Below are 56,261 nucleotides of genomic sequence, written 5' to 3' on the forward strand. Positions count from 1 at the left end.
CTGCCTTCGGCTCGGCCGTCTTCTTCGTGGCCGGGGCCTTGGTGGCGGCCTTCGGCTCGGCCGTCTTCTGCGCGGCTTCGGGCTCTGTCTCGGTCTTCGTGTCCGTCGTTGCCGCGGGGTCGGGCCGCTTCTCGTCCGCCGGGGTGACCTCCGGCTTCTCGGCCGTCTCGGCGGCCGCGGTCGACTTGGCCTCCTCGACCGGCTTCTCCACCGGAGCCGGCGTCTCCGCCGTGACCTCGTCCGTCACCGTCGGCTCCTCGGCGACCGGCGTCTCCGCCGAAGCCTCCGATTCCGCCGAAGCCTCCGTCTCCGCCGAAGCCTCCGTCTCCGCCGAAGCCGCCGCCTCCGTCGCCTTCTCCGCGACAGCCGGTTCCGCAGGCTCCGGCTCCTCGGCAGCAGCCGCCTCCTCGACGGTCGCCGACTCCGTGACAGCGTCCGGCTCCTCGGCGACCGTCGGTTCCTCGGCAGCCGTCGGCTTCTCCTCGACCGTCGGTTCCTCAGCAGCCGTCGGCTCCTCCTCGACCGTCGGTTCCTCGGCAGCCGTCCGTCCCTCAGCAGTCGGCGCCTTCTCCCCTGTCGGGGCGCTCTCCGACGAGCCGGCGGGGCGTGGGACCGCGACCTTGTCGAAGGCCGCCGACACGAGGTCGTGTTCGTCGTCGCGAGGTTCGGGGACGTTCGCGGTCGGCCCCGGGGTGGGTTCCGGGGAGGGGGACGGGACCTTGGGGGTCGCCGCAGGTGCTGTCGGAGTGTCCTCGGAGGTCGTCGGTTCGGTCGGCGAGGTCTGCGCCGCACCCTCCGCCTCGGCGGTTTGTGACTTGCGGGATCGTCCGAACGCGTTCCGCAACCGAGTGAGAATGCCCATGTGCGCGCAACCCTTCGCGTGAGTTGAAGCCCGTCAATCCCTGGCCAGGACGGACACGTAAGGTTAGCGGCCCTCCTGTGTGATCTTGGGCAGGGTCTGTTGTGCCAGGTCCACCTTGTCAAGGGGACATCCGGCCCGCGCAGGTGTCGCCGCCCTGAATCGCCACAACCCCCGTACGTCACCCGTGGGTTCAACCGTTGTTCACCAGGGCGCCCGGCTGTCGCACAAATGCGCCCCTACGGTCACGCTGACACCAAGGGCATCCATGGGGAGAGTAAAGTGCGCAAGCTGCTGCCGTTGATCGGAACACCGTCCGGTTCGCACCCCGGCGGCCGGTCCGCCATGACCTGTCGTTTCCGGTGTGGTGACGCCTGCTTCCACGAGGTGCCCAACACCAGCTCCAACGAGTACGTCGGTGACGTGATCGCCGGTGCGATCGGCCGCCGGTCGATGATGCATGCCGCGGCCGTGGTGACCGTGGCCGCCGCGGGGGCCGGTGCCGCCGGCGTCGTACAGGCTCCGCGGGCCGCCGCCGCCCCGGCCACAGGCGCCCCGTCCGCCGCTGCCGCCTCCGAGGCAGCCCGGCGCACACACAAGGGCGCGCGCGGACTGCGCTTCGCGCCTGTCGCGCCGAACACCGCCGACGCCGTGACCGTGCCGGACGGGTACCGGCAGAACGTCGTCATCCGCTGGGGCGAGCCCATCCTGCGCGGTGCGCCCGCCTTCGACCCGGAGAAGCAGACCGCGAAGGCCCAGGCCGCGCAGTTCGGCTACAACTGCGACTTCCTCGCCCTGCTTCCGCTGCCCGGGGAGCGCGGCCGGCAGCTGCTCGTCGCCAATCACGAGTACACCGACGAGATCCTGATGTTCCGCGGGTACGACGCCGCCGACCCGACCCGTGAGCAGGTCGAGGTCGCCTGGGCCGCGCACGGGCTGTCCGCCGTCGTGGTGGAGGAGGACCGCAGGAGCGGCAGGCTCACCGCCGTCACCCGGCATCAGCTGAACCGGCGGGTCACCGCCACCACCGCGTTCCGGCTCACCGGGCCCGTCGCCGGTTCCGGGCTCGTGAAGACCTCCGCCGACCCGACCGGCACCAAGGTGCTCGGCACTCTCAACAACTGCTCCGGCGGCGTCACCCCGTGGGGCACGACCCTGCACGGCGAGGAGAACTTCAACCAGTACTTCGCCAACAGCGGCCGGGCGACCGACAAGCGCTACGGGATCGGCACCGGGGCGTCCGAGCGCAAGTGGGAGCGGTTCGACCAGCGGTTCGACGTCGCCCGGGAGCCGAACGAGGTGCACCGGTTCGGGTACGTGGTGGAGTTCGATCCGTACGACCCCGAGTCCACGCCCCGCAAGCACACCGCTCTCGGACGGTTCAAGCACGAGGCGGCCACCGTGCGGCTCACCCACGACGGGCGGCCGGTCGTGTACTCCGGCGACGACGAGCGGTTCGACTACTTCTACAAGTTCGTCGGCAGCAAGCGGATGAAGCGCGGCTCCTCCCGTTCCGTGCGTGAGCACAACCTCTCCCTGCTCGACGAGGGCACGCTGTACGTCGCCAAGCTCACCGGTGACTCCCCCGCCCTGGAGATCGACGGCACGGGCAAGCTGCCGGAGGACGGCGAGTTCGACGGGAGCGGCGAGTGGATCCCGCTCGCCACCGCCACCGCCGAGGGCGCCGTCTCGCACGTGGACGGGATGAGCGCCGAGGAGGTGTTCGTCTTCACGCGGCTCGCCGGTGACAAGGTGGGGGCGACCAAGATGGACCGGCCCGAGGACATCGAGCCCAACCCGGTGACCGGCAAGGTCTACGTCGCGCTGACCAACAACACCAACCGGGGCGTCGGCTCCAACGCCAAGGCGGACGAGGCCAACCCGCGCCACGCCAACAAGCACGGGCACGTGCTGGAGCTCACCGAGCGGTGGAACCGGCCCGAGAGCACCCGGTTCGCCTGGTCGCTGTTCCTGGTCGCCGGTGACCCGGACGACCCCGCGACCTACTTCGCCGGGTTCCCGAAGGACGCCGTCAGTCAGATCTCCTGCCCGGACAACGTGGCCTTCGACCCCCACGGCAACCTGTGGATCTCCACCGACGGTGCCCAGCTCGGCTCGCACGACGGGCTGTTCGGCGTGGCGACCCGGGGCGAACGGCGCGGTGAGCTCAAGCAGTTCCTGACCGTGCCGAAGGGTGCCGAGACCTGCGGGCCGATCATCCAGGACCGGCGCGTCCTCGTCTCCGTGCAGCACCCGGGTGAGATCGACGGTGCGTCCGTGGAGAAGCCGGCCAGCGCCTGGCCCGACGGTGCCGGCACGTACGTCCGGCCGGCGGTCGTGGCCGTGTGGCGGGCCGACGGGCGCGACATCGGCGTCTGAGTCACCTGGCGGCAGCCGATCGTCCGAGCTGCCCGGCGACAGCCGTTCACGGAAGGGCCGGGCTCGGGGGTCTGACAGGGCCTCCGGGTGCCGGCCATTCCCGCTCCAGCCACTCCCGGTAGGCCGGTGCCTGCCGGGCGACCTCCCCGTACGCCTCCTCCAGCGCGGGGTAGACGCCGTCGAGGTCGGTCTCCGTACGGGCGGCCGCGAGCAGCCGTACGCCGAGCGGGTCGCCCTTGATGCGGCGTACCGCCATGTCGGGGCGGGGGGTGCGGGTCGGCTGGCAGACGGTGACCACCTCGCCGGTCGCGACCAGGGCGTCGGCCGTGTGGTAGTCGCCGTGCAGGACGTGCGGGCTGACCCGGGCAGCGCGGAACATCCGCTGGACGGCGTCCCATTCGCCGTCGACCGTGGGGTCGATCATCCAGCGGTCGCCGGCCAGGTCGGCCAGGTCGACCTCCTGCTTCACGGCCGCCGGATGGTCGACGGGCAGGGACACGCACTGCGGTTCGCGCTCCACCAGGACGCGCAGCCGGAGCTCCACGGGGATGCGCAGCGGGCTGCCCTCCACCTCGTGCACGAAGGCGACGTCGAGCTGGCCGTCGGCGACCATGCGGAGCAGGGCGTTGGGCGAGACGTTCATGTGGAGGCTGGGATTCTGGCCGCGGGCGCGCAGCCGGCGCAGCCAGCCCGCCAGGGCCTTGCTCGCCGTAGAGCCGATGCGGAGCTCGGCGCCGCCGGACGCCGCCGCCCTCGCCTCGGTGACCAGCAGGTGCAGGTCGGCCATCAGCGGACGGGCGCGGCTCAGGACCAGACGGCCGAGCGGGGTGGGGCGGCAGCCGGTGTGGGAGCGCAGGAAGAGCGGTCCGCCCAGCTCCTGCTCGATGCGGCGCAGTTGTGTGCTCAACGACGGCTGGGCGACACCCAGCTGCCGGGCGGCGCGGTGCAGACTGCCGGTGTCGGCTATGGCGCACAGCGCGCGGAGGTGCCTCACCTCGAGCTCCATGCTCTGTGAGGCTAAAGCGGAATCGCGTCGTTAACCAGCCACATATTCATTGCTAAACCAGGTGAATTGGGCAGCCGATAGCGCGGTCCTATCGCCGGTTGCCATCATCACAGGCGCCGCACAGGCATCGAGACTCACCGGTGAGACTCAACCCCACCCAAGGAGTCCTCGATGCGAAAGTCCCTGTCCTCCCTGGCGGTTCTCGGCCTCGGCCTCACGATGGCCGGACTCGGAACGGCTGCCCCCGCCGCGGCGTCCCCGGCCGCGGAGCCCCACGCCGGGTTCGTCGCCGAATCGTCCCAGTCCGCCCAGTCCGCCCAGTCCGCTCAGTCCGCCCGGTCCGCCGAGTCCGACGCGAACAGAGCCTTCTTCCAGGCGGTCCTGGAGTCCGTCGCCGAGAAGCGCGCCGAGAACCCGAGTGCCACCGCGGCCGTCACCGTCGTCTACGACGCCTCCCGCGCGCCCACGTTCAGCGCCCAGATAGCGCGCAGCACCCAGATATGGAACAGCTCGGTGTCGAACGTACGGCTCCAGTCCGGCTCCGCGTCGGCGGCCGACTTCAGCTACCGGGAGGGCAACGACTCCCGCGGCTCGTACGCCTCCACGGACGGCCACGGCAGCGGCTACATCTTCCTGGACTACCGGCAGAACCAGCAGTACGACTCCACGCGGGTCACCGCCCACGAGACGGGCCACGTCCTCGGTCTTCCCGACCACTACTCGGGCCCGTGCAGTGAGCTGATGTCCGGCGGCGGGCCCGGCCCGTCCTGCACCAACGCCATCCCGAACGCGACCGAGCGGTCCCGCGTCAACCGCCTGTGGGTCAACGGCCTGGCGGCGGCGATGGACAAGGCCCTGGAGAAGTCGGCCCGCTGAGCCCCCCACACGGATACGGCCGCCCCGCTGCTGCGCGGGGCGGCCGTATCCGTGTGCACGGAGAGGCGCCGGGTCAGCGGCGCTCGTGGAGCGTGAGGTCCGTGACGACCGCGCGGTGGTCGGTGTCGGCCAGGTCCAGGATGCGGGTACGGCTCGCCCCGAAGTCCTCGGACACCAGCACGTGGTCGATCTGCGCGCCGAGCGTGGGTGCCGTCCGGGCCGGCCAGGTGGCCGTGCGGTCGGCGCCGTCCAGGCGGGAGGCGTCGCGCAGGCCGGTGTCGAGGATGCGGCGGAAGGCGGCGTGGTCCTGGGAGGCGTTGAAGTCGCCGGCCAGGACCAGCGGGGTGCCCGGGTCGGTGCGCGCCGCGTCGCGCAGGGCGCCGAGCTCCCGGCGCCAGAGGTCCACCTGGCCGGGCAGCGGGGGCATGGGGTGGGCGAGTTGCAGCCGTACGGCGTGCCCGTCGACGTCGGCGACCGCCCCGGGCATGCCCATCGTGCCGCGCACGCCCTCGGTGGGCCGGAGCGGGAAGCGGCTGAGGATGACGGAGCCCTCGGAGCCGCCGCCCTCCACGGCCCGGCGGTGCGGATAGTCCGGGGAGAGGTCCCGCTTCAGCAGCGTGTCGCATGCGTAGTCGCACTCCTCCACGAAGACCACGTCCGGTTTCTCGCGGCGGACGGCATTGACGAGGGAGGCGGTGCCCTGGCCGAACTCGACGTTGGAGGTCAGCACGCGCAGTTCGGCGACCGGCCGGCCCGAGGGGTCGTCGGCCTTGCCGTACGGCTCGATGAACCAGGCCAGCAGGCCGAGCAGGACCACGCCCCACACCGTCCCGAGCCACCAGCGGGACAGCAGCGTGAGCAGCAGCCCGGCGGCGGTGGGGACGAGCAGCCAGGGGAGGAAGGCGAGGAACTGGGGGACGGGGGTGATGCCGTCGCTGTCGGCGGCCCGGCAGCCGACGACCACGCTCACCCCCGTGAACAGCAGGCCGGCACACCAGGCGCCGAACCGCCGTCCGGACGGGCGGTGCTCGCGCCCGTCGTCCCTGGCGGTCCACTCGGCAGCGGCGGTGTCCAAGGCCCGGCCTTCCGTTCGCGTGGTGGGATGCCCGAATCCTCCCTCAAAGACGGGGCGGGGCGGAGGAAGGTTGCCGGGCATCGACCCGGGCCAGGAATTCCTCCAGCGCGGCGTCGAACACCTCCGGCCGTTCCAGGTTGGGCATGTGGGCCGCGCCGTCGACGATGTGCAGCTCCGCGTCCGGGAGGGCCGCGTGCAGGGCCAGGGCGTCGGAGACGGGCGTGAAGGTGTCGTCGGCCCCCACGACGACCAGGGCCGGGACGCCGACGCGCGGCAGCAGGGAGACATAGTCGGGGCGGCGGGCCCGGGCGCGCAGGGCCGCGGCGGCGCCCTCGGGGGCGGTGGCGGTCATCATGCCGTGCACGTGCGCCTTGACCTCGGCGGAGGCGTAGGGGGCGACCATCCGCTCCAGGACCTCGTCGGCGTAGCCGCGCATGCCCTCGGCGAGGAGGCGGTCCGCCATGGCGTCGCGGGTGCGCACGCCCTCGGGGGTCTCGGCCGCCGGGAAGGTGTCCGCGAGGACCAGGCCGCGGACCCGCTCGGGGAAGAGGCGGTAGCAGTCCATGACGATCTGCCCGCCCATCGACAGGCCCGCCAGGACGAACGACTCCACCTTCAGCTCGTCCAGCAGGGCCTCGATGTCCCGGGCGAATCCCGAGAAGTCCGTGACGGCCGGGGCCGTGGGGGAGGCGCCGTAGCCGCGCAGGTCGGGAGCGACGACACGGCGGGTACCCGGGAACCTCTGGAGCTGCGGGGCCCACATCGTGCGGTCGAAGGGGTGGCCGTGGACGAGAACCAGGGGTACCCGATGCGTGTCGGGGCCTTTGTCCTCGTATGCGAGGAAGGGTGCCATGGCGTCGACCCTAGGCCGCCCAACTACTCGGTGCAATAAGATCTTTGCTCTCGGTGCAATCCAAGGGGGAGACCGGTCGATGAGTGACTACCGGCGCATCGCCGACCGCATCGCCGACGACATCGCCACCGGGCGGCTGCGGCCGGGGCAACGGCTGCCGCCACAGCGGGCGTTCGCACGGCGGCGGGGCATCGCCCCGTCGACGGCCGGGCGGGTGTACGGCGAACTCGTGCGGCGCGGGCTGGTCGTCGGGGAGGTCGGGCGCGGCACCTTCGTACGGGCCGCACCGGACGGCCCGGCGGGGCAGGCGCTCATCGAGCCCGGCCCGGCCGCCACCCCCGTCAACCTGGAGCTCAACTACCCTTCGGCGCCCGGCCAGCCGGAGCTGCTCGCCCCCGTCCTCGCGCCGCTGCTGCGCCCCGACGTGCTGGCCGAGGCACTGTTACCGGCCGCCGCCACCGGCACCGAGGCCGCCCGGGAGGCCGCGGCCACGCTGCTCATCACCCCGGGCTGGCGCCCCGCTCCGGAGCGGCTGCTGTTCACCGGCAACGCCCGGCAGGCCATCGCCGCCGTGCTGGCCTCGCTGGTCCGGCCGGGCGGCCGGGTCGGGGTGGAGCAGCTGACGTATCCGCTGGTCAAGGAGATCGCGGCGCGGCTCGGCATCACACTGGTGCCGCTGGCCGGGGACGCGTCCGGGCTGCTCCCGGAGGCCGTCGCGGCCGCGCACCGCTCGGCGCCGCTGTCCGCCCTCTACGTGCAGCCGACCCTGCACAACCCGACGTCCCTGACGACGACCCGGCCGCGGCTGCTGCAACTCGCCCAGCTGGTCCACGACCTGAACCTGCCGGTGGTGGAGGACCGCATCTGGTCCTTCCTCCGGGAGTCCGGTGATCCGCTCGCCGCGTACGCCCCGGCCCTCACCCACGTCGTCGACGGGCTCTCCAAGCGGGTCGCCCCGGGGCTCACCGCCGGGTTCCTCGTCGTGCCGCCGCACCGGGTCGCCGCCGTGGCCCGGGCCGTGCGGTCGGGCGGCTGGAGCGCGGGCCGGTTCGCGCTGGAGGCGGCCGTGCGATGGGCCGGCGAGGGGACGGTGGCGCGGCTGGTGGCGGCCAAGCGGGCCGACGCGGCACGGCGGCAGCGGATCCTCGCCGAGGAACTGGCGGGCTTCACCGTGCGGTCCGACCCGGGTGCCTACTTCGCCTGGTGGGAGCTGCCCGCGCCGTGGCGCGCGGACACCTTCACGGCCGCCGCCGCGGCCCACGGCATCGCCGTCACACCCGGCCCCGCCTTCGCCGTCGCCCCCGGGCACACGCCCGATGCCGTCAGGCTCGGGCTCGCGTCGGCTCCGGAACCTGATCTGCGACGGGCACTGCGGACCCTCGCCCATGTCGCCGCGCGGCGAGCCGGGGACCGTACCGGCCCGTGACCCAGGCGCCGGCCGCCACCGCCAGGCCCAGCAGGCACAGCAGCCAGGACACCGTGCGCAGGGTGGCGGTGAGGGCGTCGTAGACCGCGCCCGCGGCCGGGCGGTGCAGGGCGTCGGGCAGGTCGGCGAGGGTGAGGCGGCGGCCGATCGCCACGGCGAGGACCAGCAGCGCGCCGCCCAGGGCCGTGCCCAGCCCGAGGGCGGTGACCGCGCGGCGGCGGCACGCGGCGACGGCGATCGCGGCGACCGCGAGGACGGCGGCGGCGAGCGGCAGCCAGAAGGCGGCGGTGTCCAGCACGTGGTACCCCTTGCGCAGTCGGTCCACGTCCTCGGCCGGAAGCACCGGGATCCGCGTGTGCGTGACCGGGATGCGATGGGCGAACGGCACGTGGTCGTCGGAGAATTGCTGCTTGACCCGGGCGATGACGGGAGCGGCGTCGACGGTGACCGGGGCTCCGCGGGTCCCGTCGTCGCGCAGGGCGCGCAGCACCGCGTCGTGCACGGCCCGGTTCGCCGCGTCCCAGGCCGCGCGGTAGGCCTCGGTGCGGGTGAAGGAACGGGCCGCGTCGTGCACGAAGGGCCCGACCGCCCCGCGCAGCGGGCCGGTGTCGACCTCGCGCCCGGCCTGCCGCATGACGCCCTCCCCCATGGCGTCCGCGACCGCGCGCCGCACGTCCGGGTCGGCCGCGAGCGGCGCCATCGTCCGCACGTAGCGGCCGGTGTCGGTGAGCCCGTGGGCCGCCCAGGACGCGAGCGCCCCGAACGGCACGAGCAGGCACGCGAGGGTGAGCAGAACGGCCGACAGGGCGTTCCGCGCTCGTGGGGGCGCCTTCTCCGGTCGGGGCGCCAGGTCGCGCTCGGACACCCTTCCAGGCAACGGGCCCCGGGCCGGGCCCGCGAGCGCTGCGACGCCCTCCGCCGACCCGTCCGCCGCGCCGATGGGCACTCCACCTGCGAGAAGCGGCGCCGGCCGCCCCCGGTGCCGGGCTCCCCCGAACGGGTGCCCCGGCCCCCTTCCGACCTCAGCCGATGCGCCGGCCCGCGGCGTCCTCGTGCGTGTAGTAGCGGTAGAACACCATCGCGAGGACGCTCGCCCCCACCGCGAGCCCCAGGCCGCTGGAGCTGAGCACGGACGCACCGGACTGGCTGTACAGGAAGCCGGTCGCACCGCCCGCGAAGACGAACCAGCACACCGCGTGCAGTTCGCGGCGCAGCAGCGGCGCCACCGCGCACACGGCGGCGAACAGCACGGCGAACACGAGCGCCGTGACGAACCCGAACAGCAGGTTCCAGCCCGTGATGGGCCCGGCGTCGCGCCGGATGGCCGCGGCCCAGTAGCCGTAGGTGAGCCCGAGCACGATGGGCAGGCCCACCTTCACGGCGAGGTGGGTCCGCGCGCCGAAGACGTCGGGCCGGCGCCGTGGCGTGATCATCCTGCGTGAGGCGGGTGCCGCATGAGCCATGACAGCTCTCCTCTCTGTCCCTGCCCCTGGATCCAGGGCACACCTGCGGGCAGCCCCTGGCAAGTCGGCGGTACGGGGGAACGGGATGCGGCCGCTGCGGGCCCGTGTTTCGCTGGGGCCGTGAGCCGCCACCGCGAGGGGCACGGCCCGCTCGTCCGGCACGCGCGGGCCGGGCGCCGTGACGTCGTGCGGCGGCAGGAGCTGCTGCGGGTGCGGGGCCGCAGCGTGGCCTGGGTGCCGCCGCTGCTGCTGCTCGTCGCCATCGCCGTGGCCGACTACCACACCATCGGCGAGTTCCGCATGATCTCCTGGATCGTGCTGGTGCCGGCCATCGCCGCCTCGATCTGCGGGGTGTGGGGCACGGCCCTCTTCGCCGTCCTCTCCCTGGTGACGTACGTCGTCGCCGACAGCGCCTGGCCGCACGAATACCGGGCGGGCCGCGCCGACTTCGTCCTCGTCGCCCTCGGCGGCATCCTCGCCACCCTGGCCTGCGCGATCCGCGTGCGCGACGAGAACCGCGCGCTGCACATGAGCGACGTCGCCGACACCGTCCGCCGTACCGTGCTGCGCCCGCTGCCGCCCGGCTGGGGCGGCCTCGACCACGCCGGTGTGTACCTCACCGCCGACGCCCAAGCCCGCGTCGGCGGCGACTTCTACGACATCCAGCCCGGCCCGCACGGCACCCGGGTGCTGCTCGGCGACGTGCAGGGCAAGGGCCTGGGGGCGGTGGAGGCGGCGGCCGCGCTGCTCGGCACGTTCCGTGAGGCCGCGTACCACGAGACGGAGCTGGTGACGGTCGCCGAACGGCTGGAGACGCGGATGGTCCGGCACCGCGGGCACACCGTCGCCCTGGGCCGCTCCGACGGCGACCGGTTCGCCACGGCCGTCCTGCTCGCCTTCCCCGACGACGAGGGGGAGGCGGTGGACGTCCTGCTGTTCGGGCACGAGCCGCCGCTCGCCGTCGGGCCGGGCGGGGTACGCACCCTGTCGGCCGGGGCCGGGCTGCCGCTCGGCTGCCGGGACCTCGCGCCCGGGCCGCCCCGGACCCGGCGGTGGCGGGTCGCCGCCGACGAGACGCTGCTGCTGGTGACGGACGGCGTGACCGAGGCCCGTGACGGCACCGGCGCGTTCTATCCGCTCGCCCACGAGGTGACCCGGGCCGTAGCCGAGGACCCCGGCACCGCCGAACCGGCCCGCCTCGCCGCCTTCGTACGGGACGGCACACTGCGGCACGGCGGCGGGCGCCTGGGCGACGACACCACGGTGTTCGCCGTCCGCAGGAGACCCGGGGGTGGATCCGGGGGCGGACGCGGCGGCGGAGCCGGGGGCCGACCCGGCGGCGGACCCGGGAGCAGGCCCGGCGGCGGACCCGGCGGCGGACCCGGGAGCAGACCCGGCGGCGGACCCGGGAGCGGACCCGGGGGCGAAGCCCCCGAAGGCGGACGTTTGCGGTCCTGAGACCCTCCTTTGCAGCCGCAGCGGTTACGGTGCTGACGTACGTGATCGACACAGGGGGTGGGGCCATGCCCGGAACCGTGCTGCTGCTGGCGGCCTCGCCGGTGGGCAGGGGGCGCCTGGTGGACGCCGCCTCGGTGCTCCCCGTCCTCGCCGCCGTGGCGCCCGCGGTGCTGTCCGGCACCGACACCGCGAACGTCGTCGAACTCGCCGACCCGCTGGAGCCGCAGGCCGTCCTCACCCGGCTGCGCGCCGCAGCCGCGGCCCCCGGGCCCCTCACCGTGTACGTCGCCGGGCAGCTCCAGCTCGACCGCCGGCAGCGCCTGCCCCACCTCGCGCTGGCCCGCACCACCGCCTCCACCGCCCGCTACACGGCCTTCCCCTGGCACTGGTTCCGGGAGGAACTGCGGCTCAGGCCGGCCGGCGCCACGACCCTCCTGCTCGACCTGCACGCCGACGCCGAGACCTGGGAGCTGCTGCGGAGCACCCCGCTGGACTCGGGGCGCGGCAACGCCGTTCACGGTCGCATCGCGCCCCCGCCCTCCAGACGCACGGTCGCGGCCCCGGCGTACATGAAGGCCGTCGCGACGATCCTGCGCAGCGGATTCCGGCCGCCCGTCGAGCAGTTGCACCAGCAGGCGCTGACCCGGATCGCGCCGGAGAGCGCGGGCACGGACCTGGTGTTGAGCACGCCCGGCCCGACGGGCGGGGATCCGCACGCCGCCATCTCCGCCGCCGTCCAGGCCGGCCGGCACCCGGACGCCGACGCGCTCGCCGCCCGGCACGAGCAGGCCGCCGTCGCCGCGCACGGGCCCGCGTCCGAAGAGGCCCTGCACTGGGCCGAGGTACGGGCCGACCTGGCGATGTTCGCCGGGGACGCCGCCCGCAGCTGCCGCACCTGGCTGATGATCGCCACCGCCCGTCTGAACGCCGGGCAGGCGCCGGACGCCCCCGCCGTCGAGGCCGCCGTGGACCGGGCCCACCACCAGTGGGGCCAGGTCCACGACACCGCCCCCGCCCGTGAACTGGGAGCAGCGCTCGCCGCGTTGCGCGGGCGGGTGCCCGGGCGGCGCGAAGGAGCACTGGACCATGTGCAGCGCCAGCTGAGGCAGTTGCAGACCCAGGGCTGAGCCGTGTGCGCGTGGCGTGAAGGGGGCGTGCCATCGCTTTCGCCGGTGACGTCACGGGTCTGCCGCCGGGGCCTGACCCGGTGTCATGATGTCGGGCATGACAGAGGGGGACCAAGTGGCTGTCTTAGGCGTGCGCGTCCGGCTGGGCGCCGGCGCGACCGTGGACGACGTCAGAGCTCTGAAGACGTGGCTGGAGCGCGAGGAGCCGCTGGAGGAACTGCTCTCCGGCCGGCACCTGCGCATCGAGGAGCGAACCGGCACGGACGGGACCCCGGGACGCCTCGGGCCCGACCTCGAACTCGTGCTGAAACTCCTCGGTGACGTCGTCACGGTCGCGGCGCTCACCGAGTACACCGCCCGCGCGGTGAAGACCTGGACGAACAACCGCCGTCGGCTGCAGGACGGCGATCCCGATCCGCAGATCCGCCCACTGGACCCCGACGGGGAGTAGGCGGTGAGCCGCTTCGACCCGCGCGGCAAGGCGAACCGGGCGCTGCTGGCCGGTGTGTCCGAGTACGACCACACGGCACCGGATCCCCAGGGCGTGGCCGGTCAGCTCCCGGCCGTGCGGCACAACCGGACCACACTCGAGGACGCGCTGCACCGGGGCGGGGTGTTCGGCGCGGGCGAGGTGCGGACCCTGGCCTCGCCGGCCCCGGACGACTTCACGGGCGCGCTGCGCCGCGCCTGCCGCGAGGCCAGAGGGCTGCTGCTGCTCTACTTCGCCGGGCACGCAGTCACCTCCACCTCCGGCAACGAACTGCACCTCCAGATGCGCACCGCGCGGGTGCTCACGAGCCACGGGCTGCCCGGCTCGGTGAGCTTCAGCCAGGTGCTGGGCGAGCTCGCCGAGAGCAACGCCGAGCAGGTGGTGGTGATCCTCGACTGCTGCTACGCGGGCAACGCCGCGGGGATCTGGCACCGCTTCGACGATCCGAAGCGCAAGAAGCACAAGATCCTGCTGCTGATGAGCGTGCAGCCCAACCGCTGCATCCTGGGCGGGGACGCCGACGTGGCGACACCCTTCACCCGCGAACTCACGGGTGCCCTCGACGCGGGCGGCGAGGTGTGGCTCTCCGGGCTGTACGCCGCGGTGAAGGAGCGGATGGCCGCGGCGAAGTACCGGGCGGAGGACGACGATCCGCAACGGCCACAGGCCCTGGCACCGCCCTGGGACCCGGAGGCGGACGTGCTGCTGGCGGCGGGTCCTGCGGCGCCCCCGCCCCCGCCTGCGGGCGACCCCTGGCTCCCCCGATTACGGGCTCTGCTCACCCGCGGCGCCGGAGAGATCGGTGGGCGGGAGGTCGGTACTGGGGAGGCCGGTGGGCCGGGGGTCCGTGCCGGGGAGACTGGTGGGCGGGAGGCCGGTGCCCCGAACGCCGGTGCCGGGAAGGCCGGTACCCCGGGCACTGGTGCTGGGGAGCCCGGTGCCCGGAAGACCGGTGCTGGGGAGGCCGGTGCCCGGAAGACCGGTGCTGGGGAGGCCGGTGCCCGGAAGACTGGTGTCGGGGAGGCCGATGTCCCGAGCGCCGGTGCTCGGCAGGCCGATGCCCCGAACACCGGTGCCGGAAAGGCCGGTGAGCGGAAGGCCGATGCCCCGGGGACCGGTGCCCGGAGGGCCGGCAGCCGGAAGGCCCGTGCCCGAAAGCCCGCCACCCGCTCCGGACGCATCGTGCCGGCGGTGCTGCTCGCCCTGCTCGTCACCGGCGTCGGTGGCTACGGCATCCTCGCCCTGACCGGCGAGTCCGCCCTCTGCGGGCCGTCCCTGGAACTGCGTGTCCTCACCGACCCCGACCTGGAGCCGGTGATCCGAGCAGCGGCGGACGCGTACGTCACCTCGGACGCCAACACCACCGGCGACGGCTGCCGGCGCAGCGGCGTCACCGTCAACAGCGCGGGTGCCGTGGCCGTGGTGACCGCGCTGGGCGAGCGGACCGACGCCTGGCAGCAGCCCCGCGAGGACGACAACCCGCAGCGGGACGTCGGCCCGCAGCCGGACGTGTGGATCCCCGCCGCCCGCGCCGACGTCGACCGGGTCACCTCGGCCGCGGCCCGGGAGGACCGCGTCTTCGCCCGGCTGGAGCCGCAGGACGGTCCCCTCGCGTACTCGCCGGTCGTGCTGGCCGTGCCGAAGGCACGCGGCGCCGGTCTCGACCCCACCGGCCGGTCGCTGGCCGAGCTGCTCGACGACCTGGAACAGGCCGACGCCACGACGGAACTGCACCGCTCCGACCCGGAGTCCACCGACTCGGCGCTGCTGGCGACCATGGCCCTGTACGGCGACAGGCCCGGGGCGCGCGGCGCGGCCGACGCACGCGCCGCCGAGCAGCGCCTCGCCCGGACCGCACGGCCCGAGCCCTCGGCCGCGCGGCTGCTGTGCACGCTGCCCGGCGACCACGCGGTGGACGGCCGCAGCACGGCCCTGGTACCGGAGTTCCTGCTGAAGACGGGCCTCGGCTGCCACCCGGCCACCCGTGTCCCGCGCGTCGCCGCCTACCCCGACGACGTGCCCGGTCTGGAACCGGCGTTCGTGCGGGTGCGCTGGGAGGACGGCGACCGGGACGCCGAGGCGCGGGACGACGCGGTGGACCGCTTCCGCACCTGGCTGACCGGGACGGGCGGCCGGGCGGTGCTCGGCGAGCACGGCTTCAGGTCCGCGACCGGTGAACGCGGCCTGCTCGACGCGGCGTCCGCCCCCGAGGGGCTCGCCGAGTCCGTCCGCCCGGCCCGGCGGGCCGACCCCGCGACGATGGATCGGGCACTGGAGCGATACGGCAACGCGCACGGCCCAGGCCGCGTCCTGTTCCTGCTCGACAGCTCCGGCTCGATGGCCGGCCGGTGGGACGGCTCCAGCGGCGGCCCCGGCATCCTGAAGCAGACCCTGCCCGGGCTCGGCGGGGAGGACGAGTACGGCGTGTGGGCGGTGCACGGCACCGGCGACCGTACGCACTCCGCGCTTCTGCCCTTCGGCACGCACGAGCGCTCCGCTGCCGAACGGGCCCTGGACAAGGCCGAGGTGCGGGACGCGGAGGCCGATCCGTCCGGGGCCCTGCGGGACGCCCTGGAGTTCATGCGGGAGCGCGGCACCGACGAGCGGCCGCAGCTGATCGTGTACCTCACCGACGGCGAGGACGACGGACGCCTGACCGGCAAGGCCCTCGAGGACGTCCTCGACCGGGCCCGCGCCGCGGGCGCGCCGGTGGCCATGGTGTCCCTGAGCAGCTCCGGCTGCGACCAGGGCCGCCCCGCCCCGCGCGTCGCCGAGGCCGGCCGGGGCCGCTGCCTGGACGTCGGGGACGACCTCGTGCCCGCCCTGCACGACGAGGTCGCCCGCACCGGAATGGGGGAGGAATGATGGCCCGCCGTCTGACGGCCGCCGCACTGTCGCTGCTGTCCCTGCTCGCGCTCACCTCCTGCACCGGCACGGACGCCCGGGAGCGGCCGCAGGACGCCGACCCGCCCCGGATCGTGGTGGCCAGCGGCCAGGACGTCACCGGGAAGAACGGCATCCGCCAGCAGCTCATCGACGCCTGGAACGCCAAGGAGGGCGAACACGGCTACCGTGCCCGCCTGGTGGAACTCCCCGGCTCCGCCGACCAGCAGCGCAGCCAGCTGCTCGGCGCGCTCCAGTCGGGCGGGGCGGAGTACGACGTGGTGAACCTGGACGTGACCTGGATCCCGGAGTTCGCCGCCGCCGGCCTGATCCGCCCGCTGACCGGCGCGGCGGTGAAAGCGCCCGGCGACATCATCCGGTCCGTCGACAGCACGTCGTTCTGGGACGGAAAGCGGTACGCCGTTCCCTTCAACAGTGATGTGGGCCTGCTGTACTACCGCAAGGACCACCTGCGGAAGGCCGGCACCTACCGGACCGAGTTGGGCCGCGGCGTCACCTGGGACGTCCTGCGGCAGCTCATCGACGTCGTCAACGACCGTCCGAAGTCCGAGGGGTACGAGGACGGGTGGACCACGCAGCTCGCCGCCTACGAGGGCCGAACGGTCAACGCGATCGAGGCGTTCGCCTCGGCCGTCCCGGACTTCGCGCTGACCGACCGGGACGGGCGGTACGCCGCCGACGAGGCGCAGTTGACGGCCGGGGTGGCCGAACTGCGGGAGCGCACGGCGTCGTCGTACATGTCCGGGGAGGCCACCGGGTCCCGCGAGGCCGAGTCGCTCAGCGCGTTCGCGGAGGGCCGCACGACCTTCCTGCGGCACTGGCCGTACGTCTACCCGGCCCTGTACGAGACGTTCAAGGGGAACCTCGGTGTGACCCGGCTGCCCGGCAAGGCGGTGCTCGGGGGCCAGAACCTGGCCGTCACCTCCTCCACCTCCGAGCAGCGCGCCGCGAAGGCCGCCGAGCTGATCGCGTTCCTGACCGACCCGGACAGTGAACGCTGCCTGCTGCGCGCCGGGTTCGCCGCGACCCGCACGTCGGCCTACCGGGCTGCCGGCAGCACCCCGGAGTGCCGGCACGCCGCCGCGTACTCCGAGAGCGCCTCGGCGTCCCCCACCGGCGAGAGCGCCGAACTCAAGGCACCCGACCGGCTGGCGGGCGGCCTCAGCTACTCCCGGGACATCCTGCTGCCCGCCCTGAGCGAGGCCGTTCAGCGTCCTCGCACGCCTCTGTACGGCGCCGTCACACAGACCCTCATCACGGAACTGGACGCCCTGTACGTCCCGCACTCGGTGGGTGACGTGCAGGTGGCGAAGAATCTTGACGAGGCATTGAGCAAGGTTTTACCCGGTTAACTCGGTTGGATTTCCTCCCGATGATGTTCACAATTCCTCCATTGCGAAGGCCTGCCCCCGTAGGTAACGTCGATTTCGCACTGACCATGCAATTCATGCAACGCATGCAACTCAATAAAACGGGGACGGACTTCGTGAGCGTACGAAGCAAGGGAATTTCTTCTGTCATCGCCTTCGCCATGACCGGCGCGCTGTGCGGTGTCGGAGCACAGGCCGCACAGGCGGCTCCGGCGCAGCCGGAACTGCGCGCCGGAGCGGACGAGATCTGCGCGGTCCTGGGGATCGGCAGCGGCGCGGCGGGCCTGACCAAGGCCCTGGCCAAGGGCGCCTCGTGGGTGGGGATCGGCGCCAGCATCGGGTGCTACGCCTACACGAAGGCGAAGGAGGCCACGCCTGCGGAAAAGCGGGCCGCCATGATCGCGTCGTACAAGAAGTACCAGGCCATGAGTGACATCAAGAAGCTCGATGCGCTCGGCTACTACTGCCGGAAGGAAAGCGGCGGCGGCGGGGGAACCGATGTCGCCCCAGCCGACGCGTCGGTGAAGGTGGGATGGCGCGACATCAAGATGAAGGGCGTGACCTACAAGTGCACGGCCAACAGGGACTGACCGGCCGCCGCGGCCCGGGCCATGGAGAACGACTGCTGTTCTCCGTGGCGCTGGTCGCGGTGAGTCTGCTGTGGATCACCCAGGACATGGCGACGTGGGCGACGGTGGTGTGCGCGGCAGGCGCCGCCGTCGGCGCAGCTGGAATTCTCTACTTCGGGTGGCGCTGTATTCGCTCTCGCGGGAATGTGCGCTAACCGAATTCTTTGAGCGCGTCACATTCGAACCAGACGGTCTTCCCGGGCCGGTGGGGGAGCGGATCCCACCCCCACCGGCCCGTGACGGCGTCGACGATCAGCACGCCGCGCCCTTCCTCGGCGAGTTCGTCCACCGCTGTGGACAGCGGCGGTCGCGGGCACGTGTCCGTGACCTCCACGCGCAGTCCCCGCCCGTCCGGCCGCCGCAGCACCAGCACCGCGGCGCGCCGGTCGGGCGTATGGCGTACGACGTTCGCGACCAGCTCGGTGAGGGCGAGCGAGGCGGAGTCGCACAGTTCGGGCATCTCCCAGGCGGCGAGATACGCCCTGAGGATGCGACGCAGGTGCCGCCGTGGATCGTGAACGACACCGGCCCTCACCCGAGCCTTCGCGCATGCTGCACTGGGTTCTCGGTCAGCGTCCTGGGTTTGCTCGGTCTTGGTGACCACCGCCCCGGCTTTCGTGGAGGTGACGGACGTCAGCCGAGCGGCGGCGTCGTAGGCCCGGTCCTCGATCAGGGGGTTGGGCAGTGTGCTGCGGGTGAGGTTCGCCTCCGCGTCGTACGTGTAGCTGGTGGTCTTCGAGTCGGCGACCATGGTGGCCGTACGGCCGTCGGCGTCGTAGGTGTAGGCGAAGCCGCGGGTCTTGGTGAGGCGCCCGGCGTTGTCGTAGACGAAGTCCTCGTCGACGACGCCGTTGTTGCGCAGAGTCAACTGTCGGGCGAAGTGAACCCCAACCCGATCGTCAGTGGTGCAGGCCGCCGTGCATCCACCCGCCCACCCGAAAGGTCGGCTGGATCTGGTCCAAGATCCCTCACACCGACATGCTCGAGACAACACGCCCGAATGGGCCTCCAAGATTGCCCGTGCAGGCTTGAGCACTCCACTCACACACGGATGAACAACGTATTTCGGGCTATGCCCCAGTGCTCAGCGGGAGTCGGCGACCGTTCGCGGCCCGGCCTGTGGTGTCTCCGCCCTCGCCGGGCCCGCGTTCGCCGCGAGCAGTAGGGTCGCCACGGCGACGAGCGCTGCGGTGAAGCCTCGGGCGTACCGCTCGGCGGTGCGTGTGCGTTCGAGCACGGCGACCTCGCAACTGGGGCGGCGACTTACGGCGGCAACGTGTTAAGCACGTTCGACAATGCGGCTTAACACTCCGTTTAACCTAGGGGCAGCACCGGCCGAACGGCAAGAGGCACAGGGGGAGTTGGCGTGGGGGAGCGTGATGATCCGGGGACCATCGGCCGCCGGGTGCAGCGGTTGCGTGTGGAACGCGGACTGACGCAGCGGCAGTTGGCTGAACCCGTGTACACACCGGCCTACATCTCCACCCTGGAGTCCGGCCGGGTGCGCCCCTCGGACGACGCCCTGCGGCATCTCGCGGAGCGCCTCGGCGTCGCCTTCGACGAGCTCGCCGGCGGGCACTCCGCCCGGCTCGTCACCGGACTGCGGCTGCGGCTGACCGAGGCCCGGCGCACCCTCGCCGTCGGCGAGGCCGAGGCGGCGGCCGAGCAGTACGCCGAGCTGCTCGGCGAGGCCGAGGCGAACCACCTGGCCGCGGAGCAGTCCGCCGCGCTGCTCGGGCTCGGCGAGTGCGCCCTGGAGACGGGCGAGCTCGTGGCCGGCCGGCAGTACTTCGAGCGGGCCGAGGAATGTCTGGCCGGCGCCCCGCTGCCCGCCCGCGTCCCGGCCCTGCGCGGCCGGGCCGTGGCCCACTACCTCGCCGGTGAACTCCGCTACGCCGTCTATCTGTTGGAGACCACCCTCGACGAACTCAACCGCGGCGGCCTGCACGACCCGGACGCCCTTCTCCTGCTCTACGCCAGCGCCATCGGCCCCTACATGGACATGGGCGCGCACGCCCGGGCCGCCCAGGCCGCCGAGTTCGCCCTGGCCCTCGCCCCCCGGTCCGACGACCCCGCCCTGGTCGCCCGCATGCACCGGTCCGTCGCCCGCACCCTGGTCGCCGAGGGCCGTCTCGCCGAGGCCGACGCCTCCCTGGCCAAGGCCGCCGAGCTGTACCGGACCCTGCAGATCCGCACCGAGCTCGCCAACTGCCACTGGATGCGCGGCTACGTCTACGCCCAGGACGGCCGGCTGGAACGCGCCGAGGAGGAACTGCGGCAGGCCCTCGGCATGCTGTCGGCCAGACGCGCCGCGCTCTACAGCAGCCAGGTCGCCGTGGAGCTGGCCGACGTGCTGCACCGGCGCGGCCGGTCCGACGAGGCGGCGGCCCTGCTGCACGACGTCCTCGGGCACCTGTCCCCCGAACGCGGCGCCGTCCACTCCGCCGCCGCGCACCGCCTGCTCGGCATCATCGCCGAGGACGCCCAGCGCACGGAGGACGCCGAGGAGCACTACGTCCGCGCCCTGAGCCTGCTGGAACGGGCGGGCGCCGCCGGTGACCTGGCCGATCTGTGCCGGCTGCTGGGGGACCTGCTGCGGCGCACCGGGCGGGTGGAGGCGGCCCTGGACGCCTACCGGACGGGCCTCGGGCACCGCACGGCCCCCGGCACCACCACCCTCGGGCCCGCGCCCGCACAGCCGCCGCTGTGAGAAAGCCGCCCGCACAGCCCCCGCTGTGAGAAACCAGGGCCCTCGCACAGCCGTGCGGGTTAGCCTCCCACCCGGGATGTGAACGACCGGGGCGGGCGCGTGGAGAACCAACGGACGGTGGCCGACGGCATACGGCTGGGCCTGCGGGCCCTGGTCCACGCCGTCCTCGGCGGTGCCGCGCTGCTCGCCATCGCGACGGTGGCGTCGGTGCTCGGGCCCATGCTGGCGCTCGACCTCTACACCCCGCCCGTCGCGGCCTGGTGGACGGTGTTCACCGCGATCACCGTCCAGGGTGTGCCGTTCCTGCTGCTGGGCACGCTCGTGTCGGCGGCGATCGGGGCGTTCGTGCCCGAGCGGGTCTTCCAGCGGGTGCTGCCCCGCCGCACGGCGCTCGCCGTACCGGTCGCGGGGGCTGCCGGGGTCGTGCTGCCCGGCTGCGAGTGCGCGTCCGTGCCGGTGGCGGGAAGCCTGATGCGGCGGGGCGTCGCACCGGCGGCCGCGCTGGCCTTCCTGCTGTCGGCGCCCGCGATCAACCCCGTCGTGCTCGTGGCGACCTCGATCGCCTTCCCCGGGCAGCCGGAGATGGTCCTCGGCCGCCTGGTCGCCTCGCTCGCCACGGCCGTGGTGATGGGCTGGCTGTGGGCGCGGTTCGGGCGGGAGGAGTGGCTGCGGCTGCCGAAGCGCGGCGGCGGGCAGGCCCCGGGCGGCGGCCCGCGCGCCTTCGTCTCCGGGCTCCAGCACGACTTCCTGCACGCGGGCGGTTTCCTGGTGCTCGGGGCGGCCGCCGCCGCGACGTTCGACATCGTCGTGCCGCGCTCGCTGCTGGAGGTGTTCACCGGGTCGGCCTGGCTGTCGGTGCTGCTGCTCGCGGTGCTGGCGGTCGTGCTGTGCGTGTGCAGCGAGGCCGACGCGTTCGTGGCCGCATCGCTGAGCGGCTTCTCCCCGACCGCGCGGCTGGCCTTCATGGTGATCGGGCCGATGGTCGACCTGAAGCTCATCGCGCTCCAGACGGGCACGTTCGGCAGGGACTTCGCGGTGCGGTTCTCGGCGGCGACGTGGGTGGTGGCCGTGACGAGCAGCGTCCTGGTCGGGTGGTGGCTGCTGTGAGGCGCTACGGACCGGCCGTCCTGCTCGCGCTCGTCGGCGCGGCGATCCTGCGGGTGTCGCTCTTCAGCGAGCTGTACCTCCGGTACGTACAGGCGGGGCTACGGCCGTACCTGGTGGTGTCGGGGGCGGCGCTGGTGCTGTTGGCGGTGGCGGTGGCGGTGGCGGGGGTGGCACGCGGGGCGGCTGTTCACGAGGCCGAGGGCCACGAAGGCGGTGACGGTGACGGCGGCGGTGACGGTCACGAGGGCGCTGGAGATCACGCAGGGCACAGCCACAGCGACACCCACAGCCACGGCCCCGCCGGACCCCGCGTCGCATGGTTTCTCACCCTCCCCGCCCTCGCCCTCCTCCTCTTCCCGCCGCCCGCCCTCGGCTCCTACAGCGCGGAGCGCGAGGCGGCCCAGCGTGCCGCGCAGGGCGTCGGCACCTTCCCGGACCTGCCGTCCGGGAACCCGGTCGACCTCACTCTCGGGGAGTTCGGCTCCCGGGCGGTCTACGACAGCGGCCGTTCCCTGAAGGGCCGTACGGTCCGGCTCACCGGCTTCGTCACCCGTGACGGCGATGGCACCTGGTACGTCACCCGCCTCCTCGTCTCCTGCTGCGCCGCCGATGCCACGACCGCCAAGGCAGAGGTGCGCGGTGTGGAGGCGCCGCCGGTCGACACCTGGGTGACGGTCACCGGCACGTGGCACCCCGAGGGCGAGCTGGGCTCGACCGAAGCCTGGCCACCGGTCGTCGACGTGACGTCCCTGCGGCGGGTGCGGCAGCCGGACAACCCGTACGAGAAGCGCTGAGGCCCGGTTCCGCACGGTGACGCCCCGCCCGGTGTTTTGCCCCACTCGCAACGGGTAGTCGGGGCACGGTTCCGGGAGGGCTCGGATTGATCCGGGCGGGTGCCGGGCCCGGTGCCGGGCGGGCACCGGGCCCGGGTGCGGTCGTGTGCCGTGGTCGCGTGCTGCGGTGGCTTGCTGAGGTCGGCCGCGGTGAACGAAGGAGGCGGTGGTCGTGCGGCCCAGGGACGATCCCCGAGGCGCCTCCGAAGGCGACGACGGCGACGGCGCCCGGGGCCACGGCCGCACCAGGGGTGGTGGCCCGGACCCGGACGGAGCCCGGGCCGCCGACGTGATCGCCAGAGGCGTGCGGGGCGCCGAGCCCGGAGAGGTTCCGGGGCGGCTGTGCGAGGTGGCGGTGGAACTGCTGCCGGTGATCGGCGCGAGCGTGTCGCTGCGCAGCCAGGGCATGCCCGTGCAGCTGAGCGCGAGCAGCCCGCAGGCCGCGCACCTGTCGCAGATCCAGGCGACACTGGGCGACGGCCCCTGCCAGAGCGCCGTGGAGGACGGCGCGCCCGTGCTCGCCTGCGACCTGACCACCGGCCGCGACGCGGGACGCTGGCCGGTCTTCGCCCAGCAGGCGACGGAGGCCGGGGTGCGGGCCGTGTACGCGGTTCCGTTGGGCAGCGGCGCGGCGTGCGTCGGCACGCTCGACCTGTACCGCGACCGTCCCGGCGCTCTCACCGATCGCCAGCTCCACGTGGCCCGGATCGTGGCCGGCGTGATGACCGTGGCCCTGATGGCACTCCCGCACGGCGACGAGCCGGAGACGCGGGACGGGGAGGACGACTGGCTGAGCGGCCTGGCCTCCGACCACGACGAGGTCTACCAGGCCGTCGGCATGATCATGGCGCAGCTCGGCGTGGCCGCGGACGACGCGCTGGCGCGGCTGCGGGCGGACGCCTTCGCGCGCGGGCGTACGGCCCTGGAGGTGGCCCGAGACGTGATCGCCCACCGCACGCGCTTCGACCGCTGACCGCTGGCCGCTGGCCCGCTGATCGGCGCCGACGCGGTGGACGAGGCCGACCCGCTCGGTGAGCGCCGCAACTCCGGGCACCACCGCGCTCGTGACTGCCGGCGGACCGAGGCCCAGCCGGCGGGAAGTGGGCGCGGGGCGGCCAAAACGCCGGCAGCCTGCCCGCTGCCCGCTGCCCGCTGCCCGCTGCCCGCTGCCCGCTGCCCGCTGCCCTCCGACCGACCGGCGCCTTTGGCCGGCACCTGGGGCTGGCGGTCGAGGACCCGCACCCGGCACCCGGCGTTTGGGGCCGCCGCCCGGAACCGCCGCCCGGAACCGCCGCCCGGAACCGCCGCCCGGAACCGCCGCCCGGAACCGCCGCCCGGAACCGCGCCGCCCGGGACCGAGCCGTCAGATCTGCGCCCGCCCCTGCTTCCTGATCTCGGCCAGCCGCTGCGCCCCGAGCTGCACGGCCTGTTGAGTGACCTCCGCGTACACCTCGTCGAGGCCCGCGTTGGTGAGGGTGATCGTCTCCTCGCCGACGCGGACGGCGGCGAGGTCGACCGTGAGGTACGTCAGCTCCCCCTCCTCCGTCTCGCCGGCCAGCGTGACCCGCAGGGCCTGCCGGGCGTCTCCCACCGGCGGCAGCGGCAGGTCGCCGACCTCCACGCCCTGGATGCCGCCGCGGGTGGTCGCCGCCGTGAACTGGCCGCACCTGCCGGGCAGCGACTTCATCCAGTCCAGCGTGCGGTCCACGTCGGCCGGGGGGTGGGCGGTGACCCGGTAGTGCAACTGGGCGTCGGTGTCGCCGTCGTCGAGCGCGGACGTCGCCTGCGGGCCCTCCGGCGTGCCGAACGGCTCCTCCGTGTAGAGGGCGTCCAGCAGCCGCTGGCAGTCCCGGTCCTCCGTGGTGGCCTTGAGCAGTCCGTCCCGCCAGGTCCGCGCGCCCCGGGTCGGCGCCCACGGCTCCCCGAGGTCGGCCTCGGTGACCAGGGCCGCCCGGGCCTGCGCCTCGGTGAGGGCGGCCCCGGAACCGGCGGGCTGCTCGACGGCGGGTGACGCGCCGGTGGCGGACGCGGAGGCGGAGAACCACCGGGGCCGCGGCTCGTCGTCGACGGAGCAGCCGGCCGTGGCGAGCAGGGCGGTCGCGGACAGCGCGGACAGCGCGGAGGCCAGGAGGGCACGGGTGGCCGGGGGACGGGTCATCGGGGTGCCTCCTGCGGGGGCTCATGGAGGCGCCTTCGTGCGGGGGCGGGCTCTCCAAGATCGGGCGGGTGCTCTTACGGCACCACCGCGACCGCCCGCCCACCAGCGATACGGGCCGTCCGGGTGACCGGACCAGGACGTCCCCCCGGACCAGGACGTTCACCGCCCCCCCAGGACCAGAACGCCCACCGCCCTCTGTCCGAAAACCCGTCGTCCGCCGCCCGGCCCCCTGTTACGATCATGCCCATGCAGCGAGTCCAGCCGTTCCCGTCCTCCACGACGACGCCGGAGACAGTCCCGGCGCGCTGACAGCTGACCCAGATGTCCGAAGCCCCGGGGCGAGTGCCCCGGGGCTTCGTCGCGTGGTGCTCGCCTCCCAGACACGAGGAGCCACCATGCACGACCACCGCCGACTCGGCCGTGAACTGGACCTGTTCGACACCGATCCGCTGATGGGCGCCGGTCTGCCGTACTGGCTGCCCGACGGCGCGGTCGTGCGGCACACCCTGGAGGAGTACATCCGCGACGCGGAACGGCGGGCCGGCTACCGGCACGTGTACTCGCCCGCCCTCGGCAAACGCGAGCTGTACGAGACCTCCGGCCACTGGGAGCACTACGGCGACGACATGTTCCCGCCGATGGACGTGGGTGCCGAGCAGGTCCTGCTGCGCCCGAGTCTCTGCCCCCACCACGCCCTGATCTACCGCTCCCGCTCCCACAGTTACCGAGAACTACCCCTGAGAATGGCCGAGTTGGGTGGCATGTACCGCTCGGAGCTGTCCGGTGTCCTCGGCGGCCTGACCCGGGTGCGGTCCATCACCCTCAACGACGCGCACATCTTCTGCACCCTGGAGCAGGCCGTCGAGGAGGCCAGGGCAGCGCTGGAGCTGATCGGCCGTGCCTACGCGGACCTGGGCATCCGCGCGGCCCGCTACCGGCTGTCCCTGCCCGGCGAGGGCGGCAAGTACGTGGCCGACCCGGAGCTGTGGCGGCGCGCCACCGCCCTGCTCCGGGAGGTCCTGGACGGCTCCGGCATCCCGTACGAGGCGGCCGAGGGCGAGGCGGCCTTCTACGGCCCCAAGATCGACGTGCAGATCACCGATCCGGCCGGCCGGGAGGCCACCCTCTCCACCGTGCAGATCGACTTCCACCAGCCCGAGCGCTTCGACCTGCACTACATCGGCCCCGACGGCGCGAAGCACCGCCCGGTCATGGTGCATCGCAGCATCATCGGCAGCGTGGAGCGCGCGGTCGCCCACCTCCTCGAGGAGCACGGCGGCGCGTTCCCGCCGTGGCTGGCGCCGGTGCAGCTGATGGTCCTGCCGGTGGGGGAGGAGCAGTCCGAGGCCGCCCACGCCCTGGCCGGACGGGCCCGGGAGCGCGGGCTGCGTGCCGAGGTGGCCGGCCCCGAGCAGGGCACCCTCGCCGCCCGGATCCGTTCGGCGCGGCTGGTGCCGTACCAGGCGGTGATCGGCGGGCGGGAGGCCGCCGCCGGCCTCGTGGCTCCCCGTCTGCGGGACGGCAGCCGGCCGGACACCCTGCCCGGGGACGAGCTGCTGCGCCGCGTCGGCGACCGGGTGGCGGCCCGCGGCCCCGGGCTGTGGGACCCGTCGTAGGACGGGTCCGCCCCGGGGCGCGGCCGGTCTCAGAACGTCCAACGCGTGTGGCTGTACACCCCGTTGTCCCGGCCGAAGCCGTACGCCGTGTCCGGGGTCACCGCGAACACCACCGCGTCGCCGCTGCGGAACGAGTCCCCGATGCCGTGGAAGGTGCCCTCGGGGGAGGTGATGTGCGGGCCGTACTTCGTCTCGTACGCCGTGATCACCTCCTCCAGGCGCGCCCGGTCGGCGACCGGCTCGGCCGTGCCCTCGACGACGAGGTCGAGCCCGTCGGTGAGGGAGTTCGCGCCGGTGGTCAGCGCGCAGTGGGCGTCGTGCGCCAGGTTCTTCGCCTTCTGCTCGGTGCGGCCGGTGGAGAAGTACAGCACCCCGTCGTGCCAGGCGGCGATGCAGGGCGTGACGTGCAGCCGGCCGTCCGGCCGCACGGTGGACACCCAGAAGATCTCGGCGGCCTCCAGCCGCCCCTGCGCCTCGGCCCAGGCGGTGGCGGTGACCTCCGAGGCACCCGGGCGGGGGTTGAGCGCGGAGCTGTAGCGGGCGTCGAGCTCGGTCGTCGGTTGCTGTGCGGGCATGGCGGAACTCCTTCGTCGTCTCCTGCCCGTAACGACCGTCCGGCGGGGCCGGAATCATCGCCGCGTCCGTTCGTGTGGCCGGGGGCGCCGGTCAGCGTGCCGTCCAGGGGCGGAGCTTGTCGGGGTTGAGCACGGCCCAGACGTGCTGGATCCGGTCGCCCGCGATGTCGAACGCCAGCACCGACACGGTGACGCCGTCCTTGCGGGCCACCAGGCCGGGCTGGCCGTTGACCGCGCACTCCTCGAGCGAGATGCCGGGTACCGCGCGGGCCCGGTCGGCGAAGAAGCGGGCGACCCGCTCGGCGCCCTCGACCGGGTGGAGCGCGGCCGACACGAGCCCGCCGCCGTCGCCGGTCGCGGTCGCGTCGGGGGCCAGCACGCCGATGAGACCGTCGATGTCCTGGTCCTCCCACGCCCGCCGGAAGGCCCTGACCACCTCCGCGCGCCGGGCCTCGGGCGCGGCGGGAGGCCGCTGCGCGCGGACGCGGCGACGGGCCGAGGAGGCCAGCTGGCGGCAGGCGGCCGGGGTGCGGCCGACGATCTCGGCCACCTCGGCGAACGAGTAGCGGAAGACGTCGTGCAGAACGAACGCGACCCGTTCGGCCGGGGTCATCGACTCCAGCACGACGAGGAAGGCCATGGTGACCGACTCGTCGAGGGTGACCCGGTCCGCGGGGTCGGCCGGCCCGGCCGCGGTGCCCCCGCCGACCCACTCCGTGCGGCCGGGCAGCGGCTCCGGGATCCATTCGCCCACGTACCGCTCGCGCCGGGCCCGGGCCGAGCCGAGCAGGTCGAGGCAGATCCGGCCGGCGACGGTCGTCAGCCAGCCGCCGGGGGAGGCGATGGCGTCCCGCTGCCGCTGCGACAGGGCGTACCAGCGGACGTAGGTCTCCTGCACGACGTCCTCGGCCTCGGCCAGGGAGCCGAGCAGCCGGTACGCGAGATTGATCAGCTGCCGCCGCTCACGCGTGATCGCGTCCAGGTCGTCGGACGGTTCGGACGGTTCGGACGGGGTGCTCATGGTGTGTCGTCCCTCGGTCGCAGGTGCCCTTTCCCGTCCGACGAGACAGCGCACCGGAATGTGAGGCCGGCGGGCCACCTCACATTCCGCGGGGCTGTGTCGTCGTACTGCCGAGACCGATATCAGGACCCCTTTCCCTTCAGGAGCGATCATGACCACCGCGACCGCACTCGGCGAACTGACCGGTGACTATGTCCTCGACACCGCCCGCACGCGCATCGGCTTCACGGCCCGTGCCGCGCTGGTCGGCAGGGTGCGCGGACGGTTCGACGCGTTCGAGGGCAGCGCCCGCCTGGACGGGGGCAGCCCGTCGCAGTCCGCCGTCCGGCTCACGATCCGGGCGGCGAGCGTCCAGACCCGCAACACCAAGCGCGACGACCATCTGCGCAGCGGCGACTTCCTGGACGCCGAGTCCCATCCGGCCCTCACCTTCGCCTCGACCCGCGTGGAGCAGACCGGCGGTACCCGCTTCGGGGTCACCGGCGATCTGACCGTGCGGGGCGTGACCAGGCAGGTCACCGTCGACCTCGAACTGACCGGATCCGGCCGCGATCCGCAGGGCGGAGGCCACCTGGCCGCCTTTACGGGCCGGACGGTCATCGACCGCCACGACTGGGGTGTCAGCGGGGCCCGCGGCATGGTCGGCCGGAAGGTGACGCTGGAGTTCGACGTCATGGCGGTACGCCGGTCCTGACGCGGGCCGGAGCCCGGAACGGGCCGGGGCCCAGGCCGTAGGGTCGCTGGTGCGGAGCCTTTCCGCGCAGCCACTGGAAGGAGTCCCCGCCGTGACGGACGGTCAGCCCATCCCGGTGATCATCGACTGCGACACCGGTGTCGACGACGCCCTCGCCCTGCTGTTCGCCGTACGGCACCCGGCGCTCGACGTGCGGGCGATCACCTGCGTGGCCGGGAACACGGACGTCGACGGCGTCGTCCGCAACACCCTGACCGTGCTGGAGCAGGCGGGTGCTCCCCCCATCCCCGTCGCCCGGGGCGCCGAGCGGCCGCTGATCGAGGCTCCCCGTTCGGCGCGGCACGTGCACGGGCACGACGGCATGGGCGACCTGGGCCTGCCGGAGCCGTCCCGCGGGCCCGCCGACGTCGACGCGGTGACGCTGCTGCGGCGCGAGATCCTCGCCTCCCCGCGCCCGGTCACCCTCATCCCCACGGCTCCCCTCACCAACATCGCGCTGCTCCTGCGCACGCATCCGGAGGTGGTCGGCAACATCGAGCGGATCGTCTTCATGGGCGGCGCGGCGGCCGTCGGGAACGCCACGCCCGTCGCGGAGTTCAACGTCTGGCACGACCCGGAGGCGGCCGCGATCCTGCTCACCGCCGGGGTGCCGATCACGATGTACGGGCTGGACGTGTTCACCCGGGTCGTGGTCCCCGCGGCGGATGTGCGGAGGCTGCGGGCGAGCGGTGAACCGGGGGCGCGGCTGGCCGGGGAGCTGCTCGCGCACCGTCCGGCCCATCCCGACAGCCGTCCCGACGACCCCTCCGAGACGGCCGGCGGCCTCGGCGACGCGGGCGCGGTGTGCGCGGTCGTCGACCCGGAGGGCCTGACGACCCACCGCCTCCCGGTCGACGTCTCCCTCGCGCCCGGTCCGACGCGCGGCATGACGATCGTGGACCGCCGCCTCCGGCCCGGCGAGGCGGAACTCCACGAGGGCACGCGCGAACAGCCGCTGGTCGATGTGGGGTTGGACGTGGACGTGGAGCGTTACGTGAAGCTGTACCTGGCGACGGTCGAGATGTGATCTATTGACTCTCGATCGCTATCGATCGAGAATCGATAAATGAATGGCTTTCTCATCGCCGCGCTCCGGGCCGGTATCGCCTTCACCGTCCTGGTCGGGCTCTTCGGGCAGATCGTGGTCATACCGACGACGGCGGCCGACGAGGTCGACCGCTTCCCGCCCTACGAGCCCTTCGCCGCGCCGTACGCGGCCGTGGCGATCGCCGGGGTCGTGTGCGTCCAGATCGCGCTCGTCGCCGTGTGGATGCTGCTGACGATGGTGCAGCGCGATGCGATCTTCACGCCGCGGGCGTTCCGGTGGGTCGACGTCGTCATCGGGGCGTCGGCGATGGCGACCGCGCTGGCGCTCGGGGCCGCCGGGCATCTGGCCGTGGCGGAGATTCCCTCCCCCGGCGACGGCATGGACGTCGAGAGCGCGCTGGCCGCGGCGACGGCGGCGGTCGCCGTCGGGGCGGCGTTCGCGATGCTGATGGTCGTCATGCGGAGCCTGCTGCGCAAGGCGACGAGCCTGCAGAACGAGATGGCCGCAGTCGTCTGATCATTGGTCTGACCGGTGGTCTGCCGGTGGTCTGCCGGTGGTCTGCCGGTGGTCTGCCGGTGGCCTGACGAGTGGTCTGACCGGTGGTCTGACGGGTGGTTTGACCGTGAGCGCAGGAGAGCGCCCGGTGTGCTGTCGCCGCCGGACGACAGCGCACCGGGCGCCCTTCGGGTTCGGGCGTCCCTGCTCGTGTCCCTACAGGGTTCGGGCGCCCTTACGCGCTGCGCTTGGCCGCGCGGCGACGGGTCGCGACGACGAGGGCCGCGCCGCCCGCCAGCAGGGCCGCCGCGCCGAGCGCGATCGGGCCGGTGCTGCTGTCGGCGCCGGTCTCGGCGAGGTCGCCGCCACCGCCGTTCGGCTTGGGCGCGACGGGCGTCGACTCCGAGGCGCTCGGGGTGGGCGTGTCCGTGTCGGAGGACGGCGGCGTCGAGGGCTCGGCCGGCTCGGACGGGGACGCCGGGGGCGTGGTCTCCTCGGCCGGCTCGGACGGGCTCGCGGGCGGCGTGGAGGCGGGCGGCGACGTCTCCGCGGGCGGCGGGGTCGTGCAGTTCTTGGTGCCGCCGTTCCAGGCCGCGATCAGCTTGTCCTTGATGACCGGGCGGTCCGGGCCCTTGGGCAGGCCCCCGTGCTCGAAGCCGTCCTTCGCGTCGAGCTCGCCGTCGAACTTCACCGCGCCCCGGTAGAGGTCGATCTGCCCGAAGCAGCCCTTGTCCGGGATGGCGATGTCGAGCGACTCGGTGCCGCCCGGCTTGACCGTCACCGTGTCGAAGTCGACGAACACCTGCTCGCCGGAGGTCGCGAACGTCGCGCCGTGGGCGAGGTAGGAGGCGAGGGAGGCCGTGCAGGTGGCCGCGTCGCCGGCGGTGCGGACCTTGATGTGGACCTTGCCGTCGTCGGTCGGCTTCAGGTTCTGGTCGTCGACCTTGACCGAGTCGGTGAAGGTGGTGCCGTCGAGGGAGAACTGGCAGCGATCGGTCCCGGTCTCCGTGCCTGCGCCCGTGCCGGGCTTGTAGCTGCCGCCGGACGACCAGCCGTCCCCGCCGGGCGTACCGTGCGCGAACGCGGTCGTGGCGGAGGCGGCGCAGAGGGCGAGGGCCGCGGCGCCCGTCCCCAGCAGGCGTCGCGCGGTGACACGTCTCGCTATGGACATGCGTATCCCATTTCTTGGCGTGTGCCGAACCCGGGTGGCGGCATGCGGGCAGCGCGCGGCGCGCGGCTGCCGGGGCCGTACCGGGGGGTGAGTGGTCTGAGAAACACTGGGCTCATTGGTCACATGCGCCTCAGTGGCCCCCATCGTGGCGGCGCCGCAGCACGCTGTCAACCTGCGGTAATGCAAAGGAAGTTGCGCCGCCATCACACTTTCGTCACAGCAGGAATGGACTGCTCCGATCGGCGCGATGGTTCCTTTTTCCGGCATTCTGGACAGATTCAATGCTGTCGCCCGTATGCCCTGCGAAGGAGACCGCGTGACCGATCGCTCGACCCTCGACCTGTCGTCCCGTGACCCCGACTGGTGGCGCCAGGCCGTCGTCTACCAGATCTACCCCCGCAGCTTCGCCGACGCCGACGGCGACGGCCTCGGTGACCTGCGCGGCATCACCCGCCGTCTCACCCACCTCGCCGCCCTGGGCGTCGACGCCCTGTGGCTGAGCCCCTTCTACCCGTCCGAACTCGCCGACGGCGGCTACGACGTCGCCGACCCCCGGGGCGTCGACCCGCGCCTGGGCACCCTCGACGACTTCGACGCCCTGGTCGCCGAGGCCCACCGCCTCGGCCTGAAGGTCATCGTCGACATCGTGCCCAACCACTCCTCGCACCGGCACGTCTGGTTCCAGGAGGCCCTGGACGCCGGACCCGGCTCGGCGGCCCGCGACCGCTACGTCTTCCGCGACGGGCGCGGCGGACACGGCGAACTCCCGCCCACCGACTGGCAGTCCGTCTTCGGCGGCAGCGCGTGGAAGCGGGTGCCCGACGGCCAGTGGTACCTCCATCTGTTCGCCCCCGAGCAGCCCGACCTCAACTGGGAGAACCAGGAGGTCCGCGCCGACCACCGCACCACCCTGCGCTTCTGGTCCGACCGCGGGGTCGACGGCTTCCGCGTCGACGTCGCCCACGCCCTCGCCAAGGACCTGAGCGAACCCCTGCGCGACCTCGGCGCCCCCGAGCTGAGCGGCGAGGAGGCACTCGCCGCGATGCCGCCCGGCACCCACCCCTTCTACGACCGCGACGACGTGCACGAGATCTACCGCGACTGGCGCAAGATCCTCGACGCCTACCGCCCGCCCCGCATGGCCGTCGCCGAGGCGTGGGTGCCCGGCGCCCGGCGTGCGCTGTACGCCCGCCCGGACGAACTGGGCCAGGCCTTCAACTTCGAGTATCTGCAGACCGGCTGGGACGCGGAGGAACTGCGGCAGGTCATCACCGACTCGCTCGCCACCGCCCGGGCGGTGGGCGCCTCGGCCACCTGGGTGCTGTCCAACCACGACGTCGTACGGCACGCCTCCCGCCTCACGCTGCCGCCCGGCACCGACCCCAACGCCTGGCTGCTCTCCGGCGGCCACGCCCCGGCCGTCGACGAGGCGGCCGGGCTGCGCCGGGCCCGGGCGGCCACCCTGCTGATGCTGGCGCTGCCCGGCTCGGCGTACGTCTACCAGGGCGAGGAACTCGGCCTGCCCGAGGTCGCCGACCTGCCCACCGAGGTCCTCCAGGACCCGATCTGGGAGCAGACGGGCCACGTCCGCAAGGGCCGCGACGGCTGCCGGGTGCCGCTGCCGTGGACGACGACCGGACCGTCGTACGGCTTCGGGCCCGGCGGTGCCTGGCTGCCGCAGCCGCCCGCCTTCGCCGCCTACGCCGTCGAGGCGCAGGACGGCGTCGAGGGCTCGACGCTGGAGCTGTACCGCACGGCCCTGCGGCTGCGCCGCAAGCTCCTCGACGGCGAGGAGCTGACCTGGGCGGACGACGCCCCGGACGGCGTGCTCCGGTTCGACCGCTCCGAGGGGTGGCGCTGCGTCACGAACCTCTCCGGCAGGGCGGTCGAGCTGCCGGCCGGGGAGGTGCTGCTGACCAGTGCGCCGCTGGAGGACGGGAAGGTCGGGCCGGACACGACGGTGTGGCTGGGCCGGTGAGGTCGTCCTTCGGCTGCGGCGCCGTGGGGGCCGGTCGCGCAGTTCCCCGCGCCCCTTCGGGGCGTGAGCCGCTCGCGTGGCGCGGTGCTGTGGCGGATCGTCTTCGGTTGCGGCGCCGTGGTGGCTGGTCGCGCTGTTCGCCGCGCCCCTTTGGGGCGTGAGCCACTGGCGTGGCGCGGTGCTGTGGCGGATCGTCTTCGGTTGCGGCGCCGTGGTGGCTGGTCGCGCAGTTCCCCGCGCCCCTTTGGGGCGTGAGCCACTCGCGTGGATCAGCGGGGCGTGCCACCCGGGGGCAGGCCCGTGAGAATCGTCGGCGGAGTGTCTTCGACGGCCGGACACGGACAAGGAGCCCCGCCCGCGATGAACAGGTACAGCAGGACAGCAGCCGTGGTGGGGGGCGTCGTGGTGGGTGTGCTCATGGTGCCCGGGGCGTCCGCGGTGGCCCGGGGCGGTGGGCTGTGGGGAGCGGCGACGATCGCACCCGGCCGGGAGGGCATCGTCGAGGTCGCTGGTGTCCCGGAGGGCGCCGAGGGCGTGACGCTGACGCTGACCGCACCCCGGGGCACGCGGGTGACCGGCGCACCGCTCGACGCGTCCGGCTACCGCGGCTCGGTCGCCGCCGACGGGCGCAGCGCCGCGTACACCGTCACCGGCGGGGTGTCCGGGCGGGACGGCGTGCTCCCCTTCGTGCTGGCCGTGCCCGGGAACGCCGTCCCGGGCACCCGGCTGCGGGACTGCTCGCTGCGCCTCACCGACGCCCGGGGCGTGCCGCGGGCCGTCGGCCGGTGTTCGGTGACCGTGGGCCTGGCCTCGCCGACCCTGACCCGCCCGCTGTCCGGTGTACCGCTGGCCGCCCGGCCGGAGGTCTCCGGCACCGCCCACCCGGGAGCCCAGGTCACCGTCCGGGACAAGGACGACCAGGAGGCCTGCGCGACCACCGCCGCCCCCGACGGCACCTGGAGCTGCGCCCCCGGCACCGCCCTTCCTGCGGGTGCCAACCGGCTTCAGGCGGTCGCCGCCCTGAACGGGGTGAGTGCGATGAGCGAGCAGATCGACATCGTGGTGGCGGAGGCCGGCGCGGGTCGTCAGTAGCGCACGGCGCGGGCCACGTCCGTGCGGACGTCGCCGGAGAGGTCGTGGGTGCTGCGGGCGGTGGCCGTGGCGGACTCGCCGGCCTGTACGTGGTCGACCGTGACGATGACGGTGTCGACCAGGTCGCCCCCGGAGCTCTTGAAGTCGACCTGGACGGCGAAGGAGCGGGTCGAGTCGTCGGAGTTGCGGACGGTGACCTCGGCCCGGACCCGGCCGTCGGAGCCGGCGACGGGCGTGCCGATCCGCACATCGCCCTTGACGTCGATGCCGTCCTGGATGTCGTCGAGGCGACGCCCGGCCTCCGCCGTGGCCGACTCGATCGCCTCCGAGGCCCCGGACGCGATCGATCCCACCGCGGACTCCGCCTTGCTGGCGGTGTCCGCGGGAGTGTCGTCGCCGCTGCAGCCGGTGAGCACGGCGGGCAGGGCGAGCGCCAGGGCCGCCCCTCCCGTCGCCCAGCGGGTCCGGTGGCGGGCAGCCATGTCGCCTCCCTGGTCCTCTACGGCCCTACGGCCCTACGGCCGCCTCACTGCCTCATGTGCGGCCGAGTCCGCCGCCGCCGAAGGATCCACTGGATCCCGGTGACCAGCGGCGCGGCTTCTGGTCCTTTCCGGTCCTGGTGCTCGCGCGATGGAGCTCATGGGGCATGATCCGCTGCCCGTCGCGTGTCACGACCGGCACGTCGTCGGGCTCCCGCATCTCCCGCTCCTCGCGGACCGGCCCGCCGTCCGGGACGTGCGGCTGTTCTTCCGGGGCGGGGTGATGGGTGTCCGTGTCCATGACCCGCATCCCGACCCGCACGGCCCAGATCAGCGCACAGGCCACGATCAGCCCGCCGACGAAGGCGATGGTCACGGCGACCGCGTGATCTGACGACGCCGCCAGTTCTGCATACGTTGCCGTATTCATGCCCCAAGTATCGCCGACGGAATGCGATAAAGCGCCCGGAATGCCCCTTCGGTATGTGCCCGGCAACCCGGGCCGCGCCGGTGACGACCTCACGGTGACACCCCGTCCCCCACACGTGGAGATCACCATGCGCAGACACCTCGCGCGGCTGCTCACCGTGCTCGCCGTCCTGGCGGCCGCGTTCGCCACGCCCGGCATGGCGTCCGGCGTGACGTCCGGTACGGCCGCGTCCGGCACGGCGTCCGGTACGGCCCGGGCCGCCGACGAGTGGAACCCGCCCGCGCACCTCGCCCAGCCCCTGAACGAGGTGTGGAACCACGTCTCGTCGACCTACCCGGACCTGTACGGCTTCCGGAACTACGGCTGGGACCAGGTCATGGCCAACCGGGGCACCGTCAACTACTGCGTGCGCTGGGAGTCCGACGCCCCGGTCAGCGCCGCCCTGCGCGACCGGATCCACGCGGCGCTGAAGAAGCAGTTCGGCAAGTGGATGTCCGCGATGGTGGTGAACGGCAAGGGCCACAACGCCTGGCCGTACACCACGGTCCCGGTCGACATCGTCGGCTGGGCCGTGAAGAACCGCTCCACCCTCCAGTGGACCGACAACTCCGTCGACATCTACAGCGGCGTCCTGGACAGCGGCGGCGCCCCGCAGTGCGCCCCGGACTGCGGTCGCTTCTTCCACCAGGACGGCAACTACTCCAAGTGCCCGGGTGGCGCCGCCCGCCACTACGACCAGTCGCTGTGGCTGACCAAGGGCTTCCAGGGCGGCGCGGGCGGCGACTGGGGCCAGCGGATGGGCCAGGAGTACTTCACCGGCGCCCTCGGCCAGGAGAACATCCACATCTACCTGCACGAGGTCGGCCACACCTTCGGCCTCGACGACTTCTACGACTGGTCGCCGACCGGTCAGTGCTGCTTCCTGATGAAGGCGGGCAGCGCCACGCAGATCACCGAGTTCGACACGTGGATGCTGCGCGACTTCTGGCGCCATCTGAAGAGCCGCTACGGCCTCTGACGGGCCGCGGGCGGTGCGGGCGGCCCCGGCCCCCGTACCGCCCCGCGGGGTACGGTGGAGGAACCGAGGGTATGTCGCAACCGGTGGCCGAACCGGTCTCGCCCCGGCGCTCCACGCCATCCCGGGACGCTCCCGGGACCTCCCCCACCGGGCTCGCGGCTTCGCCACCTCGTGGCCACGCACCCCCACGCAGCAGGAGCCCCTCGATGACCTCCGCCTCTTCGCCCCCGCCGTCCGTCCCCGCGCCGAGCGGGGTCCGGCTGCGGATCGCGGACCAGCCCCGCCGGGGCAGCACGGCCCGACGGATCGACGGGGCATGGTGGCCCCGCTCGTACGACCTGGCCGCCGAACTGCCCGGGCTGCTCGGCGGGCTGCCGGATGCCTGGGGTCCGATCAGCAGCGTCCTGGTCAACGGCGACACTTGGCCGGACTGCCCCGAGCGGATGGTCGTCGCGGGCAACGCGGTGCACGTGGGCCGCACGGACTCGCCGACCGCCCCGCACACCGTCTGCCTGCTCGCCTCCGGCCGTGGCCGCTGGGACCTGCTGGTGGTGCCGCCCGCCACCGAGGAGGCGGAGGCCGGCCGGCTCATGGAACGGGCCGTCGAGCAGGGCGTCTGACTCAGCGCGCGAGCAGGACCAGGGCCAGGGCGGCCAGCGCCGGGACGGTCTGGACGAAGATGATCTTCCGGCTGGCGGTCGCGGCGCCGTAGATCCCCGCGATCGCGACGCACACCAGGAAGAACACCGAGACCTGGAAGCCCACCGGGTCGGACGCGACCGCGCCCCACACCAGTCCGGCGGCGAGGAAGCCGTTGTAGAGGCCCTGGTTGGCCGCCAGGGCCTTCGTCTCGGCGGCGAACTCGGCACTGGTGCCGAAGGCGGCCCGGGCCCGCGGCGTGGTCCACAGGAACATCTCCAGCACCAGGATGTAGGCGTGGAGCGCGGCGAGGGCCAGCACCGCGAGCGTGGCGAGCGTCGACATGCGCTCATCATCACAGCACCGCCCGGCCCGTCCTCGTTCGGGCCCTCCCGGGAGGCGCCGCGGGTCCCGGACTGGCAGATTGCGCCCAGAGGAAGGCCGGCCCCGGCCGTCGCGTCCCCGCGTGTGCCGCTCGGGAGCCGGGACCGGCCTTCCCGCTTGCGGCGCGGTGTCAGGTGACGGGGCGGGGCGTGGAGCGCCCTGGCTCTCGCACCCCTGCCGCTGCCGGCCGGGGGTGACGGGCGGAGGACGGCGTCGATCCGCGTGCCCGGAGGCCGGCCCGCGTTGCGGGATAGCACCCCCGGGGGCCCGGAGGCCACGCCTGCGTTGCGGGGTCGCACCCAGAGGGTTCGGAGGCCACGCCTGCGTTGCGGGATAGCACCCCCCGGGGGTCCGGAGGCCACGCCTGCGTTGCGGGGTCGCACCCAGGGGTCCGGAGGCCACGCCTGCGTTGCGGGGTCGCACCCAGGGGGCCCGGAGGTCGGCCCACGTTGCGGGATAGCACCCCCGGGGGCCCGGAGGCCACGCCCGCGTGCCTGACGTCGTGTCCGTGCGCCCTGGACGTCGCGTCACCCCCGTAGCCCACACCTCCTCGCCCCCCGACGGACGTGCCCCCACGCCCCGCCCTGCTGCCGGCCCCAACTCCCTTCCGCCGCAACTGCTTTGCGGTCTGCGGCCGGTTTTCGATCATCCCTCGGAAGGATGTAAGGACCATTCGCTGCCCATGACGATGTTCCCGACCTGTTCGAACACGCGCGGTCGAAAAGCGACGCACTCGAACACCACGGAAGGGACAAGCAGTTGCGCATCGCCCGGCTCCTCGGAACCGTTCTGGGCACCACCTTGCTGACGACCACCGCCGTGCTGACGGCTCCTGCGCACGCCGGCACCGCCGCCGTCCGGGACACCGCCACCCTGGACAGACCCGCCCTGCGCGCATCGCTGGACGCCGTCCACGAGGCGGGCATGTACGGCGTCTTCTCGTCCGTACGGGACGGCCGCGCAGGGTGGACCGGCGCCTCGGGGGTGGCCGACGTGGCAACCGGACGGCCCGTCACGCCGGACATGCGGCAGCGGGTGGGCAGCATCAGCAAGACCTTCACCGCCGTCGGCATCATGCAGCAGGTGGAACGCGACCGGATCCGGCTCGACGCGCCCGTCGGCGACTACCTCCCGGACCTGATACCCGGGGAGCGAGGCCGGGAGATCACGGTCCGCATGCTCCTGAACCACACCAGCGGCATCGGCGACTACGTCCTGAGCGCCTTCCCCTCCCTCGCCAAGGGCTCGACGGACAGCCTCGAAGAGGAACGCTTCCGCTCCGTACGCCCCGCGGAACTCGTCCGGATGGGCCTCGCCGCCCCCGCCACCGGACGTCCCGGCACGGTGCCCGGCTCGTACTCCAACACCAACTACGTCATCGCCGGGCTGCTGCTGGAGAAGGTCACCGGCCAGAAGGCCGGCGCCTACCTCGCCCGTCACGTCATCGACCGAGCCGGGCTGCGCCACACGTACCTGCCGCGCACCCCGTACATCAAGGGCCCGCACCCGCGGATGTACGAGTCCTGGTTCGGCCTCCTCGACCCGCCCCGCGACTTCAGCGTCTACGACATGTCGTGGGCGTCCACCGCGGGTTCGGTCGTCTCGACCACCGACGACCTGAACCGCTTCTACCGCGCCCTGCTCGGCGGGAAGCTGGTCGGCAAGGCGTCCCTCGACGAGATGACGCGCACGGTCCCCGTCTCCGGCATGGACTACGGCCTCGGCATCTACTCCCTCGAACTGCCCGGCTGCGGCCGCTTCTGGGGCCACGACGGGGCGGTGTTCGGAGCCGGCACGATCGCGCTGTCCAGCCGTGACGGCAAGCGCCAGGTGGCTCTCGCGCAGAACCTGATGAAGTACCAGGAACTCGACGAGAACGGCCGCCCGAAGCAGCACCCGATCGACGACGCCATCGCCGCGCATGTCGTGCGCGCGCTCTGCAAGGACGCCCCCGCGTCCGGAATCAACCATTCTCGGTTGACCAAGAGCCTCAGGTTTGATCAGCTGTCGCACTAGTCATGTTCGATTCTGATCGAGCACTTCATGGCTCCCTGGGGGGGAGCTTGTGACGAGTTGGGGAGTCTCCTTGATGCATCACGGTTCCGCCGTGCCGCGCCGCGCCCGGTTCCGGCGCGGCGCGGCGGCCCTGACCTTCGTGGCACTGTCCGCCGGCACCGCCCTGACGGGTGCGCCGGCCGCCACGGCCGCCGGCAGCGCGGCGCTCGCCGGGAAGGCGTGCGCGCCGACGGAGGGCTTCTCCGGCTGCCGCCTGTTCGTCCCGACCGACGGCAAGCAGGCCTTCACGGTGCCGTCCGGGGTGACGAGCCTGGACGTACGCGCCTGGGGAGAGGGCGGCAGGGGCAACTCCATGGCGTACGGCGGTGCGGGCGGCTTCGTCGCCGGCACCCTGAAGGTCACCCCGGGAGAGGCGCTGAGCCTTGCCGTCGGCGGACCGGGCTTCGGTGACGCCCTCGGCGGCAAGGGCGGCAAGGGCGGCAGCGGCGGCGAGCGTGGCGGCAACAGCAGCGCCGTCCGTACGAGCGGTGGCTCCGCGCTGATCGTCGCCGGCGGCGGTGGCGGCGGGGGCGGCGACGTGGCCCACGGCCAGGCCGGCACCGCAGGGGGCGAGAACGGCCAGGACGGCAGCGAGAAGGACCGCGGCGGCAAGGGCGCCACCGGCGCGACGGGCGGCGCGGCCGGTGGCAACGGCGCCGCGGGCGCCGACCACGCCAAGGGCGGTGCCGGAGGCGCCGGCGGCGCGGGCCGCTACGGCGGTGGCGGCGGCGGTGCCGGATACGCGGGCGGCGGTGGCGGCACGGGTGCCGAGACCGGCTCGTCCACCGGCAACGACCCGACCACCGGCAGCGGTGGCGGCGGCTCCAGCTACGCCGAGCCGGCCCGGGTGGACGACGCCCGGCTGGTCGTCGGCAGCCGCTACGACGCGCCGGAGAAGAAGGACCCGTTCTGGGCCTCCTCCGACAACCCGATCGACTCCGGCGTGGCCGAGGGCGGCGTCAACGCGCCCGGCGGCCCGGGCCGGATCGTCCTGCAGTGGCGGCAGTCCCCGGCCGTCGACCGGCTGATCCAGGTCTCCGGCACCGACGCGACGACCCAGCCGGGTGTCGACGTCAGGCCGCTGGCCGTGGCGGCCCGGGACAAGGACGGCAAGCCGGTCGGCGACACCTCGGTGACCTTCACCGTCGAGGACCCGGACGGTCTGAAGCCGCTCTTCTACCTCACCGGCGGCCCGGACGACGACGAGACCGTCGTGGCGACCGACGCCCAGGGCCGTGCGCAGACCCCGTGGATCGGCCTGGGCAGCCGCAAGGAGGGCTCGTTCACCGTCCGGGCGAAGACCCTGGGCGCGGAAACGTCCTTCACCGTGCGGGTCAAGGAGTCGCCGTACACCGTGAGCGTCGGCGGCGGCAACGAGCAGAAGGCCGAGCAGGGCGAGGACTTCGCCGAGGCGCTGGTCGCCCGGGTGGTCAAGTCGGGCAAGGCGGCACCGGCCGGCACCGAGGTGGAGTTCCGCGTCGAGGACGCCGCCGAGGGCGCGCCCCGCTTCGAGGGCGGGGACCGGGTCGTCCGCGTGAAGACCGACGACTCGGGCGAGGCGACGGCCCCGGCGCTGACCGCCGGTGAGGGCACGGGCACGTACACCGTGGCCGCGTCGGTCGGTGACGCCATGACCCAGTTCGCGGTCGAGGTCGTCCCCGGTGACGGCGAAGCGGAGGAGCCCGGCCCCGGCGACGAGTCCCCCTCCCCGTCCGCGAGCCCCACGACCGACCCGACACCCTCCGCGGAGCCGAGCCCGTCGACCAGTACCGGCACCTCCGGCACGACCGGCGGCGACGGCACCTCGACCACGGGCGGCACCTCCACGGACCTCGACGGCGGCAGCCTCGCCTCCACCGGCGCGGGCGGCATCGGCGTCCTCCTCGCGGCGGCGGCGGCCCTGGCAGCGGTGGGCTTCGCGGCGTTTCGCCTCGCCCCTCGCCTGAAGCTCCGCTCACGCGACAACGCCTGACAATCCGCCACGGAGACCGCCCGCCCCCGGCATCCGGGTGCGGGCGGTCTCCGTTTCGTTTTGCGGAACCTTTGCCCGGGGGTCGGGCGTTGGGAGGGGTGTGCGCGCGTGAGCGGGTGCGCCAGGTGAGGCCTACTAGTACCGAGGTGACGTCAATGGCAGTGTGGGACCGGCTCAAGGACCAGGCCAAGGCTCTCCAGCAGGGGCAGGGCGGGCGAGGCGCTGCGACCGGTGGGCACGGCGGTGGTGGACACGGCAGCGGTGGGGCGAGGTCCGGTGGCGGCGGCAAGGCCCAGCTGGTCGGTCTGCTGAAGACGCAGCTCGGTTCGTTGAAGAACGAGTTGAAGAGCGGTGCGTACCGGGACGCGAGCATGGCGATGTGCGCCCTGGTCGCGGCGGCCGACGGGAACGTGGACCCGGCCGAGCGCCAGCAGGTCGAGTCGATGATCCTCAGCAACGACGTCCTGCAGAACTTCCCGCCGGAGCAGTTGCGCACGCGTTTCAACAAGCACGTGGACCAGCTGACCGCCAACTTCCAGTACGGCAAGTCGGAGGCCATGCAGGAGATCGCCAAGGCCGCCAAGAAGCCCACCGAGGCCAGGGCCGTGATCCAGACCGGCATGGTCATCGCCGGTGCCGACGGCCACTTCTCCCAGGCCGAGGCGACGGTCCTGCGCGAGGCCTGTGCGACGTTGGGGGTGAATCCCGCCGAGTTCCAGCTCTGACCGGCGGGAGCCGGCCGCTCAGGGAGCGCGCAGGGCGTCCACGGCCAGGCGGGCCGCCGTGCCGATGACGGCGTCGGCGGCGGGCAGGAGCGCGGAGGTGCGGGCCGTGCGGGTGAAGACGGCGACGGCGTAGCGGCCCCCGTCGGGGTATTCGACGACGCCGACCTCGTTGCGCACGGTCGGCAGGCTGCCGGTCTTCCCCGCCACGTGCACGTCGTCGAAGGGGAAGCCGGAGGCCAGCCGGTGCGGCCACACCTGGAGGCCGAGGATGCGGCGGATGGCCGCGCCGTGCTCGGGCGTGCACGCCTCGTCGCGCCAGACGGCGGCGAGCAGCCGGGTCATGTCTCGCGGAGTGCTGCGGTTGGTGCGGGCCGGGTCGAGTGCGCGCAGCCGGGTGACGACGAGCGGGTCGGCCAGGGACCGGGCGCCGCCCGGCCCGGCGTCCTCCTTGATGGTGGAAAGGAGTTCGCCGAAGGTGTGCACGGCCAGGGTGCGGGCCAGGCCGAGGCGGGCCGTGGTGCGGTTGACGGCGTCGAGACCGACGCGTTCCAGCAGCTGATCGGCGGCCGCGTTGTCGCTGACCGACATCATCAGGTAGGCGAGGTCGCGCAGGGACAGCCGGGCGCCGTCGAGCATCGCCGCGAGCCCCGTCGGGCCGGTGGTGCGGGCCTGCGGGGAGCACTCGACCGGCTCGGTGAGGTCCAGGAGTCCGGCGGCGGCCTGTTCGTGGAGCGTGACGAGCAGGCACAGCTTGTGGACGCTGGCGGTGCAGACGGGCTGGTCCGCGCCGGCGTCGAGCTGCGCACCGGAGTCGATGTCGAGGGCGTGCAGCCGGCCGGTGACGCCGGCGTCGGCGAAGGCCGCGTGGATACGGGCGAGGGCGTCGGTCACAGCCAGTACTCCGAGGCCGGGCGCAGATGCAGCGGGCGGGCGGGCAGGTCGGGGCTCGCCCCGGCGGTGCTGCGCAGCGCCCGCGTGGCGGCCTCGGTGAACGCGGCGACGGCGGCGTCCCCGCGCCCGCCGGGCCAGGCCACGGAGTGCCGCAGGGCGAGCGGCGCGCCGGTGAGGGGCCGCCAGACCACGCCCGAGGCGGGGCTCGGCGGCTGGTCCCCCTCCCCCTGGCCGTGCGCGTCCCGCGGGCTGAGCGCCACCGCCCGCGCCGACAGCACCAGGCCGCGGACGAAGCTGGTGCCCTGGGCGTGGCGCACGGCGGGTGGGGTGTAGCCGTTGCGGGCGCAGGTGGTCAGGAGGTCGTCGTAGACGGCCGGGGCGCCGGCGCGGGGGAAGAGGATCAGGTCGTAGCCGGTGAGCGAGGCGAGCGGGACCTCGTCGAGCCCGGCCGCCGCCGCGTCGCGGGGCAGCAGCACGCCGAGCTCGCGCCGCAGTACGGGGCCCAGCTCGAGTCCGGAGACGTCACAGGGGTGGTGGATGAGCCCGACGTCCAGCTCGTGCGCGGCGAACCGCTCCAGTTGCTGGGCGGTGGGCAGTTCGTGCAGTTCCAGTTCCAGGCCGTCGGCGGTGCCGGAGAAGTGCGCGAGCAGTGCGGCGACGGTCTCGCCGGACACGTCGGGCGGCAGCGCGGCCCGCAGCAGGCCGGTCTCCCCGTCGCGGATGCGGCGTGCGGTGGCCATGAGCGCCTCCGAGCGGGCGAGCACCTCCCGGGCCTCGGCCAGCAACAGCGTCCCGGCCTCGGTGATGGTCACCTGCCGGCTCGTGCGTTCGAAGAGCCGGACGCCCAGGTGTCTCTCCAGGCGTTGGATGCGCTGCGAGAGCGGCGGCTGGGCCATGCCGAGGCGGGCTGCGGCACGGCCGAAGTGTGACTCTTCTGCAACAGCCACAAAGCACTCCAGGTGCCGCACCAGGTCCACGAGCAGCAATCATATCGGCTGCATATTGATCCGACATCGATACCGGTCTTGGACAGAGTGCCCGGGCCGCTGCTGTTCTCGGCCCATGGACTCTCATGCCGATCACTCCAGCGTCACCACCGGCGGTCCCGGGCCGCGCAGAAAGGCCACGCGGGCCGTCATCGCCGGGGCGGTGGTGCTGGCCGCCGTCGCGGGTGGGGCGTACGCAGCCGGTGTCGGCCCCTTCGAACGGGACACCGGGCCCGACCCGGCGGCCGGGAAGCAGGCCCGCGCGTTCCTCGCCGACTGGGCCGCCGGCCGCATGGAGAGCGCGGCGGGCCGTACGACCAGTCCCGGCACGGCACAGCGGGTGCTGGACAGCTTCACCGCCGGACTCGACATCGACGAGCCCGAGCTCACGGCGAAGCCCGCGACCGAGACCGGTGACGGCACGGTCGCCGTCCCGTTCACCGCGCGGATGCCCGTCACGGGCCTGGGCACCTGGACCTACGAGTCGAAGCTGCCGCTGCGCAAGCAGGGCGACGGCTCCTGGAAGGTGGACTGGCGGCTGTCCCTCGTCCACCCCCGCCTGAGCGATACGGAGAAGTTCCGCCTGGAACGGGAGGAGACCGAGCCCCCCGAGGTCACCGACCGGGACGGCACGCGGCTCACCGGTGACGCCTTTCCCTCCCTCGCGCCCCTGATGACCCGGCTCGCCGGGGGCGGCGGCAAGGACTCCGGCGCACGTGGCGCGATCCGCCTCGTCGACCGGACCACCGGCGAAGTGGAGCGCACGGAGGCGTCCTTCGGCGCGAAGACGCTCCGGGCGGACAAGGGCCCGGTCCCCACGACCCTGGACGCCGACTGGCAGTCCGCCGCCGAGAAGGCCCTCGCCTCCCGGGCCGCAGGCAAGAACGCCGCGCTCGTCGCCCTGCGCATCGACGACGGCGAGATCCTGGCCGTCGCGAACTCCCCGTCCACCGGCTTCAACCGCGCGCTCTCCGGCACCTACGCCCCCGGCTCCACCTGGAAGATCGTCACCAGCAGCGCCCTGCTGATCGAGGACGCCGTCGCCCCGGACGACGTGGTGGACTGCCCCAAGTACCTCACGGTGGGGAAGAAGTTCCAGAACGTGGAGCTCTCCGAACACCCGGGGGCCACGTTCCGCAAGGACTTCACCGAGTCCTGCAACACGGCGTTCATCAGCCTGCGCGACCGGCTCGACGACGGGCGACTGGGGGAGGTCGCCCGCACGTACTTCGGGGTCGGCCAGGAGTGGCACGTCGGGGCGCCCACGTACGACGGTTCGGTGCCGGTGCCCAAGGACGAGACGGAGAAGGCCGCGTCGATGATCGGGCAGGGCCGGGTGCAGGCCAATCCGCTGATCATGGCGTCGGTGACCGCGACCGCCGTGTCCGGCACCTTCCACCAGCCCTCGCTCACCGCCGGCAACGAGGACGGCACCCGCACGACCCCGCTCCCGCGCGGTGTCGTCACCCAGCTGCGCGCGATGCTGCGCGCCACCGTCACCGACGGCACCGCGAAGGTCCTCTCGGACCTGCCCGGCGAGATCGGCGCGAAGACCGGCACCGCCGAGGTCTCCGACGACCAGGACAACAACGGCTGGCTCGTCGCCCACCGCGGCAACGTCGCCGTCGCCTGCGTCGTGGAGGAGGGTGTCACCGGCGGCGGCTCCGCCGGCCCGATCGTCCACAGCCTGCTGTCCACGGTCCCGGACGACTCCGCGTGACAGCGGCCCATTCCGTGAAGGAGCCCGCCGTATGACCCCCGACCGGAGCGTGACGCCCGACCGCACCACCTCCTCCCGCCGCGCCCTCCTGGCCGCCGCGGCCCTGCTTCCGCTCGCCGCCTGCGGTACGGACGACCGCCCCGCCGATCACGCGAGGCGACGAAGCCCCACGCCCACCGGTTCGCCGTCCGGGAGGCCCACCGTGCACCGCCCCCGGCTGGCGGACCTGGAGCGCGAGTACGGTGCACGCGTCGGGGTCTACGCCCTCGCGACCGGTACCGGGGCCACGGTCGTGCACCGGGCCGGTGAACGCTTCGCGTTCTGCTCCACGTTCAAGGCGCTGGCCGCGGCGGCGGTCCTGCACCGCCGCTCCGCGGGCGGGCTGGACCGCCGTGTCACCTACACCGAGGCCGACCTGCGCTCCACCGCGCCCGTCACCGGCAAGCACGTCGCGACCGGGATGACCCTCCGTCAACTCTGCGACGCCGCCGTCCGCTTCAGCGACGGCACGGCGGGCAACCTCCTGATGCGCGACATCGGCGGCCCCGCCGGACTCACCGCCTACCTGCGCGGGCTCGGCGACACCACGAGCCGGATGGACCACTACGAGCCCGAACTGCACGACGTGCCGCCGGACGACCCCGCCGACACCACCACCCCGCAGGCGATCGCCAGCGACTTCCGCGACCTGCTCCTGGGCACCGCCCTGCCCGTCCGCGAACGCCGGCTCCTCATGGACTGGCTCTCGCGCAACGCCACCGCCGTCGGCGCCCGCCGCATCCGGGCCGGGCTCCCCGGGGACTGGAAGGTGGCCGACAAGACCGGCACCGGCGACTACGGCCGGGCCAACGACATCGCGGTCGTCCACCCGCCCCGCACCGGGCCGCTCGTCCTGGCCGTCATGACCGACCGGCCGGGCCGTGACGCCGAGCCCTCCGACGCCCTGATCGCCGAGGCGACGCGGCGGACCGTCGCCGCCCTGAGGCTCCCGGGGCTCCCCGGGCGCCCGTCGCCGTCTATAACGGGGCCATGATCTATCACGTCGTACCGCGCACCGTCTGGACCACCGCCACCGGCCCCACCTACGCGCCCGACTCCCTCGCCGGGGAGGGCTTCGTGCACTGCTCCCCGGACGAGGCGACCACGCTGGCCGTCGTCAACGCCTTCTACCGGGACGCGCCCGGGCCCCTTCTGGTGCTCGCCCTCGACGAGGCGCGGCTCACCGCCCGGGTGGAGTGGGAGGCGGCGGCTCCCGCCCCGCCGCCCGGGGTCACCGGGGACACCCTCTTCCCGCACGTGTTCGGCCCCCTCGACCGGGACGCCGTCGACCACGTCCTCGAGGTGCGGTTCGACGAGGAGGGACGGGCCTCGGAGTTGCGTACGGCAGGATGACCGGGTGATCGAACAGAATTCCACACCGGCCGCCCCCGAGCCCGTGCTGCGCCCCGTCCGGGGAGCCGCCCGCTGCGCCATCGCGGCCCTCGCCCTGGCCGCGGTCGCCTGGGCGGCCCGGGCGGTCTGGCACCTCCGGCTCTCCGCCGCGGGGGAGCCGGCGTCCGGCCCGCCCGACCAGGGCGACGGCGTGCACCGTCCGCTGAACGCGCTGGAGGACTCCTACCACCTGGTCGCCTCCGTGGGCAGCGCCGTCACGGCCGTCTGCGTGCTCGCGTTCCTGTTCTGGCTGGATCAAGTGCGGGACAACGCCAAGGCCCTGTCGGGCACGGCCCCACGCTACGGCTACCCCTGGCTCTGGCTGGGCTGGATCGTGCCCGTCGTGAATCTCTGGATACCCCGGGGCGTCGTCGCGGACGTCCACCGCTCGGTCTTCCCCGAGCGGCGGCTGCCCGCCGTCGTGAACTGGTGGTGGGGCCTGTGGCTGGCCGGTCTGGCCGGCGGCGTGGGGATCATCTACTCCGACGACACGGACGAGGTCATCGCCCGCGCCTACAGCGAGGTGCTGCCCCTGCTCGCCGCCGATCTGGTGATCGTCGCCGCGGCCGCGGCAGCCGCCCTCATGGTGCACACGCTCACGACGGCCCAGCAGCAGCGCCTGGACGAACCGGCTCCGGCGGCATAGGGCCCGGCCCCGGCGGAACAGGCCCCGGCTCCGGCGGAACAGGCCCCGGCTCCGGCGGGACAGGGCCCGGCTCCGGCGGGACAGGGCCCGGCTCCGGCGGTACAGGGCCCGGCTCCGGCGGTACAGGGCCCGGCTCCGGCGGGACAGGGCCCGGCTCCGGCGGAACAGGCCCCGGCCCCGGCGAAAGAGCCCCGGCCCCGGCGGAACAGGCCCCGGCCCCCGCCGCGCCGGACCCGGCCCTACCGCGGTTCCCGGCGCGGCCGGTACACCGACGCGACGAACGAGGCCGTCACCCGCACCGGCGCCGCCATCTCCGCCACCCGGCCGCGCAGTTCCGCCGCGTCGACGTGACGCGCGGCCGGACTCATGGCCACCAGGGCGGCGACCTCCCCGGCCGTGAGGCTCATGACGTACTCCAGCGGCTCGGCGCGCTCGCGCCGGAAGTGCGCCCCCAGGGTCCGGTTCAGGCGGTCCTCCTTCAGCGGGTCGACGGCCGGCAGCCCCGTGGACGCGCGCAGTTCGCGCAGATGCCGGGCGGTGGGGGTGACGACGAGCAGCGCGCCGTCCGGGCCGAGGACGCGGTGGAACTCGGGCCCGTTGCGGGGCGCGAAGACATTGAGGACGAGGTCGGCGCAGCCGGTGCGCACGGGCCAGGGCTGCCACACGTCCCAGCCGGCGGCCTCCGCCCGGGTATGCGCGCGGGCCGCCGCGCGCAGGGCGGGCACGGAGCTGTCCAGTCCCAGCCCCAGGGCCTCGGGGAGGGCGTCCAGGACGGCCGCGAGGTAGTGGCCGGTGCCCGCCCCGGCGTCCAGGACGGTGGCGTCCGGCGGGGCCAGTTCCGTGGCGAGTTCCGCGAGGGCGCGGGCGAGCGGGTCGTAGTGCCCGGCGCCGAGGAACGCGGCGCGGCTGCGGACCATGTCGGGGGAGTCGGCGCTCGGTGCCCGCCGGTGGCCGGTCAGGAGGCTGACGTAGCCGTGTCGGGCGATGTCGAAGGTGTGGCGGCCGGCGCACCGCAGGGCGCCGTCGGTGCGACGCAGGGCGGCCGGGCACAGGGGGCAGGTCAGGACGGACAGGAGTCGGTCGGAAGGCAAGGGTGCTCCTCGGAACGCGGGGCACTGCGGCGGCGCGGGGCACCGCGTGCGGGCGGCGGACGGTGGGGCGTCGGCGCCCGCCGGCCGGCTCGCCGTGAAACGGCGGCCGAGGGGCGGGTACGCCGAGGACGGCGACGTGAGCGACTCACGTCGCCGTCCTCACCGCGGCGTCAGAGGAAGCAGTGAGGCAGGGCGTTGCATGCCAGTGCCATACGGCCAGGCTACCGGGCGCCGCCGAAGGTCACGACGAGCCGCCCGTCCGAGGCGAACGACCAGCGCAGGGCACCGGCGTAGGAGGAGCAGCGGGAGCCGTTCGAGCCGGACCAGAACTGGTTGGAGCTGTCGGAGGTGCCGATGATCCGGTCGTTCGACCCGCTGTCGCAGGAGGTGTTGGAGCGGAACACCGACGTGCTGCCGGAGTCGAAGTTGAAGTTGCGCTGCTCGTTGCCGACGCTGACGTTGTCCGAGATCTGCATCGGGCCGGTGTTGCTGTTGTAGGTGAAGCCGTGCTTGCCGTTGCCGTAGGCGATGCTGCGCCGGACGACGTGGCCGACGCCGATGTCCTCGCCGCCGAGCTTGTAGCCGTTGCGGTCGCCGTTGCCGGCCTGGGAGCCGTCGCTGAGGGTGCCGTTGCCGAAGGCGAGGGAGTCCTCGATGGTCACCGCGCCGATGGGGCCGGTGTCCGGCTTGGTGTAGAGGTCGTAGCCGTCGTCGATGTTGTGGTGGGACACGGTGTAACGGAAGACGTTGCCGGGGCCGACGGTGAGCTTCGGTGCGAAGCCGTCCGCGTCCTCGCCGTCGGAGTCTGCGTTGTCGTGCGACTCGGTGCTGACGATGAGGTTGCGGGAGGGCCACTGGTCCTTGGGCGTGCTGGACAGCGCCCGCGACAGTTGCAGGCCCGAGTCGCGGTTGAAGCGGGTCACCGTGCGTTCGACGACGTTGTCGCTGCCGCTGAGGAAGATGCCGTTGTCACCGGCCCGTTCGACGACGAGGCCCTTGACGTGCCAGTGATTCGCGTTGAGGGCGAGGCCGCGGTTGGCCGGGTCCTCGCTCTGGGCGGAGAAGTCGAGCACGGGTGTCTCGCCCGGGTAGGCGAAGAGTTCCGTGCGGTCGCCGGAGGTGCCGTTGCGGCCCGCCGGGACGGTGACGGTCTGGGAGTAGCGGTAGGTCCCGCCGCGCAGGTAGATGGTGCCGCCGGCCGTGACGCGGCTGATCGCGGAGGTGAGCGTCGTCGGGCTCGACTCCGTGCCGGCCGCGCTGTCGGTGCCGTTCGGTGACACGTACAGGACCGGCCCGGTGGGCTGCGGTTCGCTGCCGCCCGTCTCGGCATCGACGCAGTCGACGTTGGGCAGGCCGGCGGAGGTGGTCGGGCTCAGCCGGACGGTGTTGGCGCCCGCCCGCAGCGGGACGGTGAGCGTCTTGGTCGCCCAGGTGCTCCACGCGCCGGTGCCCTCGAAGGACGCCGTGCCGGTCGTCGTGCCGTTGACCACGAGGCCGGCGGCGCGCGCGGAGGTCGTGCCGTTGGCGAAGCGGACCTTCAGGGTCGCCGTGCCGGCGGCGGAGGAGTTCACGGTGAACTGGGCGTATCCGCCGGTGCCGTTGTCGCCGTTGCAGAAGCCGCTGCCGGAGAATCCGGCCCAGTCCGAGTCGATGGTGCCGGTGCAGACCGCGGGCGAGACCTCGGCCTCGTAGCGGGTGGTCGCCGCCTGGGCGGTGGGGCCGGACAGGGCGACGAGGCTGCCGGCCAGGAGGCCGACGGACGCGATCACTGGTCTCAGGTGCATCGTGTCTCCAAGGGGTGGTGACCTGTGCGGAACCCGGCCGGGGTAAGCGCTTTCCGCGTTGTCTTGAGGGGGAACGTAGAAGCTTGCTGTGGACGCGTCAATGGTTCTGTACGTGATTGCCGTTCAGTATCGTGAACGACCTCGGGTGTTGTGCCGCCGCCGCCCCCTGCCGCCGCCCCCCCCGGAACTTCGGCGGCTATCGTCCGCTCGTGAGCGAACTGTCGGCTGTGTACCTGCCGGAACCGACCGCCGGACGGCTGCTGGGATCGTGGCAGTGGGACGTCCCCGCCCTGCTGCTCGTCGCCGTGCTGGGCGGGCTCTACGGCTGGGGTGTGGTCCGGGTGCGCCGACGGGGCGGGCCCTGGCCGCCGACGCGCCTCGCCGCCTTCGTGCTGCTCGGGCTCGGCGCGATCGTCGTGGCCACGATGTCCGGCCTGGCCGTCTACGACCGTGAACTGTTCTGGCCGGCCGCCGTGCAGAACGTGGGGCTCGACCTGCTCGCGCCGCTCGGCCTCGCCCTGGGCGACCCGCTGCGGCTCGCGGTGGAGGCCCTGCCGGAGGGCGGCGCGGCCCGGGTGCGGCGGGCGCTGACCGGCCGGATCGTCAGACTGCTGACGTTCCCCCTCGTCAGCACGGTCCTGGTGCTGGCCACCGAACTGACCGTCTACTTCACGCCGTACTTCGCCACCGCGCTGCGCGTGGGCTGGCTGCACGAGCTGATGTACCTCCATCTGCTCGCGGCCGGCTGCCTGTTCGTGCTGCCGGTGCTCACCCGCGAGCAGGCCCTGCCCGCCTGGTGCACCCACCCGGTCCGGGCGGCCCTGGTGTTCCTGGACGGGATCGTCGACGCGCTCCCGGGGCTGGTGGTCATGACGCACGGCACCCTGATCGCGGGCGCCTGGTACCTGCACCACGCGCCGCCCGGCTCCGACGTCCACCACGACCAGCAGCTCGGCGGCGGCGCCATGCTGGGCATCGCCGAACTGGTCGCGATCCCCTTCCTGCTGACGGTCCTCGCGCAGTGGGCGCGGGCCGAGCGCGACGGGACGGCCGCGATCGACCGGCGTCTCGACGCCGAACTCGCCCCCGCCGCCCCGGTCGCCGCCGCGGACGGGACCGCCGGACTGGTCCGGCCCTGGTGGGAGACCGAGCAGGGCGAGGTGGCGGAGCGGGTGCGGAGGCAGCGGCCGGGTGACTGACCCGGGGCCCTCCGGCGCCGGTCAGCGACTGCGGTCCGCCGGCCCCGGCGCGGGTCAGCGGCTCTCGTCCGCCGGCCCCGGCGCGGGTCAGCGGCTCTCGTCCGCCGGCCCCGGCGCGGGTCAGCGGCTACCGTCCGCCGCCCTCCGGGGCACCGGTCAGCGGCTGCCGTCCGCCCCCCCCGGGGGCACCGGTCAGTGGCTGCCGTCCGCCGCCCTCCGGTCCGTGCTCGGGCGGGCCTTGGAGGGGACGGGCTCCACCGGGGTGGGTGTGGCCGACGGGGCGCGAGACACGGCCGCCGGGCCGGTCGCCTCGTCGGTGACGGGGGTGTCCGGGACGGACGTGCGGGGGGTGTCGGTGCCCGGCCGGCGCGTGCCCGGGGCCGACGGGGGGGACTCGGACGGGGACGGCTCGGGGGTGGGGGACGTCGAGGGCGTGGGCGGCGCCGTCCTGGAGGCGGGCGGGGCCATCGGGATCGTCGGAGTCGTGGGGCGCTCGGGTGCCGTGTGGCGCAGGGGGACGGCGATGAGGACGGCCGCGACGCAGCACAGGCCCGCCCCGGCCGCGGTGCGCAGCAGGCGGCGGCGGGTCGCCCGGCGGCGGATCGTCTCGTACTGGCCGGGGGGTGCGCCCAGGTAGTCGGGGGAGGAGGGGCGCAGGATCACGGCGAGCGGGTCGTCGGGGCCGGACTGCGGGCCGTCGTCGTCAAGGCGTGTGGTCAAGGCTTCTCCTCAGGTGGACGCGGAGCAGTTCCCGGGCCGCGTGCAGGTCGGCCTTGACGGTTCCTTCCTTGCGCCCGGTCAGCGCGGACACCTCCCGGATCGGCATGTCAGCGTAGTAGTGGAGGAGGATCGGGACGCGCAGTCGCTCCGGCAGCGACTGCACGAGCAGCCGGACCGACGGGTCGGCCTGTTCGGGGTGGGGGCGCACGGCGGCCTCCGAGGTGACGCGGTGCATGGCCCGGCGCTCGCGCTCCAGCTTGCGCCAGTGGTCCCTGACCAGGTTGGCCGCGGTGACGTAGAGGAACCCGCGCGGTTCCTCCACGGACGTCCAGCGGGCCCAGAGCCGGGTGAACGCCTCCGAGGCGATCTCGTGGGCCGTCCCGTCGTCGTCGACGAGCCGGCGGCACCAGCCGGCGAGGCGCGGATAGAGGGCGGCGAACAGCTCGGACGCTGCCTTCTCGCGGGACCGTTTCAACGCTCTCCAGAGGTGGGGGACTTCGTACCGCTCAGGGCCGCGAACACGATCACGTTGTCCGCGTAGCCGTCGCCGGTCCGCGCTCCGCCGCACGTGATCAGCCGCAGCTCCGGGCGGTCCACGTTCCCGTAGACGTCATCGGCCGGGAAGTCGGTTTTCGGGACGGTCCGCACCGCCGTGACGGCGAACTCCGCCGCGGTGCCGTTCTCCAGGCGCGCCACGATCCGGTCGCCCCGGTGCAGCCGGGCGAGCCGGCGGAAGACGCCGTCGCCGTACGGGCCGACCGTGACATGGCCGAGGATCACCGACGGGCCCCGCGCGCCGGGCGTCGGCGAGTGCCGGTACCAGCCCGCCCGGTCGTGGGCCGTGACCGGCGGCACCTGCACCGTGCCGTCGGCCGCCAGGCCCAGCCGGATGACCGGGGTGTCGACGCCGATGGCCGGGATCAGCAGCCGGACCGGGACCGAACGGGCCAGGGGGCGGGCCCTCTTCGCCGGGACCGGCCGGGCGGTGGCCGCCGGCCGGGGCGCGCCGCTCCCGTGGCCTGTGCACGCCGTCAGCAGGGACGCCGGCGCCCCGACCGTGAACGCGCGCCTGGAGAACGGGCTCATGCCCCGGTCGCCCGGCGGCGGCGCACGACGAAGACCGTGCCGCCGCCCAGGGCGAGCACCGCGGCGGCGCCCGCGCCGATCGCCGTACCGCCGGTCCCGGAGGCGCCGGTCGCCGCCACACCGGTGTCGGGCGCGCCGCTCGGCCGCACGGAGACCTGGCCGTCGGCCGGTGCCCGGGTCGGCTCCGCGCTGGGCGTCTTGCGGGCGGGCTCGGGCGTCCGGGTCGGCTCCGCGCTCTCCGCCGGCCGGGTGGAGGGCGCGGCGTCCGAGGGGACCGGGCTCGGGGTCGCCGGCCCGTCCGCGAACGCGGGCCCGGTGCCCATCAGGACGGCGGTGCCCGCGAGGGCCAGGACGCTCAGGACAGTTCGGCGCATGGAATCGCACTCCTTCGTCGGTCCGCCCGACGGTCGGCGGGCTGGGTGACAGTTCGTGCGGAGAGACGAGGCGGCACCGGGGCGGGTTGCAAAGAGATGGCAAAGTCGCCGGAGCCGGGCCGACCGCGGCCCCGGGCCGCCGACGGGCGCCTGGTCCGGGCGGTGGACGTCACCCACCGGCTCCGGCCGGACGCTCCGGTGGACAGACACCGTCCGCTCCTCGCGGCAGGCAACTGTCCGCTCCTCGCGGCAGGCAACCGTCCGCTCCTCGACGGCGGGGGCCGGGCAGGCATCATCGTGTCCTCGACGCCGAGGGGCCGGGGACACCGTCCGTCCTCGACGCCGAGAGCCGGGCGGGCACCATCGTGTCCTCGACGCCCGGGGCCGCTGCGGCGCACGATGGCGTTCCGACGTGCAGAACCTCGGAAGGGATGGCCCGTTGACCTCCTCCCCCGTCTCCCCCACCGTCCCCCGCACCGCCGACGTCGTGATCATCGGCGGTGGCGTGATGGGCACCGCCATCGCCTTCCACCTGGCCGAGGCCGGAGTGCGGAACATCGTCGTCGTGGAGCGCGGCGAGCTGGGCCGGGGGAGCTCCGGCAAACCGATCGGCGGCGTACGGGCCCACTTCTCCGACCCGCTCAACATCGAACTGGGCAGCCGGAGCCTGCGCGCCTTCCGGGACTTCCCCGAGCGCCCCGGCGCCGACATCCGGCTCGACACCGTCGGCTACCTCTTCCTGCTCGCCACCGACCGGCAGGCCGCGGACTTCGAGGACGGCGTCCGGCTGCAGAACTCCCTCGGCGTCCCCAGCCGCATGATCACCCCCGGGGAGGCCCGCCGCCTGTGCCCCTACGTCAGCACCGACGGACTGGTCGCCGCCGCCCACTCGCCCGCCGACGGGCACGCCCGGCCCGCACTCGTCGTCCAGGGCTACGCGCGGGCGGCGGCCCGGGCCGGGACCGTCCTCGCCACCCACACCACCGTCACCGGATTCGACACCGCCGGCGACCGGATCACGGCCGTCCGCACCGACCGCGGACGCATCGACTGCGCCACCGTCGTCTGCGCCGCCGGCGCCTGGTCGGCCCGCATCGGCGACCTGGCCGGCGTCCCCCTCCCCGTGCGGCCCGTGCGCCGCCAACTGGCCTTCACCACGCCCCTCGCACCACCCGCCCCGCGCATCCCCTTCACCATCGACTTCTCCTCCTCGGCCTACTTCCACAACAGCGACGACGGCCTGCTGTTCGGCCTCGCCGACCCCGCCCAGCCCGACGGCTTCGACACCACCTGGACCCCCGAGTGGCTGGAACTGTTCCGCGACGTCGTACGCCACCGCGCCCCCGCCCTCGCCGGCATGGCCACGGCGGGCGGCTGGGCCGGGCTCTACGAGGTCACCCCCGACCACAACGCGCTCATCGGCCGCTCCACCGAGGTCGTCAACTTCCTCTACGCCACCGGCTTCTCGGGTCACGGCTTCCTCCAGGCCCCGGCGGTCGGCGAGATCGTCCGCGACCTCTGCCTGGATCGCACGCCCCGCGTCGACGTCGGCCCGCTCGCCGCCGACCGCTTCCGCACCGGCGCCGGGACCCGGCCCGAGTCGCACATCGTGTGAGGCGCGAAATATTCGGCTGCGCACGGGAGTCGGCGCCGTTAGCATCCGACGCGATGACGACTCACTCCCTGAACAGATTGGGGGACCCGTCCGCGCAAGGTGAGTGCTGATGCCCACCGACCTCGCGAACGGGGAATCCCCGCTTTCCTTCTGGCCGCGCGTGCGCGAGTTCGCCGTGCCGCCCTCCATGATCGAGACCGCGACCGCGCGCCGCCGTGCCGGTGACTGGGCCGGTGCCTGCGCCGCCGCGAACATCGACGTCGACCTCCAACCCCGCCTGGTGGCACGGCGATACGGCCGGGACTTCGCCGCCCGGCTGCGGTCCGACCTCCGCCACCTCGCCCCCGACCTGCTGCGCTGGCACATGCCGAGGATCGCCCCCGACGGGCTGCTGCGGCCGGGCCTGACCATCGCCCTCGCCCGGTACGGCACCCCGGGCACCGGAGCGACCCACCTCGTGGTGCGGACGCCGCCGGCCTGGGCGGACGCCGGGCAGCGGATCAGCCTCGCCCTGCGGGACGCGTCCCGCACGCGGGAGACCGGCCGGGGCCATCCGCACCCCCG

The 56,261-nt window shown here is 73.9% G+C and carries 53 protein-coding genes and 1 pseudogene (1 of these 54 running past the window's edge); 31 read left to right on the top strand and 23 right to left on the bottom strand.

The features are described 5' to 3' along the window. Positions 1-862: pseudogene (locus IE153_RS26845) on the bottom strand (VWA domain-containing protein); the annotation flags it as partial. A 279-nt stretch (positions 863-1,141) separates the two neighbouring features. Between IE153_RS26845 and IE153_RS26850 the strand changes: the two are divergent. Further along, positions 1,142-3,238 (top strand): PhoX family protein, encoded by a 2,097-nt coding sequence (locus IE153_RS26850; protein WP_189592382.1) that lies wholly within the window; start codon positions 1,142-1,144, stop codon positions 3,236-3,238. A 46-nt stretch (positions 3,239-3,284) separates the two neighbouring features. Here IE153_RS26850 and IE153_RS26855 read toward each other — a convergent pair whose 3' ends face one another. Continuing rightward, positions 3,285-4,244, bottom strand: coding sequence for a LysR family transcriptional regulator (locus IE153_RS26855; protein ID WP_189592383.1), 960 nt, complete (start codon positions 4,242-4,244; stop codon positions 3,285-3,287). 171 nt (positions 4,245-4,415) lie between these two features. On the opposite strand from IE153_RS26855, the gene snpA reads away from it, so the two are divergent. After that, positions 4,416-5,120 (top strand): snapalysin, encoded by a 705-nt coding sequence (gene snpA / locus IE153_RS26860; protein ID WP_189592384.1) that lies wholly within the window; start codon positions 4,416-4,418, stop codon positions 5,118-5,120. A 73-nt stretch (positions 5,121-5,193) separates the two neighbouring features. Here the strand turns inward: snpA and IE153_RS26865 are convergent, their stop codons facing one another. Continuing rightward, on the bottom strand, positions 5,194-6,195 hold the full coding sequence (locus IE153_RS26865) for an endonuclease/exonuclease/phosphatase family protein (protein WP_229829180.1): 1,002 nt from the start codon (positions 6,193-6,195) through the stop codon (positions 5,194-5,196). Positions 6,196-6,238: 43 nt separating this feature from the next. Next, positions 6,239-7,048, bottom strand: a complete 810-nt coding sequence (locus IE153_RS26870) for an alpha/beta fold hydrolase (RefSeq protein WP_189592386.1) — start codon at positions 7,046-7,048, stop codon at positions 6,239-6,241. Between the two features lie 79 nt (positions 7,049-7,127). Here IE153_RS26870 and IE153_RS26875 point away from each other — a divergent pair, with 79 nt between their 5' ends. Continuing rightward, entirely contained in the window at positions 7,128-8,474 is a 1,347-nt protein-coding gene (locus IE153_RS26875) for an aminotransferase-like domain-containing protein (RefSeq protein ID WP_189592387.1), read from the top strand. Here the strand turns inward: IE153_RS26875 and IE153_RS26880 are convergent. Beyond that, entirely contained in the window at positions 8,371-9,339 is a 969-nt protein-coding gene (locus IE153_RS26880; RefSeq protein WP_229829181.1) for a hypothetical protein, read from the bottom strand. The two genes, IE153_RS26875 and IE153_RS26880, sit on opposite strands and share 104 nt — an antisense overlap. A 157-nt stretch (positions 9,340-9,496) precedes the next feature. Further along, positions 9,497-9,937, bottom strand: a complete 441-nt coding sequence (locus tag IE153_RS26885) for a hypothetical protein (protein ID WP_185008605.1) — start codon at positions 9,935-9,937, stop codon at positions 9,497-9,499. Positions 9,938-10,057: 120 nt separating this feature from the next. Here IE153_RS26885 and IE153_RS26890 point away from each other — a divergent pair, with 120 nt between their 5' ends. The 6 genes from IE153_RS26890 to IE153_RS26920 all read left to right on the top strand — a co-directional run bounded on the left by IE153_RS26890 (position 10,058) and on the right by IE153_RS26920 (position 17,876). After that, complete coding sequence (locus IE153_RS26890; protein ID WP_229829182.1) at positions 10,058-11,395, top strand: PP2C family protein-serine/threonine phosphatase; 1,338 nt, start codon at positions 10,058-10,060, stop codon at positions 11,393-11,395. A gap of 65 nt (positions 11,396-11,460) precedes the next feature. Then, positions 11,461-12,522: a hypothetical protein gene (locus tag IE153_RS26895; protein ID WP_189592389.1), complete on the top strand. Its 1,062-nt coding sequence runs from the start codon at positions 11,461-11,463 to the stop codon at positions 12,520-12,522. Between the two features lie 115 nt (positions 12,523-12,637). Then, the gene (locus tag IE153_RS26900) at positions 12,638-12,973 is read left to right on the top strand and encodes an effector-associated constant component EACC1 (RefSeq protein WP_229829183.1); all 336 of its coding nucleotides are present in this window, start codon (positions 12,638-12,640) and stop codon (positions 12,971-12,973) included. A 3-nt stretch (positions 12,974-12,976) separates the two neighbouring features. Next, complete coding sequence (locus IE153_RS41800) at positions 12,977-15,877, top strand: substrate-binding domain-containing protein (protein WP_229829184.1); 2,901 nt, start codon at positions 12,977-12,979, stop codon at positions 15,875-15,877. Then, positions 15,877-17,268, top strand: coding sequence for an extracellular solute-binding protein (locus IE153_RS26915; RefSeq protein WP_189592391.1), 1,392 nt, complete (start codon positions 15,877-15,879; stop codon positions 17,266-17,268). Before IE153_RS41800 ends, IE153_RS26915 begins: the two co-directional genes overlap by 1 nt. A gap of 95 nt (positions 17,269-17,363) precedes the next feature. Continuing rightward, complete coding sequence (locus IE153_RS26920) at positions 17,364-17,876, top strand: hypothetical protein (RefSeq protein ID WP_229829185.1); 513 nt, start codon at positions 17,364-17,366, stop codon at positions 17,874-17,876. Positions 17,877-18,066: 190 nt separating this feature from the next. Here IE153_RS26920 and IE153_RS42600 read toward each other — a convergent pair whose 3' ends face one another. Beyond that, a complete protein-coding gene (locus IE153_RS42600) occupies positions 18,067-18,783 on the bottom strand; it encodes an ATP-binding protein (protein ID WP_308432209.1) in 717 nt (238 codons plus the stop codon). Positions 18,784-18,999: 216 nt separating this feature from the next. Beyond that, positions 19,000-19,152, bottom strand: a complete 153-nt coding sequence (locus IE153_RS26935) for a hypothetical protein (RefSeq protein ID WP_189592392.1) — start codon at positions 19,150-19,152, stop codon at positions 19,000-19,002. A gap of 129 nt (positions 19,153-19,281) precedes the next feature. Here IE153_RS26935 and IE153_RS26940 point away from each other — a divergent pair, with 129 nt between their 5' ends. From IE153_RS26940 to IE153_RS26955, 4 genes are all read left to right on the top strand, one after another. Then, positions 19,282-20,625, top strand: coding sequence for a helix-turn-helix domain-containing protein (locus tag IE153_RS26940; RefSeq protein WP_189592393.1), 1,344 nt, complete (start codon positions 19,282-19,284; stop codon positions 20,623-20,625). A 117-nt stretch (positions 20,626-20,742) separates the two neighbouring features. Next, positions 20,743-21,732, top strand: coding sequence for a permease (locus IE153_RS26945; RefSeq protein ID WP_229829186.1), 990 nt, complete (start codon positions 20,743-20,745; stop codon positions 21,730-21,732). Further along, complete coding sequence (locus tag IE153_RS26950) at positions 21,729-22,526, top strand: TIGR03943 family putative permease subunit (protein ID WP_189592395.1); 798 nt, start codon at positions 21,729-21,731, stop codon at positions 22,524-22,526. The genes IE153_RS26945 and IE153_RS26950 overlap by 4 nt, the downstream gene beginning before the upstream one ends. Before the next feature lie 211 nt (positions 22,527-22,737). Beyond that, positions 22,738-23,538, top strand: a complete 801-nt coding sequence (locus tag IE153_RS26955; RefSeq protein ID WP_435811804.1) for a GAF and ANTAR domain-containing protein — start codon at positions 22,738-22,740, stop codon at positions 23,536-23,538. Positions 23,539-23,928: 390 nt separating this feature from the next. Here the strand turns inward: IE153_RS26955 and IE153_RS26960 are convergent, their stop codons facing one another. Then, a complete protein-coding gene (locus IE153_RS26960; RefSeq protein WP_189592397.1) occupies positions 23,929-24,723 on the bottom strand; it encodes a hypothetical protein in 795 nt (264 codons plus the stop codon). A 23-nt stretch (positions 24,724-24,746) separates the two neighbouring features. Here IE153_RS26960 and thrS point away from each other — a divergent pair, with 23 nt between their 5' ends. Beyond that, positions 24,747-26,339: a threonine--tRNA ligase gene (thrS, locus tag IE153_RS26965; RefSeq protein ID WP_308432210.1), complete on the top strand. Its 1,593-nt coding sequence runs from the start codon at positions 24,747-24,749 to the stop codon at positions 26,337-26,339. A gap of 29 nt (positions 26,340-26,368) precedes the next feature. Here the strand turns inward: thrS and IE153_RS26970 are convergent, their stop codons facing one another. Next, complete coding sequence (locus IE153_RS26970) at positions 26,369-26,914, bottom strand: pyridoxamine 5'-phosphate oxidase family protein (RefSeq protein ID WP_189592399.1); 546 nt, start codon at positions 26,912-26,914, stop codon at positions 26,369-26,371. Between the two features lie 91 nt (positions 26,915-27,005). Then, the gene (gene sigJ, locus IE153_RS26975; RefSeq protein WP_189592400.1) at positions 27,006-27,935 is read right to left on the bottom strand and encodes an RNA polymerase sigma factor SigJ; all 930 of its coding nucleotides are present in this window, start codon (positions 27,933-27,935) and stop codon (positions 27,006-27,008) included. A gap of 151 nt (positions 27,936-28,086) precedes the next feature. Between sigJ and IE153_RS26980 the strand changes: the two genes are divergently transcribed. From IE153_RS26980 to IE153_RS26990, 3 genes are all read left to right on the top strand, one after another. Beyond that, on the top strand, positions 28,087-28,629 hold the full coding sequence (locus tag IE153_RS26980) for a YceI family protein (RefSeq protein WP_189592401.1): 543 nt from the start codon (positions 28,087-28,089) through the stop codon (positions 28,627-28,629). A gap of 91 nt (positions 28,630-28,720) precedes the next feature. After that, the gene (locus IE153_RS26985) at positions 28,721-29,695 is read left to right on the top strand and encodes a nucleoside hydrolase (RefSeq protein WP_189592402.1); all 975 of its coding nucleotides are present in this window, start codon (positions 28,721-28,723) and stop codon (positions 29,693-29,695) included. A gap of 39 nt (positions 29,696-29,734) precedes the next feature. Beyond that, positions 29,735-30,232, top strand: coding sequence for a DUF2975 domain-containing protein (locus IE153_RS26990; protein ID WP_189592403.1), 498 nt, complete (start codon positions 29,735-29,737; stop codon positions 30,230-30,232). A 214-nt stretch (positions 30,233-30,446) separates the two neighbouring features. On the opposite strand, the gene IE153_RS26995 is transcribed toward IE153_RS26990, so the two are convergent. Then, the gene (locus tag IE153_RS26995) at positions 30,447-31,382 is read right to left on the bottom strand and encodes an LAETG motif-containing sortase-dependent surface protein (protein WP_189592404.1); all 936 of its coding nucleotides are present in this window, start codon (positions 31,380-31,382) and stop codon (positions 30,447-30,449) included. 295 nt (positions 31,383-31,677) lie between these two features. Here IE153_RS26995 and IE153_RS27000 point away from each other — a divergent pair, with 295 nt between their 5' ends. Further along, the gene (locus tag IE153_RS27000) at positions 31,678-33,360 is read left to right on the top strand and encodes a glycoside hydrolase family 13 protein (protein ID WP_189592405.1); all 1,683 of its coding nucleotides are present in this window, start codon (positions 31,678-31,680) and stop codon (positions 33,358-33,360) included. Positions 33,361-33,720: 360 nt separating this feature from the next. Then, positions 33,721-34,452 carry an Ig-like domain-containing protein gene (locus IE153_RS27005; protein ID WP_189592406.1) on the top strand — a complete coding sequence of 244 codons (732 nt, stop codon included), beginning with the start codon at positions 33,721-33,723 and terminating at the stop codon, positions 34,450-34,452. Here IE153_RS27005 and IE153_RS27010 read toward each other — a convergent pair. After that, positions 34,446-34,934 carry a hypothetical protein gene (locus tag IE153_RS27010; protein WP_189592407.1) on the bottom strand — a complete coding sequence of 163 codons (489 nt, stop codon included), beginning with the start codon at positions 34,932-34,934 and terminating at the stop codon, positions 34,446-34,448. The genes IE153_RS27005 and IE153_RS27010 overlap by 7 nt on opposite strands. A gap of 52 nt (positions 34,935-34,986) precedes the next feature. Continuing rightward, positions 34,987-35,361: a DUF6479 family protein gene (locus IE153_RS27015; protein WP_189592408.1), complete on the bottom strand. Its 375-nt coding sequence runs from the start codon at positions 35,359-35,361 to the stop codon at positions 34,987-34,989. Between the two features lie 127 nt (positions 35,362-35,488). Between IE153_RS27015 and IE153_RS27020 the strand changes: the two genes are divergently transcribed. Together IE153_RS27020 and IE153_RS27025 are read left to right on the top strand one after the other, a co-directional pair. Further along, the gene (locus IE153_RS27020; RefSeq protein ID WP_189592409.1) at positions 35,489-36,379 is read left to right on the top strand and encodes a hypothetical protein; all 891 of its coding nucleotides are present in this window, start codon (positions 35,489-35,491) and stop codon (positions 36,377-36,379) included. 206 nt (positions 36,380-36,585) lie between these two features. Next, positions 36,586-36,999, top strand: coding sequence for a DUF5994 family protein (locus IE153_RS27025; RefSeq protein WP_189592410.1), 414 nt, complete (start codon positions 36,586-36,588; stop codon positions 36,997-36,999). 1 nt (position 37,000) lies between these two features. On the opposite strand, the gene IE153_RS27030 is transcribed toward IE153_RS27025, so the two are convergent. Next, a complete protein-coding gene (locus IE153_RS27030) occupies positions 37,001-37,363 on the bottom strand; it encodes a DUF1304 domain-containing protein (RefSeq protein WP_189592411.1) in 363 nt (120 codons plus the stop codon). 798 nt (positions 37,364-38,161) lie between these two features. Between IE153_RS27030 and IE153_RS27035 the strand changes: the two genes are divergently transcribed. The 3 genes from IE153_RS27035 to IE153_RS27045 all read left to right on the top strand — a co-directional run bounded on the left by IE153_RS27035 (position 38,162) and on the right by IE153_RS27045 (position 42,154). Continuing rightward, positions 38,162-39,418: a serine hydrolase domain-containing protein gene (locus IE153_RS27035; protein WP_189592412.1), complete on the top strand. Its 1,257-nt coding sequence runs from the start codon at positions 38,162-38,164 to the stop codon at positions 39,416-39,418. Positions 39,419-39,491: 73 nt separating this feature from the next. Further along, positions 39,492-41,429: a glycine-rich domain-containing protein gene (locus IE153_RS27040; protein ID WP_189592413.1), complete on the top strand. Its 1,938-nt coding sequence runs from the start codon at positions 39,492-39,494 to the stop codon at positions 41,427-41,429. Positions 41,430-41,584: 155 nt separating this feature from the next. Then, complete coding sequence (locus tag IE153_RS27045) at positions 41,585-42,154, top strand: tellurite resistance TerB family protein (RefSeq protein WP_189592414.1); 570 nt, start codon at positions 41,585-41,587, stop codon at positions 42,152-42,154. A gap of 18 nt (positions 42,155-42,172) precedes the next feature. On the opposite strand, the gene IE153_RS27050 is transcribed toward IE153_RS27045, so the two are convergent. Both IE153_RS27050 and IE153_RS27055 read right to left on the bottom strand, forming a co-directional pair. Then, positions 42,173-43,045: a serine hydrolase gene (locus IE153_RS27050; RefSeq protein WP_229829187.1), complete on the bottom strand. Its 873-nt coding sequence runs from the start codon at positions 43,043-43,045 to the stop codon at positions 42,173-42,175. Beyond that, entirely contained in the window at positions 43,042-43,992 is a 951-nt protein-coding gene (locus IE153_RS27055) for a LysR family transcriptional regulator (protein WP_229829188.1), read from the bottom strand. Before IE153_RS27055 ends, IE153_RS27050 begins: the two co-directional genes overlap by 4 nt. A gap of 115 nt (positions 43,993-44,107) precedes the next feature. Between IE153_RS27055 and IE153_RS27060 the strand changes: the two genes are divergently transcribed. The 4 genes from IE153_RS27060 to IE153_RS27075 are packed head-to-tail and all read left to right on the top strand — an operon-like array spanning position 44,108 to position 47,828. Then, positions 44,108-45,751, top strand: coding sequence for a penicillin-binding transpeptidase domain-containing protein (locus tag IE153_RS27060; protein ID WP_189592416.1), 1,644 nt, complete (start codon positions 44,108-44,110; stop codon positions 45,749-45,751). 31 nt (positions 45,752-45,782) lie between these two features. Then, positions 45,783-46,784 carry a class A beta-lactamase gene (bla, locus tag IE153_RS27065; protein ID WP_189592417.1) on the top strand — a complete coding sequence of 334 codons (1,002 nt, stop codon included), beginning with the start codon at positions 45,783-45,785 and terminating at the stop codon, positions 46,782-46,784. Further along, a complete protein-coding gene (locus tag IE153_RS27070; protein ID WP_189592418.1) occupies positions 46,781-47,143 on the top strand; it encodes a DUF952 domain-containing protein in 363 nt (120 codons plus the stop codon). Before bla ends, IE153_RS27070 begins: the two co-directional genes overlap by 4 nt. Before the next feature lie 4 nt (positions 47,144-47,147). Then, positions 47,148-47,828, top strand: a complete 681-nt coding sequence (locus IE153_RS27075; protein WP_229829189.1) for a DUF4328 domain-containing protein — start codon at positions 47,148-47,150, stop codon at positions 47,826-47,828. 239 nt (positions 47,829-48,067) lie between these two features. On the opposite strand, the gene IE153_RS27080 is transcribed toward IE153_RS27075, so the two are convergent. Together IE153_RS27080 and IE153_RS27085 are read right to left on the bottom strand one after the other, a co-directional pair. Further along, positions 48,068-48,919: a putative RNA methyltransferase gene (locus IE153_RS27080; RefSeq protein ID WP_189592419.1), complete on the bottom strand. Its 852-nt coding sequence runs from the start codon at positions 48,917-48,919 to the stop codon at positions 48,068-48,070. A 221-nt stretch (positions 48,920-49,140) separates the two neighbouring features. Continuing rightward, a complete protein-coding gene (locus tag IE153_RS27085; RefSeq protein WP_189592420.1) occupies positions 49,141-50,703 on the bottom strand; it encodes a right-handed parallel beta-helix repeat-containing protein in 1,563 nt (520 codons plus the stop codon). A gap of 209 nt (positions 50,704-50,912) precedes the next feature. Between IE153_RS27085 and IE153_RS27090 the strand changes: the two genes are divergently transcribed. Continuing rightward, positions 50,913-51,902 (top strand): cytochrome c oxidase assembly protein, encoded by a 990-nt coding sequence (locus tag IE153_RS27090; RefSeq protein WP_435811805.1) that lies wholly within the window; start codon positions 50,913-50,915, stop codon positions 51,900-51,902. 192 nt (positions 51,903-52,094) lie between these two features. On the opposite strand, the gene IE153_RS27095 is transcribed toward IE153_RS27090, so the two are convergent. The 4 genes from IE153_RS27095 to IE153_RS27110 are packed head-to-tail and all read right to left on the bottom strand — an operon-like array spanning position 52,095 to position 54,082. Further along, positions 52,095-52,622 (bottom strand): hypothetical protein, encoded by a 528-nt coding sequence (locus tag IE153_RS27095; RefSeq protein ID WP_229829190.1) that lies wholly within the window; start codon positions 52,620-52,622, stop codon positions 52,095-52,097. Then, positions 52,606-53,097, bottom strand: a complete 492-nt coding sequence (locus tag IE153_RS27100) for an RNA polymerase sigma factor (RefSeq protein WP_031113208.1) — start codon at positions 53,095-53,097, stop codon at positions 52,606-52,608. The genes IE153_RS27095 and IE153_RS27100 overlap by 17 nt, the downstream gene beginning before the upstream one ends. Continuing rightward, positions 53,094-53,708, bottom strand: a complete 615-nt coding sequence (locus IE153_RS27105) for a class F sortase (protein ID WP_189592421.1) — start codon at positions 53,706-53,708, stop codon at positions 53,094-53,096. The genes IE153_RS27100 and IE153_RS27105 overlap by 4 nt, the downstream gene beginning before the upstream one ends. Further along, the gene (locus IE153_RS27110; RefSeq protein WP_189592422.1) at positions 53,705-54,082 is read right to left on the bottom strand and encodes a Tat pathway signal sequence domain protein; all 378 of its coding nucleotides are present in this window, start codon (positions 54,080-54,082) and stop codon (positions 53,705-53,707) included. Before IE153_RS27110 ends, IE153_RS27105 begins: the two co-directional genes overlap by 4 nt. A 439-nt stretch (positions 54,083-54,521) precedes the next feature. On the opposite strand from IE153_RS27110, the gene IE153_RS27115 reads away from it, so the two are divergent. Continuing rightward, positions 54,522-55,697, top strand: a complete 1,176-nt coding sequence (locus IE153_RS27115) for an NAD(P)/FAD-dependent oxidoreductase (RefSeq protein ID WP_189592423.1) — start codon at positions 54,522-54,524, stop codon at positions 55,695-55,697. A gap of 109 nt (positions 55,698-55,806) precedes the next feature. Further along, a protein-coding gene (locus tag IE153_RS27120; protein ID WP_189592424.1) for a hypothetical protein crosses the window boundary here: on the top strand, positions 55,807-56,261 show its beginning. 883 nt of this gene lie beyond the right edge of the window; 455 of the gene's 1,338 nt are visible here — the first part of the coding sequence; its start codon is at positions 55,807-55,809; its stop codon lies off the right edge, out of view.

The organism is Streptomyces massasporeus (assembly GCF_014648995.1).
Taxonomy (GTDB): domain Bacteria; phylum Actinomycetota; class Actinomycetes; order Streptomycetales; family Streptomycetaceae; genus Streptomyces; species Streptomyces massasporeus.

What these genes read in the sequence shown, in the direction of transcription:
- IE153_RS26855 (WP_189592383.1), bottom strand. Translation starts at nt 4,244, where the DNA reads ATGGAGCTCGAGGTGAGGCACCTCCGCGCGCTGTGCGCCATAGCCGAC.
- snpA (WP_189592384.1), top strand. Translation starts at nt 4,416, where the DNA reads ATGCGAAAGTCCCTGTCCTCCCTGGCGGTTCTCGGCCTCGGCCTCACG.
- IE153_RS26870 (WP_189592386.1), bottom strand. Translation starts at nt 7,048, where the DNA reads ATGGCACCCTTCCTCGCATACGAGGACAAAGGCCCCGACACGCATCGG.
- IE153_RS26875 (WP_189592387.1), top strand. Translation starts at nt 7,128, where the DNA reads ATGAGTGACTACCGGCGCATCGCCGACCGCATCGCCGACGACATCGCC.
- IE153_RS26885 (WP_185008605.1), bottom strand. Translation starts at nt 9,937, where the DNA reads ATGGCTCATGCGGCACCCGCCTCACGCAGGATGATCACGCCACGGCGC.
- IE153_RS26895 (WP_189592389.1), top strand. Translation starts at nt 11,461, where the DNA reads ATGCCCGGAACCGTGCTGCTGCTGGCGGCCTCGCCGGTGGGCAGGGGG.
- IE153_RS26915 (WP_189592391.1), top strand. Translation starts at nt 15,877, where the DNA reads ATGGCCCGCCGTCTGACGGCCGCCGCACTGTCGCTGCTGTCCCTGCTC.
- IE153_RS26920 (WP_229829185.1), top strand. Translation starts at nt 17,364, where the DNA reads ATGCAACGCATGCAACTCAATAAAACGGGGACGGACTTCGTGAGCGTA.
- IE153_RS26960 (WP_189592397.1), bottom strand. Translation starts at nt 24,723, where the DNA reads ATGACCCGTCCCCCGGCCACCCGTGCCCTCCTGGCCTCCGCGCTGTCC.
- thrS (WP_308432210.1), top strand. Translation starts at nt 24,747, where the DNA reads ATGGAGGCGCCTTCGTGCGGGGGCGGGCTCTCCAAGATCGGGCGGGTG.
- IE153_RS26970 (WP_189592399.1), bottom strand. Translation starts at nt 26,914, where the DNA reads ATGCCCGCACAGCAACCGACGACCGAGCTCGACGCCCGCTACAGCTCC.
- sigJ (WP_189592400.1), bottom strand. Translation starts at nt 27,935, where the DNA reads ATGAGCACCCCGTCCGAACCGTCCGAACCGTCCGACGACCTGGACGCG.
- IE153_RS26980 (WP_189592401.1), top strand. Translation starts at nt 28,087, where the DNA reads ATGACCACCGCGACCGCACTCGGCGAACTGACCGGTGACTATGTCCTC.
- IE153_RS26990 (WP_189592403.1), top strand. Translation starts at nt 29,735, where the DNA reads ATGAATGGCTTTCTCATCGCCGCGCTCCGGGCCGGTATCGCCTTCACC.
- IE153_RS26995 (WP_189592404.1), bottom strand. Translation starts at nt 31,382, where the DNA reads ATGTCCATAGCGAGACGTGTCACCGCGCGACGCCTGCTGGGGACGGGC.
- IE153_RS27000 (WP_189592405.1), top strand. Translation starts at nt 31,678, where the DNA reads ATGCCCTGCGAAGGAGACCGCGTGACCGATCGCTCGACCCTCGACCTG.
- IE153_RS27005 (WP_189592406.1), top strand. Translation starts at nt 33,721, where the DNA reads ATGAACAGGTACAGCAGGACAGCAGCCGTGGTGGGGGGCGTCGTGGTG.
- IE153_RS27010 (WP_189592407.1), bottom strand. Translation starts at nt 34,934, where the DNA reads ATGGCTGCCCGCCACCGGACCCGCTGGGCGACGGGAGGGGCGGCCCTG.
- IE153_RS27015 (WP_189592408.1), bottom strand. Translation starts at nt 35,361, where the DNA reads ATGAATACGGCAACGTATGCAGAACTGGCGGCGTCGTCAGATCACGCG.
- IE153_RS27020 (WP_189592409.1), top strand. Translation starts at nt 35,489, where the DNA reads ATGCGCAGACACCTCGCGCGGCTGCTCACCGTGCTCGCCGTCCTGGCG.
- IE153_RS27025 (WP_189592410.1), top strand. Translation starts at nt 36,586, where the DNA reads ATGACCTCCGCCTCTTCGCCCCCGCCGTCCGTCCCCGCGCCGAGCGGG.
- IE153_RS27030 (WP_189592411.1), bottom strand. Translation starts at nt 37,363, where the DNA reads ATGTCGACGCTCGCCACGCTCGCGGTGCTGGCCCTCGCCGCGCTCCAC.
- IE153_RS27040 (WP_189592413.1), top strand. Translation starts at nt 39,492, where the DNA reads ATGCATCACGGTTCCGCCGTGCCGCGCCGCGCCCGGTTCCGGCGCGGC.
- IE153_RS27045 (WP_189592414.1), top strand. Translation starts at nt 41,585, where the DNA reads ATGGCAGTGTGGGACCGGCTCAAGGACCAGGCCAAGGCTCTCCAGCAG.
- IE153_RS27060 (WP_189592416.1), top strand. Translation starts at nt 44,108, where the DNA reads ATGGACTCTCATGCCGATCACTCCAGCGTCACCACCGGCGGTCCCGGG.
- bla (WP_189592417.1), top strand. Translation starts at nt 45,783, where the DNA reads ATGACCCCCGACCGGAGCGTGACGCCCGACCGCACCACCTCCTCCCGC.
- IE153_RS27070 (WP_189592418.1), top strand. Translation starts at nt 46,781, where the DNA reads ATGATCTATCACGTCGTACCGCGCACCGTCTGGACCACCGCCACCGGC.
- IE153_RS27085 (WP_189592420.1), bottom strand. Translation starts at nt 50,703, where the DNA reads ATGCACCTGAGACCAGTGATCGCGTCCGTCGGCCTCCTGGCCGGCAGC.
- IE153_RS27105 (WP_189592421.1), bottom strand. Translation starts at nt 53,708, where the DNA reads ATGAGCCCGTTCTCCAGGCGCGCGTTCACGGTCGGGGCGCCGGCGTCC.
- IE153_RS27110 (WP_189592422.1), bottom strand. Translation starts at nt 54,082, where the DNA reads ATGCGCCGAACTGTCCTGAGCGTCCTGGCCCTCGCGGGCACCGCCGTC.